The sequence below is a fragment of the Cryobacterium mannosilyticum genome (assembly GCF_004402705.1).
GTDB lineage: Bacteria > Actinomycetota > Actinomycetes > Actinomycetales > Microbacteriaceae > Cryobacterium > Cryobacterium mannosilyticum.
In genome coordinates this window covers 1-57,671 of record NZ_SOFM01000003.1, presented here as the reverse complement: position 1 = coordinate 57,671, position 57,671 = coordinate 1, and the positions used below count along the sequence as shown (strand labels likewise).

The window sequence follows — 57,671 nt, the reverse complement described above, 5'->3', positions numbered from 1 at the left end:
ATCGCACTGTCACAGGTCAACGCCCCGGCCAGGCCGGCCGCCACCGACACGTCCCCAGCCGCTAGGGGCACGGTTCTGCCCGTGGAATCAAACCCGATCACCAATACGAGCACCACACCCGGACTCACGATCATGTCCGCCGCAGCGGAAGACAACGCCGACCCGGCCGCTGGAAAAGCCATCGCAGACCGCCTCCAGGTCATGGTCGGCAACACCACCAGCCAGCCGTTGACAAACGTGGAGACCTACTATGTGATGACCGATGCCACCACCGGCGCACAGGAGGCCTACTACCTTGCGTTGGACGGCCTCACCCTCGCCCCAAACAGTGAGACCATGATTTCCTTCGATAACGAAACCGGTGCCGGCCACTACCCGGAGAACAAGTTCAGCCTGTACCGCAGTTCGAAGAATCAGGTCGATTTCACCATCCAGGTCAGCGCCGGCGGCGTTCAGGCCGCCAACGGAACCGCAACCAAGGGAGCAGGAACCGGTGAGCAACCCGACTGACACCTCCAGCTTCACCCCGGGCGCCGCGTGAAGGTCCTCGTGGTCGAGGATGACGTCCGCATCGCGGACGTCATCCGGCGAACCCTCACCGAGTCTGGTTATGCCGTCGACGTGGCCCACACAGCGCCCGACGGCGTGCAAGCCTTCGAAATCGAAACCTACGACCTGGTCGTGCTCGACCTTATGCTTCCCGGCCTGCCTCACGGGGGCATGGACGTGTGCCGGCGCATCCGGGTCATCAACAACGACGTACCGGTGCTCATGCTCACCGCCCTCGACTCCATGCGCACCAAGGTAGAGGGGCTCGATGCCGGGGCCGACGACTACCTCGTCAAACCATTCCACCTCGTCGAGTTGCTCGCCCGGGTGCGCGCACTGCTCCGCCGTTCACCGAGAGCACTCGCCCCCACCCTCCACGCGCAAGGGGTCACCCTTGACCCGGCTACCCGCACCGCCGTGCGCGCCGGGCGCACGATCGTCCTGACTGCAAAAGAATTCTCCGTGCTGGAATACCTCATGAGCAATGCCGGCACGATCATCAGCACCACCGAGCTGATCGACCACTCCTGGGACAGCAACTACGAGGGATTCAGCAACGTCGTGCAGACCTACATCCGCTACCTGCGCCAGAAACTCACCCTCCCCGGTGAGACCGACATCATCGAAACCCGGCGCGGCGCCGGCTACCTGATCCACGCCGACACCTGATGTTCCGCCGCGCCACCCTCCGCCTCACCGTCACCTACACCGTCGTGCAACTCGTCCTCTTCGGAGCGTTCGCGATCGGCATCTACGCGTTCGTCACCGGCACCTTTGACTTCGATGCCGCCGAATCCGACGGCGCGGGCGCCCTGAACGCGGCCGAGCAGGGATTCGCCAACCTTCGCACCGGACTGCTCATCCTCTATTCCGTGCTGCTCGTGCTCATTCCCTTCTCCAGCTACCTCATGGCCCGTGCTGCCCTCGCCCCCCTGCAGAAAAGCTACGACCTCCAACAACGATTCGTCGATGGCGCCTCCCACGAAATGCGCAGCCCACTCAGCGTGGTGCAGGGCGAACTCGAACTGGCCCTCCTCACGCCCCGCACGCCGGCCGAATACGAGCACGCCATCAGGGTCTCCCTCAAGGCCGTCGACGGTCTGACCCACCTGGCCAATGACCTGCTCCTGCTCTCCCGAGGCAACGAGGCAGACCTCGAGGACGCCTACGAGCTCGTCGACCTCGACGCGCTCGTACGGCAGGACCTGGCTGACCGTTCAGACAATCCCGTCGACGTCGGCCGCCTGACTGCCGAGTATGGCGGCAACACGATCGTGCGTGGTTCGCCGGCCCTACTCGCCCGAGCGATCGCCAACGTCATCGACAACGCACTCAAATTCACGGCCAGCCCGGGAACGGTCACCGTCCATACCAGCACCCGAAACGGCACCTGCACCGTCCAAGTGCACGACACCGGCATCGGGATGAGCGAAGACGACAGACGCCACGCCTTCAACCGCTTCTGGCGCTCCGACCAGGCCAGAGTGCACCCAGGGCACGGCCTCGGCCTCTCGCTTGTGCAACAAATCATCGAAGCACACCACGGTCAGGCCAGCCTCACCCCGCGCCCAGGCTGCGGAACCATCGTTACCCTGAGCCTGCCAGCACCCGACGCATAGTCCCCGGATCGACTGGCGAACTCGTCGACGTCATCCGCGAACGGCCAGACCTCCTGGCTCTCACGCTCATCTCACCGGCCCCTCTCTAGCGTGTAGATATGGTCACGCGTTCGTGTGACCAATCCCTCGAAAGGCAGACCAACATGGAAAAGAAAACCAAGATTGCCGGAGGCGCAGCAGTCGCCATTGCCATCGCTATCGTCGGTGGCATTACCCTCACCGGAGCAGCCCAGGCCACACCGACAACCCCGTCATCCAGTACTCCGACCGGCGCCACGGCCGGCGACAACGACAACGTGCAGAACGAGGTCGAAGACGGCACAAACGACGGCGAAACCGCCGACGAAACCAGCACCGGGTCCGGCACCGACAACACCTCCGACGACATCAACGGCGTCGCCGTCGAAGACGGCACTCAGGACTAGACCGTCTCTCCGACGGATGGCCGGCGCTGGCGCCGGATTCACCACCGGCCATTCGTTCGCGAGATCACGCCCACCCGGAGCGCACCCAGTGGAATCAGAATTCGCCGGCTTTGTTGTCTGATTGACGGGGCAGAGGGCAGCGGGTGATTCTTTGTGGACCAAACCGCGCTGAAGACTTCACAACCCGACGCAACCGGTCTCCGTCTGACTTGCGGTTACTGTTTGCGTCTCGTCGGCCACACGGCTTACGAACACGTGACGGATCACAAACCCCACACCGGCCCGGCACTGTTCACCGTTGTTGTGTGTCTGCAGTCCTGATGCAGAGCGGGCGTACACTCGGCGGCAGGGCTGAACGGAGCCGTTCCTCGGCCGGCCGCCACGTTGGGGCGGGTGGTAGTTCGGGCGGGGAGCTGTGCAGTCGGCTGGATGGGTCACACGGTTGGACGCTGCGGGCTGACAAGAGGAAGGTGGGCACAATGAACGGGGACGCGGACGAGAGCGTTGAGGAGGACGAGCCTGGTCCAGTTGCCGCGGTCCCGCCGGACCGCTGGCGAGCTTTGCCGGCTCGGGTGCGAGTGGAGGACCAGAGCACGTCCGTGCCGGCTTCGGATGCACCGGACCCTGAGGGTGGCAGGAACCCTGACAATGACTGGCTGCTCCGTGGCGTGTGAACCGGCGTGTAAATTCAATGAAGCGGGAAGGGCGGCTGTGGCAGTGCGTTCTCTGATCGGGGACCGAACGATCTCCTGGTCGCGCTAGCCAGTCACTTGCAGTGGCGATTCCCGAAACCGTCTACGCCGCGGCGCTCGGGATCGCGATCAGAGCAGGATTGGAGAAGCGCCGAAGTATCGGACGTCGATCCGGGATCAGACCGACTGTCGCGATCGCGCCATGATCGAGTACGTTAACGCAGTCCGATTGGAATGAACGGCCGTTAGCCCTTCGTCAGATCCTGGGCGAGCATCACGAGGATCCCGCTCGGACCGCGGAGATATGTCAGCTTGTAGACGTCCTGATAGGTCGCCACGCCGCGAAGCGGATAGCAGCCGTGCTTCGCGGCCAGTTCAAGCGCTGTCTCGATGTTGTCGACGGAGAACGCGATGCGGTGCATTCCGATCTCGTTGGGGAGAGTGGGTTCAGTCTCGATCGCGTCGGGGTGAAGGTATTCGAAGAGCTCGATCTGACCATGACCGTCTGGTGTTTTGAGCACCGCGATCTTGGCGTGGTTGCCGTCGAGGCCAACGGCGGTGTCGGCCCAATCGCCACTGATCGTGTCACGACCGGTGACCGTGAGCCCAAGGTCGGTGAAGAACGCGATAGTCGCGTCAATGTCGCGGACGGCGATCCCTACATTTTCCAGTTTGATAGGCATACTTCGCATGATACCGAGGCAGCCTGCTGGCCCTGCAGCGCGCCTGCTTGCATGGCCCGCAAGCCGAACGGTGACCGGGACGCCGATCCGCCCCAAATGAATCATGATCCGTCCCCGTCGGTGAACCTTTTCAGTTCGCGCGCGGCGACGTCGGGACGGAGGACGCGTTTGGATCGAGATTCGGGTCCCACGGCTGGGGCATGCCGATCGGGTTCGGAAATGGAAAGACCGTTTGGCACGCTCTTGCGATGGGCGCAAGCGTTCGGGCGACATCCGCGATCTCGTCGTCGGTCACTCCGCGCCACGGACGGACGGCCAATCGGTTGGTCACCTGCTCGGCGCGATCGAGTGCCGCTGTGCCCTGCTTGGTGATTTGGCCCTGGCCGGTCAGTAGCCCGCGGGTAGAGAGCTCTTCGACTTCGGTTGCCCACTGTTCCTCTGTCCAGCCACGCGCCTTTCGCACGCTCGTCGCGTCGATGTCCACCGCGCTGCGCAATACGATGGCGCTGATACCCGCGATCCCTCCCTCGACCAGTGCAATCACATGACCGTCTCCGCGATGCTCGCGGAGAGTGGCCGCGGCTTGCCAGAGACGGCGGTACGGATCCGACTCCACGGGCAGCGCGCTGTTCGCCGCCGCGAGTGGTCGGCCTATGGTGTCGGCACGAGCCGCAGCCTGGGTAAGTACGTCAGCCGCTTCGGTGACAGTTCGCTCGTCGGGCACGAGATTTCGCAACGTCTCCGCTGCACCCCGGGACCGCGCGTCTAGGACTCGGTCCACCGTAACCGTCGACCACACGGCCGGCAGCACCCGTTCGACCAGGAACGGAGCGAACCCGCTGAAGATCGCCACCACCGGCGCGGCGGTCACGACCCCGAGCGGGGCGGCGCGACCGGCGAAGTATCCGTCCCAGTAACGGGTGAGTCCGATATCTGCGAACGCCTCCCTCGCCTCCGGCGAGAAATACGTCACCGCGTGGATCGGCTCGAACAACGTCCACAGCGCCCGAACCCGATGCTCCAGCTCGTTCATTCGTCTCCTTCGTCGCAGCGTCTTCCCGATTCTATTGCGCGGGGAAACACCGACCTCAAGGCCTCGGTCCACCGATGGTATGTTGCGGACCTAGGCGTCGAGAACAGGATTTCGTGCTGACGTCGATGTTTCAGAGGGGGACCGGCCAGCGCGGCCGCTTGGGCCTAACCCACCCAACGACCGAGCGCGCCGATTCTGCGTCAGTGGGGAACCCCGAGCGCCAAAGACTGAGTGCCACCCGATTACTGACCAGTGCGGTACCCCGTTCGCGGATGCTGCCCGTCCGGCGGTCAAAGAGCAGATTTCTCGTGACCGGGCAATGTTGTCTTGAAGTCCGGCATAGGCGTGCTCGACAGGGTTTTCAGAACGGACGAACGGGTCAACAGCTTCCAGTGCTGACGTGACGGACGCGCGGGATGAACGCACGTTCCACGACTGGCCTAGCGCGATGAGATCGTCAACAGTGATTGCGACGTGCCCATAATGCGACACGGTAACGATTCGGAGGAGTTTCTGAATAGATGCCCGGTTACGCGGCTCGCCGCCCAGCCGGTTCACCACCGCATTGCGGGGTCGCTCCGGTGTCTGGCGGCGGCTTTCGCAGACCCGAGATGCGTCGACGACGACGGCCAACACGGGGAAGCGGCAGCCGGCGGCACAGCTCCAGCACCTGCTCCGACCAGCGCACTCCCTGCCGCCTGGCGAGGCCATCACGCAACGTCCCCCGCCCAGGGTCTGACGACCGTGAGCGGGTGACCGCGTCCCGCGCTGCAGTCACCCGACCTGGCAGGACGAGCGGGTGGCGGACCGAACGTTGACCTCCCCTTCAGCCGTTCGTCGCCGTGTAGCCGACGAACGTTCACCCGGACGCGCCAACGTTGATCCATGTCTCGACACCGTTTTCTCGCGATCACCGCCCTCGTCTCGGCTGCCCTCGCACTAACTGCGCCCCTCACCGGGCCGGCGTTGGCCCATGCCGGAACCCCGCCGGGCCAGGCCAAACCCGGGCACGACACCTTCACCGTCATCGGAGACCTGCCCTACGGCACTGACGAGTTGGCCGCACTGCCCGGCTGGGTGGACACCATTAACGCCTCAAAATCGGACTTCACCGTCCACCTAGGGGACATCAAAAGCGGCTCGCAACAGTGCACCACCAGTTACTACGAAACCATTCGCAGCCAGTTCGACCGCTTCACGGCACCGTTGGTCTATACCCCCGGCGACAACGAATGGACCGACTGCCACCGCACCAACAACGGGGCCTACAACCCGCTGGAGCGGCTCGGCGTCATTCGGTCGCTGTTCTTCGACCACCCGGGCGTGACCCTTGGACAGGACCCGATGACCGTGAAGAGCCAGACCGAACGTGGCCTGCCGGAGAACGTGTCCTTCCGCCGGTCCGGGATTGACTTCGCCACCCTGCATGTCGTCGGCTCCAACAACGACCTGCAGAGCTGGACCGGGATCGGCAACACGGCTGCAACGCCACAGCAAGTGGACGAGGAGCAGGCTCGGATGGCCGGCGCCGTCGACCAGGTAAGGCAGACCGTGGCCACCGCAACCAAGAAGCACGACGCGGCGGTTGCCTTCTTCCTCCAGGCGGACATGTTCGACCCGACCTACACCCCCACCCCATCCGACATCAGCGCGTTCACCCCACTGGTGCACGCGCTGGTCGACGCAACCAACTCCTTCGACGGCGAGGTGTATCTGTTCAACGGGGACAGCCACATCTACAACAGCGACCAGCCCCTAGCCCCCGGATCGGTGTGGCTATCGCGGTACGGAGTGACCGGCTCGGCGACGAACCTGACCCGGGTTACCGTCGACGGGTCGGCCAACGCGGGCAAGGACTACCTGCAAGTCACCGTCAACCGGCCTGGTGCGGCGAGCGCACTCAGCTGGGAGCGGCTGCCATACACCGGATGACGGCGACCGAACGGCGAGATCACCGAACTTGGGCCTGGGGTCCGGGACTCGCAGCATAAAATCGTCGGGCATCGTGAGTTCAGCAACCGGTCCATTCCTGCCCGCCCATCTCGTCGACCTGGTCGCCGGTCAGCTCATAGGGCCTCGGCTATCCGGACCGGACAACGCTAGCGGCCGCGCAGCATCCTGGCATAGCGTCCCGATGACCGAACGCTGCGCGGGACACTCACGCAGTGGAATGTTGAGCCCCGGCCGGGGACACGGTCGGTCGCCAAAAGGGTGAACCATGTGACCGCACTTAGGTTAGGAGGGGGGGAGCAAACAATGAACAGCATCGCTTCATTTGTAACCATGATCTTGGCAGTAGCCACGGCGCTAACGTTCACCGGATGCGCAGACGCCGTGGGCGGAGCGCCGATTGGCACCCAAGCGGCGCCTCGGTCAACGTCGGTTCTGCCGACTAGCACGGTGCCCACGTCGGCCCCGCCGGCGCCGGTGTCCCTGAAGCGACTGCACCAGGAATACGTTGCATCAGGATTGCCTTGTGATTGGGTTGTCACAGACAACGTCATGCTCGGAACAATCGCATCCGGACGTTGCACTGGCACCGAGAATGGCATCAATACTTTTGCCGCTCAGGCAGACGTCGACGCTCTACTCAAACTCAACAGTGAGGGTATCGAGCCTGGTCTCTTCCTCGTCGGGGCCATGTGGGTTGTCGGTAGCGAACATCCTGAGGACCTCATCAAGGCTCAAGCGACAATGGGCGGAGACTTGTGGCCAACGGACTCAGCCTTCTTCGCGGGCAAGTAGCGTAGGTCTTCCAGTAGCCCCACGGAAGCATGGCGGCCAGCCAGAGCACCAACTCACACACACGCCCCAGTAAACGCTGCAGAATGGGCATCTGATGAGGAACCTTCATCGGGACGGTCTGGGTCTGATTCTTCAGAGCGATGGGTGCCCAGGATCCTTTGCGGGACGTTCAATCACTGTTGGCGAGGTTCCAGGCGGTTTCGACTGCTTTGAGGACTTCTGCGAGGGCTACTTGGTCGCGGGGAATTGTTCTTACGAGTTCGGCCGTTGCTTGGTCGAGGTCGAACGCTTCGATCTGGTCGTGGCGGACGAGGGTTCCTTGGGAGCGTCGAGTTTCGACGAGACCGGCCTCTTCGAGCTCGCGGTATGCGCGCGCCGCTGTTCCAACTGCCACGTGTAGGTCGCCGGCGATTTGGCGTACGGTGGGCAATCTGTGACCGCCTGCGAGTCTGCCCGAGGTAATTTCCGCTGCTAGCGCGGCTCGGATTTGTTCGAAGGGCGGCGTCGGATCATCCGCGTCGACGGTGATCATTCCGCGTATTCCGACCGCGGACCAGCGAAGGCTGTCCGAGGCAGTTTGATCGCCCCGATGACGGCGAGAAAGGCGAGTGAGAGGCCGTAGACGAGGGCTACGGCTGCAGTCCCAAACAGAACCATTCCGATCGTGTGCAACGTCGCGGCCGTGTTCACGTCGAGGCCCGTCTCGAGAAGGGGAGCGTTGACCAGCGGCAGGGATGCCATTCCGAGTAGAAGGCCGAGGGTGAGTGCCAACGGTGCGCTCGCGACGCGAAAGACGAGCCGGACCCCGCTTCGACGCAGGGCTGCGTCAGCGTCGCTGAGTTCCGCCCAGGCAGTGGCCGGGGCATCAATAACGCGGCGCAGAGCCTGAACAGTGGCGAGAACCAGAATGCCAGTGAGTACCAGCACCGGGAGCGCAAACATCCACCCGGGGAAGAGGTAGGGCCCGCCCTCTTTGCACTCGGCCGGGAATAGGGCGATGCACAGAGACCGACCATCCGGCGCGGATTTCGAGAGCAACCCTGCGCCCACGGCGACGAGGGCGGTCAGGCCGACGATGACGCAGAACCTTGCCCGTTGCCCTGACGTCGAATAGTCGCGCAAGGTGCGCGGCTGGACGTTGCGGGTGCGCCGTCGAAGTGCGCCATCGATCGTTGGCGCGGGCATGAGCGTAAACGCGATGAGGCCGGCCGCGGCCGCCGCGAGCGGCCCGAGGAAGAACGGGACCAGCTCAAGGAGCGGATTGGCGATATGGATCAGGATCGCGACAGCGAAGACTGCGAGCGCTATTGAGACGGCAACGGCCGACCGCAGCGCGCTCACGCGCCGCGCACGTACGAGCGGCAGCGGCTGTCCGCGCCGTCCAGCCATCGCTACGCCGGCGAACGCCACCGTGAGGACGAACAAGAGACCGACCAGTCCTAATGACATCTCGGCAATCCCGATGTTCTCCACACGTCCTCCTTGTGTCGACTTGACGATACAAGGAGGTTGAAGTTTGTGTCAAGTGATTGTCACAAGCCTTCTCGCGTCTGCGCGGCGAGGCCCATCAGCAATGGGGACAGCGGACCACCCCATTCCCTTGGGGAACCCTGAACGGTTGGTCTAACGGTTTCCCGTGCCGATTCGGGCAGAATGATCGCATGTCGAGAAACGAGCCTCCGTTGCGCTCGGTGAGCCAGGATCCCGACGCTCCATTTCTGCCTCGGGATGTGTGGCCCGCGACGCTTGCCCCGATCGCGCAGCTCCTCGATGATGGTCTCGAACTGGGTCCAGTGACCGTATTCGTCGGCGACAATGGGGTCGGCAAATCGACTCTCGTTGAGGCCATCGCAGGTGCCTACGGCATGGGACCGGAAGGAGGATCGACCGGCTCCAGACACACCACTCGCAGGTCCGAGTCCACCCTCGCCGACCACCTGCGGTTGAACCGGGGTCTCGGCGCCGGCCGGGGCGGCTTCTTTCTCCGCGCGGAAACGATGCACGGGTTCTTCACCTATCTGGAGGACAACCCCGGCGGCAACGACCCCGTATTCCACGAGCGCTCGCATGGCGAGTCGTTCCTCGACCTTGTGGCTGCCCGGTCTCGTTACCCGGGCTTGTGGATCCTTGATGAGCCGGAATCAGCGCTCTCGTTCACCGGCTCGCTTGCTCTGCTCAGCGATCTCCGGGACATTGTTGCCGCCGGTGGGTCTCAGGTGATCCTGTCCACTCATTCACCGATTCTCGCGTCAATACCCGGTGCGGAGATCTATGAGGTCGGGCCATGGGGATACCGGCGCTGCGTCTGGGAGGATCTCGACCTGGTTCGGAATTGGCGATCGTTCCTGGACGATCCGGAACGGTATTTCAGGCACTTTCGCTGACTTCGACGCATGCAACAATCGTCGTCACGCTGCGGCTGGATTCACTGTCCTCACGCGGGAACGTACGGCGGACCTCCATGGATGCACACCAATTCGCCGAGGTTCCAAAGTTTCGGGGGAGTGGCGTTTGGGAACCCTCACTGCGCCCGCGGATCACGGTCGAGGTCTATCGAACCTGACGTGTCAGTCGAAGGCTGAATGGGTGTGGCCCAGCGAAAAACCAGACGAGCGCGCCGAGCAGAGGGGCGAACACGACGCCGACTATCCAGACGGCTTTCTCCACGCCTGACAGGTCGTTGGTTCGGGCAATCTGCATCATTGCGTAGGCAATTGCCGCGACGTAAACGACGGCAACGATCGATGCGAGCACGACTGCGAATACGGCTTGACTGTCCATGGCGGTTCCGATCACTTAGTTACTTCAGGATGGTAAGCGGATGCAGAAACACCCGCGGTCTGTTGGTCATCGCATGAGTTGTCGGACGCGATCGGGGCTCATTGTGAGGCGGCTCGGCCGGTCGACGGGGACTTGTACTCGCTACTTACCGACAGCGGGCCCGTGACCTTTCGTGGGTTGGCTCGCCGCAAGAATGGCGCTCTTGCGACGTCCCCAGCGGTTGAAAAGCCCCAGTGCCACGACGACCCCAACCAGAACGAGAACCTGGACTACCACCCAGAAGTTCCACCAAAAAAAAAGAGTACTGAATTCCATGTCGACCACCCCTCGATTCGCGGACACCTGAGTGCCCTACTTAGCGTGAGCCTACGACCGCGTCGTCGTTCGGGGCGATACGCCGTCGATTGCTTGGCCAGGAGGGAACTTCCGGAGCAGCTCGCAAGACGAACCTTCTGCGAGACGGGCAGCGTGATGCCGTGTTCTGTCGTCAGGACAGATGTGCTTGGGTATGATTTGCCGCTCAGCGGCCTGCTGCGTGGGCGATGGCGACGGCGAGGTCTGCTGGTCGACTCCACATCGGCCAGTGTCCGGTCGGGAGGTCGACAAGTTCGAGATCGCGGAGGGTGGCGACTTCTGCCATCATCGGGTTTCCTTCGCGAGCCATCTGCATCATTAGCTCGGATGGGTAAGAGCAGGCGATGATCGTCGAAGGCACGTTTCGTCGGGAGTCGTTCTCGAGTCGCACCTGAGCGCGCATGACTGTTGCGGGCTCTGGTACCGCCCGCTGACGAAACTGTTCGAGGTCTTCCTTGCTCAGCCCGTCAAGGCTGGCGGCCAGTTGCTCGAACGGTGGAAGCACCACCTCCCGTTGATCGTGCGGTAAGGACGCGTCGAAGGCAGAGCCATCAGCGGATGGCCCGCTGTCGACGTAGATGATTCGAGCTACTGCGGTGGGGTCCTGGTCCAGGAGTACGGAGGAGGGGAATCCGGCGCCGCTGTGAACAACGAGCACGACGGAGGAACCGTCGACGCCCGCAGCGCTCACGGCCGAGCGCAGAGAATCCACCTGGTCGGCCATGCTCCTTGATGCACGATGAAGGTCATCGGGATCGAGGCCCGGCAGCGTCACGGCGATGACGCGGTGGCCCCGGTCGCGCAGATCGGCCGCGACGGCATCCCACGCCCATCCGCCTAGCCAGTAGCCAGGGACAAGAACGATTGACTTGAGAGTTGGTGTGATGGGTTCCATGTCTTCATGCTCCTCCGGACACATGACAAGGGCTTGTCACTATTTCTGTCACTAATTCTGAGATAGTTACAAAGTGAATAGAACCGAGCGCCTTCATTCCCTCACCGAGTCGTTGCGTCGGGCGGGCACTCTTGGCCGCACTGCCCAGCAGCTCGCCGACGAGTTCGAAGTGGCCATCCGCACGATCAAGCGTGACCTTGCCGCGCTCGAGGCCGGCGGTCTGCCGGTCTGGGGACGAACCGGTCCCGGTGGCGGCTACGGGCTGACGGAGATGTCCTCGCTTCCGCCTGTTAATCTCACAGCAGCGCAAGCGCTAGGCCTCAGCGCGTCAGTGTCAGCGAGCTCTCAGGCGCCGTTCTCCGCTTCGGCGCGCGCCGCGATCCGTAAAGTGCTCGACGTGCTCGATCCGGTGACCCGCCGCCGAGCAGCTGAACTGTCCAACCGCGTATGGGTCGACGTCGGTCCGGCAGCTCGCCGTCGAGTGATGTCCGTTATCGAGCAAGCCACCGTCGACCAGGTCACCATAAACCTCGCCTACACCGACGCGAAGGGCGAGAGCACTCGGCGCGAGGTTGAGCCGATGATCTTCGCCCTCAGCGGCGGCCGGTGGCTACTCGTTGCATGGTGCAGATTACGAGACGACGTCCGTTGGTTCGACCTGACCAGGATCCAGAACGCCACGGCCACCCGTCATCCGTGCACCGGCCACCAAGTCGACGAGATCGGCACCCCTCCCGAACTGGCGCGCCCGATCGACGTCTGACCAACACCGGACTGTCTCAGCAGTGAGCCGGATCGCGCCCGCACGACGGACGTCGTGTGGGCGACCAAACGGCTGAATCAGTTCGAGGCGATGACCACGAGAGACGCCCGCCAGGGGAACCCCCAGCGGGACATCTGAGGTGTCCGGAGATCGGATATCTTCAAAGAGCATCGCTCCGGGCGGCGATCATTGGTCTGACTGGGGGGGGAGGAGTGCCATGACCGAGCTGAACATATTTGTGCAGCTTCTGATCTTGATGATCAGAGGGGTGCTTCTGTGGATAGTGGTTCCCGTGGCCGCTATCTCTTGGATCGTGTTGTTTGGGATTACCAAGGCCTCGCTTGGCTCGTGCCTGGGTTGGTTTGACCTGAACCTAAACGCTTTGATTCAGCGGGCCCTACTCAGGCCATTCATTCGTAACCCGCCAGCGTCATGGGTGGCGCTGTCAAAGATGGTCGACACCGAACATCGAATTGCCTTCCTCGCTCTCTGGTAGATGAATCAAAGGTGCGCCTGATTCCTGCCAGGTCTACCGCAACGCTCAGAGCATCCAGTAGCGCTGGGGGAAAAGTGATCCCACGCGGTGCTCGAGCAGGTAGAGGGGTCATATCGGCCAATTCGAGTGGCAGTGCGTCCTTCTGGGGCGTTGGGGGTATCGACGTGCCACTAGAGCCGGCGGCTGTGGCTTGGGCACGGTATTCACCTGGACGATGGTGGTCCGGCCGTCTGCGGGATAGTTCACCCGAGCTCGCCAGCGGCACCGCTGTGTTGGGTCGTCATTTTACGTCGCTGCCTGGCGTCACAGTCGATTCAGTCCGATGGACGTTAGCGGCAAGTTGGCTCTGGGTTACCCGCGATCGCAGGTCAGTCAGGAATTCGTTGAATGCGTTGTCCTTGACGGGCGAAAGTCGCACGGCATGGCGCTCCTGAGGGGAAATCGGGATTCGCACAGTGCGTTCGCCGGACTTCACGTTTAGGACAAGGGCGCGGTCAGTGATGACTAAGTGCGAAATCGTGTCGATTTCAATGGATTCAACTGCAGCCCAGGGCAGCCGGACCACTCTTTCTGGCCCTCCGCGACGCGACCTCCATAATTCGAACTGGCGTCCGGCATCGACGAAGACCAAGTAAGCGCCAGTCGGCAGGTCACTTGACACAAGTCGGGATCCGTTCAGCTCTTTCAATCCGCTAATGAGCTCGTCGGAGGAATATACGGGCACAACCGGCATGTCGGGATTCGCTTGGGACATGGCTCGATATAACTTTCGACCTGGACGGTAGAACATCCAAGAGAAAGCGACTGCCAGAGCAATTCCGAAGACAAGACTGTAGACAATCGTTGCGGCAAACGTCGCGCCCCCGTTTAGAACTCCATAGAAGGTGGGTCCAGAGGTGACGAGCAAGACCGCTGCCATTGCGACGAGACCACTCCATCTCCTCCTGCGTGCTGGAGGGATTCGATTAGCCGCCACAACACCACCAATCCCTTCGGTCTCCGAAAGCAGCCGTCTGGCTCCTGGTCATCACTATCCTGCATTCCGGGTGGCTTGGGGAGCGAAGTACCTAAACGCAACCTTGACGGACACAGATTCAGCCGCCAGGCCATCCGGTCTCAGAACAGCGGCCCCATGATGACTAGGGCCGACCCGCAGGGAGCGTCGGACACAGGAGAACCAAGCACTGAATCAACACGGTTCAGGGACGACGGTTCGACCGGAGTTTCGCGAGAGCATTTCTTCCCCTGGCAATCACGGCAAAGCCGATTCCGATAAAAGGAACGGGCACCACGCAAAGCGCCACGATCGAGTACGGACTCTCAGCGAAGATTGCGACGGCAAAGAGCCCAACCAGAACGACCAGGCAGCCGAAGGCGAATCCCATCAAATACGAAGTCGAACCTCTATTCATTGCTCCCCTAAACCTTTCCCGCTGAGCTTATTAATACCCGTCTGCCACTCCCGCCGCACCTGCCGCCAAGAAAGCGCCGGCCATTGCCGCCTCGACCCCTCCGGCCAACACTAGCCCGAGCGAAAAACCAGCTGTTCCTAGCGCTCCAACCGCACCAACCGCACCAACCGCACCAACAAGCATTTCTAGCCCTCCGAAAGTTATGAACGCGGAGGTTGCTCATATGAACCCGACACCGGCTCAACGCACCTAAAGTGGCCGCAAGCGGACCTTGAGCGACGTAGCTCGCGACAATTCGCAGAGCCAATGCGTGGCTCGCTCGATGTGTCGCACGGGAACCCTCTGCGGAGTCGGTGATCGTGTGACGCGATAGTCAGCTTGCGACGATGGTGAAGTCGCGGAACCCCAGGTACACGTATTGAGTCGTTGAAGGGCCCCGATACCAACCGTCCAGGCCGCCTATTCCGACGGCGATGTTGGCCAGGTCATCTGCGACTTCTGCCGGCATCTGAAGCTTCGCCTCGGCTAGCAACTCAAGTCCGGGCCGTGTCGCGATCGCTCTCACTTTTCGCGAGGCACCCGTGGCCGATTCGGGCACGGATTCGTTCGCCCATCCCCAGAGCCAGGTGCCGGCTGAGAGGACATAACTGCCGAGCAACTCGACCTCGCCGGTGATCACACGATCCGGAAACTCGAACGAAATCGTTCCGCCGGCAAGATCAGCAGACCAGCGATCGGCTGATCCGATGCCCCATTGCTCGGCGGCGCGCGCTTGCTTCGTGAGGACCTCGACATGGCTCTCGACGATCAATTGTGCAAGTTCGGGAGTCAACCATCCTCGCTCGGACTTGCTTCGACGCTTCCACCCCATGGGACAAGGCTAGCGGGACTGCACTGGCGCTCCGCCCCAGCAAGCCGGTCCCCAGGGGGAACCCTCAACGGGGAGGGTAGCCCCGGAGGGATCGGTCGAGTTGTCGGGGGAGCTTCGAGTTCATTCAGAAGAGTGCCGGAGTATCGATGTTGCGGGATCCCAAGGGGGGCGACCGAAGGCGCTTCGACGCGGACCTGACGCGGCCGATCGGCGCGAACCCGGCGTCAGCCGCGGGCCGGCGGGATCGTCTTGCGCATCACGGTCTTGCTCTTGCCGATGTGACGCTCGAACGTGAATCCCGCCTTCTCGAACATGGTCCGCGTGCCGTTGTGGAGGAACGAGGACGACGTCCTCTTGCCTGGCGCGAGTTCGTTGGGGAACGAGACCACCTCGCCCCCGCCGGCCCGCGCGATCAGCTCGAGCGCTCCATTCAGCGCCTCCCGCGCCACTCCCGAGCGTCGGTGGTCGCGGTCGACGAAGAAGCAGGTGATCCGCCACGGGGCCGGCTTGGTCTCGCCCGCGTCATACTCCTTGCGGTGGTAGATGCCCGGCAGTTCGACTGGGCTGCCGTACTCGCACCAACCGATCGCGGCGTCACCGTCGAAGACGAGCGCGGCATGTGCGACGCCCTCCACCACAAGTCTCTGCTTGAACGTCGGCCCGTCGTACTCGCTCTTGACGGTGTGCTCCGTGTCGTCGTGGAAATACGAGCAGTAGCACCCGCCCCAGACCCCGTTGTGCTTCTGCGCGAGCGCCAGCCACGCCGGGAAGGTCACGGGAGTGAGCGCTTTGATCACGTGCGGAATTGTCACGCCCACCTCCGGGGTTGTCTCGGGAACGAGTTCAAGAAGGTCGGGAAGCAGGCTTCGTCGCAGGGGACTCGGCGACGCCGAATGGGTGTGGCCCGGCGAAGTACCAAACGAGTGCGCCCAGCAGAGGCGCGAATACGATGGCGATCATCCAGAGGGCTTTCTCCACCTCGAACAGGTCGCGGGTTCGCGCGATCTGGGCGATGGCGTACGCGATCGCAGCGACGTAGAGGACGGCGACGACGGATGCGAGAGCGACTGCAAATGCGACTGGATTGTCCATGACGGTTCCGTTCGTTTGGATACTTCAAGATAGGACCCCCGTGAAGATGCGTCTACGGAACCCTCTCCGGAACGCTCACTTGTGCTGAACGATGAAGAGGGTGTCCGAATGATGAGCAGCTGATCGCCGCTCCCGCGGGTTTGTCGGAAGTCGTCCACACGGGATGATCAGCCGGAGGCGGCCGTCCAAGGCGGCTCAGTCCACCTCGCTTTGCCACGCTCCATCGATCACCTCGGCGGCGTATCTGCGCTCCGCTTCTGAGACTGACTCGTCGATGAAATTGGCAACAAGCCAATCCGACCGATAGCCCGAGGATCCGACCGATAGCCCGAGGATCCGAGCGACCGCGCGGCAGCGGCGGCGTCGTTCTTGGACGCGAACTTCATCAGCACCATTTGACCCGAACCCCACGCCGACGCGCAGGGAAACTCTGCCTCGCATATCGATGCTGTGACGTCGTTGGCTCCGGCGAGAAGGGGGATTCCGATCCCGGGGCCTTCCTCGCCCACAAAGTATTCGGGCTGAAGGTCAACCCGTGAGTCCCGAAGTAGGAGCCACCCGGCCACTGCCACCAAGCACAGCACCGCTAGTGCGGCCGCGGCAAGCACAGCAACGATGCGGCGGCCGAGTCGGTGCGGAAGTCCAGAATCCAAAGCGTCCCCCAATAGCTGCACGGATCAAATTCCACGGTAGGGGCACAGTGACATCTTGGGGACTTCGTGTCTATCAAGCCCGCTCGTGAGCGCGATCGGGAGGGCGTCCGTTGGATCGGATCGGTAACAAAAGAATGATGTCACCGAGGTAATTGCTGAGGGAACCCCTAGCGGGCATGTGCGTTGCTGCCTAGTGAATGTTTGGGCGCAGTTCGCCCAGGACCGATTAGATAGGGGGATGGATTCGAATTATCGGTTCTCTGCCGACGTTGCCGAGATAGACCGTGACCAGGTGCATCGCTGGATCAGCGAGCAGTCTTATTGGGCGCCGGGGCGCTCGCGTGCCAGGCAGGATGCGGCCATAGACGGCTCACGAAACTTCGGCGTCTACGACACGGAATCGAACAAGCAAGTCGCCTACGCACGCATCATCACGGACGGAGTGACTTTTGCGTGGCTCTGCGACGTATTCGTCGACCCCGAGGTTCGCGGTCGCGGCATTGGCGGTGTGCTCATCGCGGGGGTCCTTGAAGAGTGTGAGCCACTTGGGCTGAGGCGCATCGCTCTCTCGACCAACGATGCCCACGGCTTGTATTCCAAGTTAGGGTTCACCGCCTTGGATATTCCCGAGACGTGGATGGAACGCATCGGCAACCCGCGCGCTTAGCAGACTGGAGACCAACACCGCGCCGCTCTAGGTCGTGTCGGGTCTCACGAATGTACCCACGAGGGAACGCTTGCCAGCGACTACCTATCGAAGCCGGGCGTTGGGTTGAGTATCCAGGGCCACGGCCATAAGCTGTGGCCACCCGAGGGGGCATCGGGGAATCGCTGTTAGACCTTCCGTCTCTTCCCGCCATTCGTTTCAGTCGTTTCGTGCGGCTGGGACGAGATTCAAAAGAGGACTCTCACAGTGGAAATTGTGAACGCATTCGCTGGGGCCGTGCTCTCACTGGTCGTCCTTGGAATCGCGCTCTATGCACTCCTCCTGGCAGCCAAGCTGTTCAGATACTGGCGACTAACGCGCTCGTCAGATCGGGCGCGAAGCCGGCAAGAACGTGCCGAGGCGAGGATTCGGGATTCGCTGCAACTAGCGGGGTTCAAGAAGTCAGAAATCGAAGACGCTCTCCGTGAATTGGCGAACTGCCGACAGCTCAGAAGTAAGATGCTGAACGTCTGCGCGAGGGGGGACAAATGTCGAAGAGAGCAGTTCGCGTTCGAAGTCTCGCGATTCCGGCCGGAGTGGTCGGGGTCGTTCTACTGCTCATGTCCTATGGGTTAGCGACGGTTGGTGACTTTCGTCTCGCGTACGACCGTTGCACATACGCCTCGCTGCCGTCTGGAGCTCTTCGGGCGGAGGGGAGCTTGGTCGATTCCTTCGCGTCGGCCGTGCCGATCGGATATGGCTGCACCTGGACGGCGGCAGACGGAGGCACGGTCTCGTCGACAATCACCAACTGGCCACTCACCACGGGGGCCGGTCTTGGCCTGCTCCTCGTCATTGTTGCCGGATTCGCATTGTCGCGCGCGGCCCTGGCGGCGGTACCGGCTACGAGGCGTATCACACCCGAACCACATCGCCCAAGCTGACGGCTTGCGGGCGCAGCTGGAGATCGTACGCCGGCTCACTGAGCTGACCCTTCTGGCGCGACGAGCCCCGTTCACAGTCCGCGGCACCGGGCACCGGAGCTACGGCCGGTAGTCCTTTCGTCCCTCATAAAGTGAACGTGCGCTCGAGTCAGCGCCTCGACCGCCGTTTGCTGCGCCACCCGTCTGCGTGAGAACGGATGCGACCCACTTCATCGCCCGACCCATCGAGCGCAGAATCCGTCGGAGGAGAGCCCGTGGGACAGACAGACCATCATGACCAGAATCGACCCGTACTCATCCGTGTCAGCGCGTGCACTGCATCAATGCGAACGCGGAAAACCGCGGTATTCAATATGCCGCGGGCGGCGGGCTGGCCAGTTGGGGTCACGAAGTCACCACTCCAGTTCCATCTGCGCCCGCAGTCGCGTGCTCACTGGCGCATGGGCTATGTAGCGCCGATGCCCTGGGGAGGTCTCCTTTGTCCCCAGATAGGGGCACACATCGCCCGCGGTCAGCCGACCGACATGGCTGCACCGGTCAAGGTCGCCGTGACGCTCGACACGGTGACGAGCCCGACGGTCGCACTCGTGAGCGACGGCAGGTCGGCATTCAGCGGTGGCGGCGTCGACGGATCGAAGGCGACGGGGGTGCCGTCGGCGAGGCTTCCGGAGAGTGACGTGCAGTACATCGTCACGGACCCGCCCAGGATGACCTGCGTCGCGGTCGTGCCGGGTATCCGGACCGCGGGATCGGTCGAGTCGAGCGAGAAGGCATCAAGCCCGACACGGTCTGCGGTGATCTTGAGCACGGTTCTCGTCGAGCCGTCGGCGAGGGTGACCGCCACGGTACCGATGTAACGCGCGCCCTCGAGGGTGACCGAGGAACTGCGGAGCCGGCCCCCCGTGGGGGCGGCTACCGGCGCATCCTGGTCGACGGCGGCCGGAGGAAGTGCGGCCGGCGGGGTGACGGATGGTGCCGGTGCCGCCGCCAGGGGCACCGTGGTCGGGGCGGGCGGGGGCGCGGCCGTCGGGCTGGGAGTCGGTGTCGGTACAGGCGTCGGGTCCGGAGTCGGAGTCGGAGCCGGTGTCGAGACCTGCGGCTCAGGCGCTGTCGGTGCCGGGGTCGTGACTCCGGGGTCCGCGAACGACGGGCCGGTGGCCAGGCCTGCGGAAGACGCACCGAGAAGCACCGCGAGCGCGACGATTGCGAGGGCGTGGCCTTGCCGTCTCCGGGTCGGGGAAGCCGACACCCTGTCGAGGAAGGACCCGGCACGCATCCCCGTCTGGCCGGTCGGCACCGGCGTGGGAGGCTCGGCACCCGACTCCGAGGGGGAGCGGAAGGCAGGGAATTCCAGATCTATCAGTGCGAGACCGACCGGGTCGTGCGGGGCGGCGTCATCCGCGGGTTCGGGGGAGTCTGCGGCCGGAGCGCGCCGCGGCATCCAGGACACGGCCATGACCCCGCCGATGAGACCGAGGAGGGTTCCGATGAAGAATCCGCCGAGGTTGACGCCGACGAGAGCGTAGATCGAGAACGTGAGGGACATGACTCCGTAGAACATGCGGTGGGCCGGCATCGCGAGGATGAGCACGCCGAGGGTGATCAGGGCGACCGGCAGGATCATCGCCTGCATCCCCTCGATGCCCACCTGGATGCGGATGTTGCCGAGGTCCAGTTGCCCGGAGAACAGCATCTCGATTCCCGCGACGGCTATCAGCAGACCGCCGATGGCCGGCCGCGTCCGGTACCACCGGCCGAACCGGGAACCAGCGCCTGGTTCATCCGGGCCTGCTGCTGCCATCGTCGTCGCGCGTCGAAAAATGTTCACCCGATTGGTTCCTTTGCTGTGGTGGTGGAGCGCCGCAGGTGCCGGCCCGCCACGGGCGGGCCGGCACCCCGGCGAACGGAGCGACTTCTCAGGGGCGTCGCGCTAGAAGCACTTCGTTCCGTTGGTGATCTGCATGTGCAGGCCGTTCAGGGCGAACGTGCCTGCCTGGGTGCTCCAGGCCGTCTGCTTGAGACCGTTGATCGTGATGTGGTCGGCATCCTGGGCGAAATCGCCTGCGGTGCCCTTGGCGGCGGTGTTGACCTTGGAAGCGTCGACACCGATGCGGATGTTGGTGAATGTCGCGTCACCCTGGAGGTCCGTCATCCCGAGCTGCAGGGCACTGGCCTGGGCCGGATTGCCCCCGCCGCCCGCGTTGATGAGCAGACCGAGCGTGCCCAGCGGCGTCACGGTGACGACCGACTGGCACAGGTCCGTCAGCGAGGCCGAGTCGATGTTCGCGATCGCGACCGGATGCATGGTCTTGCCGTCGGCCTGCACGGCAACGCCCGCATACTGTGAGAAGCCGGTCCCGTCGAGCTTGCTGGCGCCGATCTGGAACTGGCTGCCCGACACCGCGAAGGCGACGGGCACGGCGCCCTGCGCGACGCCCGTCATCAGTACCCCCATCACGAGTGTGACGGGGATGACAGCGAGCGTGATGCGACCTGGCCTGGACTGCGTGAGTTTCTTGAACTTCATGGATCCTCCTTGACACATGAGTGTGCGGGCGACTTCGGTATCGCCCGGAGTGCAGAATATGCAGGGTATTGTCGGACTGTCAATAAGGTGCGGGCTGATTGCCGCGAAAGGGGGGTGCGCGAGCTCTGACCGACGAAGCAGAACAGTGGTCGCCCGTTCTGCGAGGAACAGTCGACACCTGTCGAGCACGCGTTCGCCTGTGGCAGGTGAGCGCGCCGAAGCGAACCCCCTCGTTCGGGTCACGCGCGGGCGCCCGTCCCGTCGCCCGTGATTGTGCCCTTAGTGTTGCAACTTCAGTTCCGAGTTGTCCCGGTCGTCACGTTCGTGAAGGCCCCAGCGCGGTTGACGTGGTCGTCCGCTGAGCGGCTGCGTCTGTGCCGTGATGAGGAAAGAAGACCCATGCCTGATCAGAACGACGCGGCCGGCGCCACCGGCACCAGGACCACGCGAACCGGGGCGACGAGCCCCGTCGGTTCGGCCACCGCCCCGCACCTGGACCCACCGCTCGCCCGGTCGCTGAGCCGCCGCCACATCCAAATGCTCGCCATCGGCGGAACCATCGGAACCGGCCTGTTCATGGGTGCCGGCAAGACCATCTCCCTCGCCGGGCCGGCCGTCATCTTCGTCTACACGATCATCGGCTTCATGCTCTTCTTCGTGATGCGGGCGATGGGCGAGATCCTGCTCTCCAACCTCGACTACAAGTCCTTCAGCGACTTCGCCGGCGACCTGCTCGGCCCGTGGGCGAGCTTCTTCACCGGCTGGTCATACTGGGCGTTCTGGGTCGTCACCGGGGTCGCAGACATCGTGGCGATCTCCGGCTATGTCGACGTCCTGGCGCCGGGCACGCCGCTCTGGATCCCAGCGCTGCTCACGCCCGTCGTGCTGATCCTGCTCAACCTGCCGAGCGTGAAGGCATTCGGCGAGGCCGAGTTCTGGTTCGCCCTGGTCAAGGTGCTCGCCATCCTCGCCCTCATCGTCACCGGCATCGTCATGATCGCCACCCACTTCACCTCGCCCTCCGGCGCCGTCGCGGGCCTCGAGAACATCTGGAACGACGGCGGGATGTTCCCCCACGGCGTCGCCGGCTTCGTACTCGGCTTCCAGATCGCCATTTTCGCTTTCGCCGGAATCGAACTCGTGGGCACCGCGGCCGCCGAGACGAAAGACCCGGAGACGAACCTTCCCCGCGCCATCAACACCATCCCGGTGCGGCTGCTCCTCTTCTATGTGGGCGCGCTGGTCATCATCATGGCCGTCAACCCGTGGCGCACGATCGACCCGGGCAGCAGCCCCTTCATCGGCATGTTCACCCTGGCGGGCCTGGGCATCGCGGCCATCGTCATCAACCTGGTCGTGCTCACCTCCGCCGCGTCCAGCGCCAACTCCGGCATCTACTCGACCTCGCGGATGGTCTACGGCCTCGCCCAGGACGGCAATGCGCCGCGCTCCTTCGGCAGGTTGAGCAGCCGCCGGGTTCCCCAGAACGCCCTGCTGTTCTCCTGCATCTTCCTGCTCGCCGGAGTCGTGCTGCTATACACGGGGGATTCGTTCATGGGTGCCTTCACCCTCGTCACCTCGGTGGCGTCGGTGCTGACCATGTTCGTCTGGTCGATCATCATGGTCAGTTACCTGGCGTTCCTCCGGCGCCGTCCCCACCTGCATGCCGCGTCGAAGTACAGGATGCCCGGTGCCCGGCTCATGCCGTGGGTGGTGCTGGCGTTCTTCGCGTTCATGCTCTGGGCCCTCGGTCAGGCCGACGACACCCGCCTCGCACTCGTCGTCGCCCCGATCTGGTTCCTGGCCCTCGGCCTCGCCTGGTTCGTCAACCGCAAGGCACCCCTGCAGCAGGCCCGGGTCGAGGAGTGGAAGGCCGAGGCCCGCGCGGAGAAGGCTGCGCTCGTTCGCTGACCGCCGCCGCTGACCCGGCCGGCCGGCCCTGCTTCGTCAGATCCGGGGACGCCGCGACCAGCGGTCGGCCTTCATCGCCAGGTGCAGTTCCAGCCGCACCTGCCCGCCCAACGGGTCGGCGCCGATCAGGGAGCGGATCCTCGCCAACCGGTTGTAGATGCTGCTGCGGTGCAGGTGCAGGCCGGCGGCGACATCCTGCACCGACCCGTCGGTGTCGTAGAGCAACTCCAGCATGGGCAGGAGCTCCCGGTTGGCGTCGAAGTCCTGGAGCTCGGTGAAGTAGACCGACTCCACCGGGGCCAGGTTGCGGCTGGCCGCAGCGAGGAACTGATACACGCCGATCCGGCGGTAGTCGACCACGGCGCCGAGCCGGCTGTCGACGGCGGCGGCCTGCACGGCCTTGCGGGATTGGGCGTAGGCCTCCGGCAGGCGCCGCAGGTCGTGGAAGGCCTCGCTGACCCCCATCAGGTCGGGGCGGGCCGGCGGGCCGCCGCGGCGGGCGATCTCGGCCCCGTACCGGGCGAGGACCTCGGCGTGCACCAGCTTGCCGGGGGAGTCGCGCAGCAGCGCGACCGCGTGCGTGTCGGTGCCGGCGCTGAAACGGGCCGCGTCGATGCCGACGGTGGCCTGCAGGGCGGCGATGCGCTGCAGCAGGGCGCCGCCCTCCCGCTCGGCGGCGGGTCTGTCGATCAGGGTCGCGACATGCCAGGGCCCGGTGGCGTGGATCTGCGGCCAGTCCGCGATCTCGTCGACGGCCACGGGATCGGCGGCGCAGGCGGCCAGGAACAGCGCCTCGCGCTGCCTCCGGTGTTCGGATTCCGCCGTGTTCGTGTCGAGCAGCAGTTCGGCGAGCCGGTCGAGCTGGGTGCGCACGGCCGGCAGCTCGCCGAGGATCGCCTCCGGCGACTCGTCCTGCGATCCCTGCAGGGCCCACAGGTAGCCCACCCGGAAACCGCGCACCAGCAAGGGCACGCACACCCTCCCGAGCATCCCCAGCTCCGCGTTGGCGGGCACGACGACCGGTCGCACCGCCGCAGCGATGCCGTGCCGCAGCTGCCAGGCACTCACGTCGGCCGGCACCTTCTTGCTCAGCAGGAAGTTGACCCGCACGCTGTCGGCGAGCGGCTGGTCACGGCTGTAGGCGACAAGCCCGCCGTCGAGGTCCTCGAGCGACAGGGCGCGGTCCAGACCGGCGGCAAGCGTCTCGACGAGCTCTTCGATTTCCGCCGTCTTCATGGGCTCAATGCTAAGCGCCAGCCGGGGCCCGTTTCGGACAACCGGCGACGATTGACGAGCCGAGACTCGACAGTTGTCGAGTGACAAACCCCTGCGGCGTTCCGTCGGCCTCGGCAACGCGTGCCGCGACGGCCCGGCGGGCCGGACCCGGCTGAGGGCAAAACCCCTGAACCGCCGGGGAACGGCCGCCGGGGAGGGCCGGCCGACGGCATCCGGATGCCCCGCTCGCCCTCCGTCGCGGCCGGCGGATGCCCCGCGCCCCGGCTCCGCTCCCCGGGCCGGCCGCGAACGCGGCCCTAGTCTTGACCCCGCCACCGGCATCGTCGCACGAGGCACGCCGGCGGACCCTTTCACGAGAACCAACCAGCAACGGAGTCGGCCATGATCATCGGTGTACCCAAGGAAATCAAGAACAACGAGTACCGCGTCGCCATCACCGCCTCCGGCGTGCACGAGTTCCTGGCCAACGGCCACACGGTGCTCGTCGAAACCGGTGCCGGAGTCGGCTCGCAGATCAGCGACGAGGAGTACCGCGTCGCCGGCGCCGAGCTGGTCGACTCCGCCGACGCCCTCTGGGCCCGCTCCGACATGGTCATGAAGGTCAAGGAACCCGTCGCCGCGGAATACCACCGCTTCCGGGAGGGCCTCGTTCTCTTCACCTACCTCCACCTGGCCGCTGAGCCCGAGCTGACCACGGCGCTGGTCGACGCGGGAGTCACCGCGATCGCCTACGAGACCGTGCAGACCCCCGGCCGCGGGCTGCCCCTGCTCGCGCCGATGAGCGAGGTCGCCGGCCGGCTCTCCGTGCAGGTGGGCGCCCAGTCGCTGATGGCCCCCGCCGGCGGGAAGGGTGTGCTGCTCGGCGGCGTGCCCGGGGTGCGCCCCGCCAAGGTCGTCGTGCTCGGAGCCGGCGTCGCCGGAACGAACGCCGCCGCGATGGCCCTGGGGCTCGGCGCCGACGTGACCATCCTCGACATCAACATCGACAGGCTCCGCCAGCTCGACGGCCAGTACCAGGGTCGGCTGAAGACGGTCGCCTCGAACTCCTACGAGGTCGAGCGGGCCGTGATCGACGCCGACCTGGTGATCGGATCGGTCCTGATCCCGGGCGCCAAGGCCCCGAAGCTGGTCACCAATGCGCTGGTCGCGCGGATGAAGCCCGGCTCGGTGCTGGTCGACATCGCCGTCGACCAGGGCGGCTGCTTCGCCGACACCCGCCCGACCACGCACGAGAACCCCACCTACACGGTGCACGAGTCGATCTTCTACTGCGTGGCCAACATGCCCGGCGCGGTGCCGAACACGTCCACCTACGCGCTGACCAACGTCACCCTCCGCTACGGCGTGGCCCTGGCCAACCTCGGCGTCAAGGTCGCCTGCGAGCGGGATTCGGCGCTCGCCCTGGGCCTGAACGTCGCCGCCGGGAGGGTCACCAACCGTTCGGTGTCCGAGGCGCACGGCCTGGAACTGGCCGACTGGCGCGAGCTCGTCACGGCCTGACCCGCGCGCCCTCCGGAGCAGGGTTCTCCGCGGCGGCGATCCGGCGCATGAGCGCGATCGAGTGCCGGAGAAGCTCGCCCGGACTGCCCGTGAAGCCGCCGGTGAACCACTTCTGCATCGAGAAACGCATCACGCTACCGGCCAGGGTGACCGCCATCCGGGCCTCGTCCTCGAGGCCCGGGGTGGACTCCTCGCTGCGGTCCTGGGCGTGGAAGCGCTCCAGCACCAGCAGGGTGAGGCTCTCCTCGAGCTCGGTGATGCGCGTGTTCTCCCGGCCCAGCAGCTCGGGGGTGCGTTCGATCAGCATCCGCCGTGACCGGAGGATGCCGGGGTCCGGCTCCTGGTCGACGAGAGCGGCCGTGATCAGCCCGACGAGATCACCGAGGACATCGGCGCCGACGCCCTGCACGAAACGGGCGAGCTCGGCATCCGCCGGCATCGGGGGAGGGGTGCCCAGGAAGGCACCCTCCTTCGTGCCGAAGTAGTTGAAGAACGTGCGCTGCGAGACCATGCCCGCGTCGCAGATCATGTCGACCGTGACGTTCTCGTAGCCGTGCTCGAGTGCCAGCGCCAGGGCCGCCTGCTCCAGTCCGGCCTGGGTGGCTGCGCGCTTGCGGGCGCGCAGCCCGTCGTCGACGGCCGGCTTGCTCGTCATGGGGCCCGCTACTCGTACCGCAGGGCGTCGATCGGGTTCTGCCTGGCGGCGGCGCGCGCTGGGAGCGTGCCGGCCAGGAACGCGATCAGCATGACGACGCCGATGATGATGGCGATGGAGCTCGGGGCGAATTGCACGACCTGCAGGCCGGGAAGGGCGGAGAACACGCCGTCGGCGAGGATGTTGCTGACCAGCGAGCCGACACCGACCGCGGCCAGGGCGCCGAGGGCGCTGCCGAGGAAGCCGATGAAGACGGCTTCGGTGCTGAACAGGGTGTAGACGCGACCGCCGTTCATGCCCATGGCCTTCATCAGGCCGATCTCACGGGTGCGCTCCTGCACGCTCATCAGCAGGGTGTTGATGATGCCGAAACCGGCCGCGATGAGCGCGATCACGGCGAACGCGTTGAGCACGCCGATGATGACGTTGATCACGGTCTGGAAGGAGCCGATCTGGTCGGCGACGGTCTGCGACGCGTAGCCCTGTTTCGTGAGGTCGTCCTTGATGGCGGTGATCTCGGCCGGGGTGCTCGTGACATCGAAATGCGCGGTGGCCGTCGCATAACTGTCGGTGGCGCCCGCCGGAGCCCCGGTCACCTCGACGGCGTGCAGGGTGTCGGTCAGGGTCTGGTTGAGGCCGGCGCCGACGCCGAGGATCGTCTCGTTCTGCACCCCCACGACCGTGGCCTTGACCGTCTGCTGAGCGCCCGTGTAGTCGGTGATCCCGATCGAGACCGTGCGGCCGACGGCCGCCTTGGCGCTCGGGAAGCCGAGGTTCTTCAGGTACGTCGTCGGAAGGAGGATCTGATCGGCCGTGCTCGCATTACTGAGCTGGCTTCCGGCGGCCAGGTCGGCCTTGGTGAGCGTGGCCGTGGCGTTGACGATGATCTCGAACTTGCCCTTGCCGTCGTACTCGATGTAGTCGGGGGTCACCCGAACCGAGGGGTCGACGCCCAGGATGCCCGAGGTCTTCTCAATCTTGGTGAGGTCCCTGGCGGTGAGCGCCTGGATGGTCGTTCCCGGTCTTGATCCGTTGCCGAGGCTCACGGTGGTCGCCTTGCTCGGGTCGTAGGCCGCCGGGCCGTCGGTGGTGGACGAGGTGGAGTCGGCCGCCTTGGAGACCGTCAGCACGTCCGCCGCGCCGATCGCGGAGACCTGGGTGTCGATGTAGCTGGTGACGCCGGTTCCGATGCCGCTGGTGATGGTGAGGGTGAACGCGCCGATGAAGATCGCGATCACGGTCAGGCCGGTGCGGAGTTTGCTGCGGAAGCTGTTCGCGATCGCGGTCTTGACGATGTCGATGAACTTCATGCGTGTGCTCCTGCGTGTGCTCCGGCGTGCCTCTTGCGCGGGGCTCCGGATTCGGTGGTGTCCTCGAGGCCGTCGCGGATGAAGATCTGGCGATCGCAACGCGCGGCGAGTTCGATGTCGTGAGTGACGATGATGAGCGTGATGCCCTTGTCCTTGTTGAGGGCGAAGAGGATGTCCTCGACCACGGTCCCCGTCGCCGTGTCGAGGTTTCCCGTCGGTTCGTCCGCGAAGATCACCTTCGGGTTGTTGACGAGGGCACGGGCGATGACGGCCCGCTGCTTCTGCCCGCCGGAGAGGTTGATCGCCTTGTTCTTCGCCTTGTCGGCGAGTTCGAGCTGTTCGAGCGCGGCCATGCCGCGGGCTTTGCGCTCCCGGGGCGGCACCCCGGCGATCTTCAGCGGCAGCACGACGTTGTCGAGCACCGTCGCGTTGGCGGTGAGGAAGAACTGCTGGAAGACGAAACCGAAGTCCTGGTTGCGCAGCCGGTTCACCTCCTTGCCCTTGAGCTTTCGGGCGTCGGTGCCCTCGACCAGGAGGCTGCCGCTGTCCGGGTCGTCGAGCAGCGCGAGCAGGTGCATCAGGGTGGACTTGCCCGATCCGCTCTTGCCGACGATGGCGACGGATTCACCGGCCTGGATGTCCAGGGACACCCCCTTGAGCGCGTCGAAACGGTTCGCGCCGCTCCCATAGGACTTGCCTATGTTCTGGGCCGAAAGCACGGGAACGCTCATGATGCGGGGATCCTTCGTCGAGAGGGTTGTGCAGAGACAATAAAATTACAGTAGCTGCACGCAGGACGAACCGTCTGGGAGCGGGCTGTGCACGCCCCGGCAGTTCGCTCCGTGCCCGGACGACGGATGCTCAGAGGTCGAGGGACTCGTCCGGCTCGAGGGGGAAGAACTCGCCACCGTTCTGCTCGGTGGCGGAGCGGATCCGGGTGTTCGAGAGTTCCTTGCCGGCGCGGGAGAGCAGCATCTCGTGGGTGGGGAAGCTGCGCCTGGGCTTGAGCGCGAGCACGTAGTCGATGACTTCGCTGATCTTGAGCCAGGGCGCGTTCGCCGGGACGGCCAGGGTGCGCACGTCGACCCCGGACGGGATGGTGAACGCGTCGCCGGCATAGTAGAGCTCGTCGTTGACCAGCACCCCGACGTTGTCGATCACCGGGATCGACTCGTGGATGACCGCGTGCTTCTGGCCGAAGAAGCGCAACCGGAAGGGACCGACCTCGACCTCGTCGCCGGCCGCGACGACCGTGACCGGGTAGCCTGCAGCTGCCGCTGCGACCCCGGCGGGACCGAAGATCCTGACGTCGGGGTTGAACTCCAGGATGCGGTCGAGCTGCTCGGGCGTCCAGTGGTCAGGGTGCTCGTGGGTGATCACGACGGCATCCGTGTTGGCCGTGTCGGTCAGGGCCGTGGTGAACGAACCGGGGTCGATGTACAGCTTCCGGCCGGCCACGTCGACGATCAGGGCGGCGTGCTCCAGTTTGGTCAGCTTCATGCTCCCGAGCTAATACCCATTCGAGACGCCGTGCAAGCCAGGACACGGCGGGTCCAGCGGGGCCGGGAGCCGGGTGTGACGGTGTCGTCCCCCTACGCTGGCACCATGCCCGCTCCTGCCCTGCGCATCATCGTCGCCGTCAACGCCTACGCCTCCTTCGGCCGCCGTGCAGACGTCGGCCCCCGGGTTGAAGCAGCCCTGGTCGCGGCCGGCCACACCGTCACCGCACGCAGTGAAGTCAATTTCGACCTGCTCCGCACCGAGGTGACAGCCGAACTCGTGCCCGGGGTGGACGTCCTCGTCGTGGTCGGCGGCGACGGGATGGTGAGCCTGGCCACGAACCTGGTCGCCGGGACGCCGATCGGCCTGGCGATCGTGCCGACCGGCACGGGCAACGACCTCGCTCGTGGGCTGGGCATCCCGCTCGACGACACGGAGGCCGCCATCCGTCACCTCCTCGACGCGATCGCCCACCCGCCGCGGGCGATCGACGCGATCCGGGTGCAGGCCGAAGGTCGCACCAGCTGGTGCGCCGGCGTCGTCTCGGCCGGCTTCGACGCCGTGGTCAACGACCGGGCCAACCGGATGCGGCGCCCGCGCGGCAAGAGCCGGTACACGCTCGCGATGCTGCTCGTGCTGGCGACCTTCCGTCCGCTGTCCTACCGGCTGAGTGTTGACGGCGCGGAACGCACCGTCCGGGCCATGCTGATCTCGGTGGCGAACAACAGCTCGATCGGCGGTGGCATGCGAATCGCCCCCGGCGCACTGCTCGACGACGGACTGCTCGACCTGTTCATCGTCACGCCGCTGTCGCGGCTGGGCCTGCTTCGGGTGTTCCCGAAAGTATTCTCCGGAACGCATACCGGGTTGCCCCAGGTCGAACTCAACCGCTGCCGAAGCGTATGGATCGATGCGGACAACGTGGTCGCCTACGGGGACGGCGAGCGGATCGGTCGTCTCCCCGTGCAACTCGACGTCGTGCCCGGCGCCCTGCTCGTGCACGCCTGAGCCGCTCGGTTTGGCCTCGGCCCGTTCCATGTGGCATACTCTGAAAGTTGCAAAAACGGCCCCATCGTTTAGCGGCCTAGGACATCGCCCTCTCACGGCGGTAACGCGGGTTCGAATCCCGCTGGGGTCACAACTGCCCGGTTCCCTTGAAAACAAAGGGAACCGGGCTTCTCTCGTTAAGCTCCTCAAAACCGAACCGAGACATAGCCGAATTCAGTGAACTTACCCAAGGCCCAGTCGAAGAATTGACGGTTCTGGTCGACGAGCCGGCCGGCAGTCTTGACGAGGAAGCCAGGGACGACATCATCATGTCCTTCTCGAAGGGCTCTGGCGGGCACGGGATTCACCCTGACCGTGGTTGCCAACGCCATTCGCGCGCCCAATGGCGCCTGCACATCAAGGTAGGGAGGCTCACCGTGCTCGCCTGAGCTCCTCTGCGGCTCTGGCTTCGCCATCCACGCTCGGGTTTGACATTGATTAGAGTAAAGACTCTAATTAGCGTATGACCCCTGAGATGAAGGCTGAAACGGCCCTGCACGGCAACGGAGGGCGCACGGATGCGCACAAGAAGAAGGGGCGGGCGTCGACCAGGCGTTCGTTTCTCAAGGTTGCGGGAATCGGTGCGGGGTCCCTCCTGTTCGTCGGTGCCGCTGGATTGACGTGGCGCGCGGTCGACGGCGGCGTGCTGGCGAGCGGCACTGGCGAGGCCTTCGCGGCGTGGGGGGAGGCGGGCCCCGAGACGCACGACGCCCTCGGCCTAGTGCGGGCCGCCGTCCTCGCGGCGAACGCGCACAACGCCCAGCCCTGGCAGTTCCGGGTGTCGGACAACCGGATCGACGTCTTCGCGGACACGACCAGGAACCTAGGCGCCATGGACCCACTGTTCCGCGAACTGGATGTTTCACTCGGGTGCGCCATCGAGAACATCGTCGTCGCGGCCCCCGCGAACGGCAAGGTGGCCACCGTTGCGCTGCTGCCGGACCCCGCGGATCCCACGCACGTCGCACGGATCGACCTTCAGCAAGTGGGGGCATCCGTCTCGCCTCTGTTCGCCGCCATCACGTCCAGACATACCGACCGCAACGGTTACGACGCGTCACGGCGCGTCGGAGCGGCGGAGCTGGCCAGGCTCAGTGGCCTCGTCGACACCACGGACACCGAACTTGTCTGGTTCTCGACCCCGGCGGAGAAGGACGCGTTCGGCGCCCTGACCATCCGCGCAACGGAGGCGATTATCGCGGACCCGGAACAGGTGGCGGATGACGCCGCCTGGTACCGCACCGACTGGCACGAGATCCAGGCGCATAAGGATGGCATCACGATTGACCCGTCCGGGCAGTCCGAGTTCATCAGAGCCATTTCGAAGATCATGCCCGTCTCAACTGCCCAGAACAACGCGGGCTGGCTTGCCGGCACCCGCGACAGCCAGGTTCCGACCGCCTCGGCCTTCGGCGCCATCGTCGTGCGCGACCCTCTCGACACCGGGCAACGCCTCGACGCCGGTCGGCTGTGGCAGCGCCTGCATCTGGCCATGACGGTCGACGGGGTCAGCGCCCAGCCGCTCTGCCAAATTCCGGAACGGATCGACAGGGAGCGCTCTGCGGGCCTGGCGCCGGACTTCGGCCCCGCTTTCGCGGCTCTGTTGCCCGCCGGTCGCCACGCGATCATGACCTTCCGGATCGGGTACCCGACCACGACGGCGCTGCCGAGTCCGCGTCGTCCCGCGCTGGAGGTCGTGCTCTCGTGAACCGCATCCCCACAACAGCGACGGCGAGGGAGACCGTGGCCGGCATCCTCCAGACGGCGCTCACCCTCTTCAACGAACGCGGCCCGGCCGCCGTCACCACGAACGCGATCGCGGCGGCGGCCGGCATCAGCGCAGGCAACCTGTATTACTGGTTCAGCGGGAAAGAGGAGATCGTGCGCGAGCTGCACGCGCAGCTGGTCGCGGCCTATGAGGCTCTCTGGGGGGTGCTCGAGGGCGGCGGCCCGGGGCGGCCCAGCCCGGAGCAGGTGCTCGACCGCCTCGGCAGGGGTGCCACGCTGACGCGGCAGTACGCGTTCCTGGCCCGCGACCTCTTCGGTCTCCTGCACGCAGATCCCGTGCTCGCGGAGCAATACCGGCTCGTGCGCGCGCGTCGGCTCGTCACGTTCACCGACCTCGCGCGTGGCTGGCGTGATCATGGCGACATCCGCCCCCTCAGCGATCCTGAGCTCGACGACCTCGTGAGGGCGCTCTGGATTCTCGCCGAATCCTGGTTCGCCTTTGACGAGCTCGACGCCGATGCCCCCACCGGAATTCCTGCCCGCAACCGCGACCCGGACTCCGAGGGCGGAACGCGCTACCTGCGCGCCGTCCTCACCCCGTATCTCAGTGTTCCTCCTGTACCCTCCGGGCGCAGCGCATGACTACCGGAGACGATGAACGAGCGCCTGCGCATCGTGAGTTGGAGAGCAGATCAGAGTGTCATCGGCAGCAACTCGACCGTCAATCCGGGGACGAGCGCCAGTTCGCTCCTCTGGTTCGCCGGGGGAGTTATTTGTGCTCCGCGGGCAGGGATGCGTCCCCGGCCGGGGTGAGCGTGCCGGTAGACTTCACCGAGTGAAAGGGAGTATCCCTCTGGGCTGAGAATTCTTCGCCCTATGCCGTGATCGTCAACACGGGCCTCAGCATCGCGGCCCCGGGCACGGTGGTACCGACAGGTGCGGGAGAGACTTTCGGGTTTCGTGCTGCTCTCAGCATCCCGTCAGTGAAAGGCTTTCCCCCCGCATGGATCTTGCTCTCCCGCTCTGGTTTGAAATCGGCGCCCTCGTCATCCTCACGCTGATCCTGGTCGCCGACCTGCTGATCGTCTACAAGCGGCCGCACGTGCCGTCGATGCGGGAGGCGACCCTCTGGGTGGTGTTCTACGTGGCGCTCGCGCTCGTCTTCGCCCTGCTCATGCTCGTGCTGGCCGACGCCGAGCATGCGGGCCAGTTCCTGGCCGGCTGGCTGACCGAGTACAGCCTGAGCATTGACAACCTGTTCGTCTTCGTGATCATCATGGCCAGGTTCCAGGTGCCCAGGAAGTACCAGCAGGAGGTGCTGATGGTGGGCATCATCATCGCGCTCGTGCTGCGCGGCATTTTCATCCTGCTCGGCGCGCAGCTGATCGAGAACTTCAGCTGGATCTTCTACATCTTCGGCGCCTTCCTGCTCTACACCGCCGTGCACCAGGCGGTGGCGAAGGACCCGGAGGAGGACGAGGCCGAAAACGGCCTGATTCGCCTGCTGCGCAAGCGGATGCGGATCTCCCCGGATTTCAACGGCTCCAAGCTGCGCACCGTGGTCGACGGGCGCAAGATCTTCACCCCGATGCTGATCGTGCTCCTCGCGATCGGCACGACGGACCTGGTCTTCGCGCTCGACTCGATCCCGGCGATCTTCGGCATCACGACCAGCCCGTTCATCGTGTTCACCGCGAACGTGTTCGCGCTGATGGGGCTGCGCCAGCTCTACTTCCTGCTCGGCGGGCTGCTCGAGCGGCTGGAATACCTCAAGTACGGGATCGCGTTCATCCTCTTCTTCATCGGGGTCAAGCTCGTCCTGCATGCCCTGCACACCAATGAGGTCGCGTTCATCAACGGCGGCGACGGGGTTGCCTGGGCGCCGGAGATCGACACCTGGACGTCGCTCGGCGTGATCGTCGTGTCGATGGCCGTCGCCACCGTGGCCAGCGTGATCAAGGCCTCCAGTGACGCCAGGAAGCGGGGCCACACCCTCGCCGAGGAGCTCCCGCAGCTCGTCGAGGAGTAGCCGGCCCCGCGGCGACGAGGCCGCTGCCCGGCGAACCCCGCGGAATTGGTACGGTGGAAGCTCGTCGCCGTCGGTGGCGCGTCCGCGGCTCATCGACGCGAAGAACCGAACACTGGAGTGCCGTGTCCCAACCTGGCGAGATCGACATGAAGCTGCCCTCCACCCGGGTGCGGTTCTCGTTCAGCGCCCACAGCGACGTTGGACGCGAACGCAAGATCAACGAGGACAGCTTCATGGCGCAGGCTCCGGTCTTCCTCGTCGCCGACGGGATGGGCGGCCACGCACACGGCGACGTCGCCAGCCAGACCGTCGCCCGGGTGTTCGACGAGCACATCGAACGTGGGGCGCCCTCGACGCCGGAACGCATCCTCGACGCCATCCACTCGTCGAACGATGCCGTGCGCGACCTCAGCGCCGTCGACGACTTCGGCACCGCGGTGTCCGGCACGACCCTGGCCGGGGTGGCGTTCGTGGATGCCGGCGACGACGTCGGGTTCCACTGGATGGCCTTCAACATCGGCGATTCGCGGGTCTACACCTGGGACGGCCGCACGCTGGCCCAGCTCAGCGTCGACCACTCGGCCGTGCAGGAGATGGTGGACGCCGGGCTGATCACCGCCGAGTCCGCGGAACAGCATCCGGAGCGCAACGTGATCACGAGAGCCATCGGAGCGGACGAATTCGTCGACGCCGACGTGTGGCTGTTGCCCGCGTCCGGCCGCCACTCGTTCCTGGTCTGCTCCGACGGCCTCACCAAGGAACTGGGCAACGCCGAGATCGCCAGGCTGCTGGCGGCCCACGACGAGACGTCCGACGCCGGGAGGTCCATCGCCGAGGTGCTCGTCGACGCCGCACTGGCCCACGGGGGCCACGATAACGTTACGGTCGTATATGTCGAATCGGTGCTGGGCGACCCGGAAACGGGGGCGCAGCACCCGGACGACGAGAACACGCAGGATCGGATGCCCGGGGCAGGGGAACATCACGAGGACACGAGGCCGCGAAGCCAGGGGTGAGGATCAATGCTCTCGTATTGCAGCGATGAGTCGGGGGAGTGGCTGGCCGCAACACGGCCCGGCTGCCTCCTCGTCGTGCGGACGGACGGTTCCCGCGACTCCGTCGACCGGCTCTGGTCGAGCCTGGACGGCGGGGCGCAGGGTATTCTCGACGGACTGACGTCGGCCGGCCTGTTCGCCACGCCGCCGTTCGTCCTGCTGACCTGGGACACCGCCGCCGGGCCAGGCTTCACGGGCCGGGCGATCCTGCGCGGCGACGTGTCGCTGCGCCTGACCGGGGAGAACGGGGACGCCGAGCTCTCCGGCCTTGGCGTGTCCACCTGGCGTGAACAGCCCTTCTCCGGCATGACGGAGATCACGATGGAGTGCGGGGAGTGCGGGGAGTGCGGGGAGCGCGGTGGTCCGCGGTCGTCGCTGCCGGCGCTGCCGCTGTCGTCCGGCGTCGTGCGTGTGCGGCGGATCTCGCTGTCGTCGCTGCCGGCGTCGACGGCCGCGCCGGTCCCGGTCGCCGAGAGCATCGCCGAGGAAACGATCACTGACCAGACGATCACCGACCAGACGAATACCGACCAGACGATCACCGACCAGACGGTCGCCATCGTCCGGAGCGGCGGCGTTCGCCCGGCACCGGCGCCGACGCCGGCAGCGGATGCGGTCGAGCCCTCCGCGGCGCAGGGCTACGACCACCTCTTCGGCGCCACCATGATGCGCGGGGTCGAGCAGGCCGCGGTTCGCCCCGCGGACGACGACGACGACGCCGGCGCGGATGCCGTTGACCCCGCCAGGCACGACGGCCTCACCGTGATGAGCGGGGACATCCGCACACTCCGGGACTCCCGGCGACGTGCCCGGCCCGCGCCGGAAGCCGCCGCCGCGGCTGCGCAGCCTGCCCTGTACCTGCTCCTCCCGAACGGTGTTCGCGAGCCGCTGGGCCAGCCGATCGTGGTCGGCCGGGCGCCGGGAGTGAACAAGGTCTCCGGCGGCCAGATCCCGCGGCTGGTCAGCCTCGGCGGGGCCGACCAGGACATCTCCCGCAACCACGTGCGGATCACCGTGGAGGGCGACACCGTCGTCGTCACCGACCTCCACTCCCGGAACGGCACCGTCATCGTGTTGCCGGGCAAGCCCCCCCAGAAGCTGCGCGGCGGAGAGTCGACCTCGGTCATCGTCGGCACCGTCGTCGACCTCGGCGGCGGCGTGACGCTCAGCGTCGGCCAGGACGGGGGCGTGGTCTGATGCGCCGCGCCACGTCGATGCCACCCGAGCTGCCCGGCTACGACTTCATCAGCACGCTGGGCTCCGGCGGGTTCTCGGACGTCTTCCTCTACCAGCAACGGCTGCCGCGGCGCCGGGTGGCCGTCAAGGTCCTCCTGACCGAGCAGCTGGGCCCGGCGACCAGGGCCCGGTTCGTCGATGAGGCGAACCTGATGGCGCAACTGTCGACGCATCCGTACATCGTCACCATCTACCACGCCGGGGTCGCCGGGGACGGCAGGCCCTACTTCGTGATGGAGCACTGCTCAGGGCCGAGCCTGGCCGAACGGTACAAGCGCGAGCGTTTCACCGTCGAAGACGCGCTGCGCACGGGCGTGCGGCTTGCCGGTGCGGTGGCGACGGCCCATGGCGCCGGAATCCTGCACCGGGACATCAAACCGGCCAACGTGCTCACCAACGACTTCGGCTGGCCGGCTCTCACCGACTTCGGCATCTCCTCCAGCCTCGAGGACGACCTCCCCGTGCAGACCCAGAGCGGCCCGTTTCCCGCCGGCTCCGGCGGCACGGGCGCGGCCCGCGAGGTCACCGGCACGAGCGACGGCCAGTCGGTCGGGATGAGCGTGCCCTGGTCGCCGGCGGAGATGTTCGAGGACGACCCGAAGCCGGATGTGCGCAGCGACGTGTTCTCCCTGGCCGCGACGATCCACACCCTGCTGGCCGGCCAGACGCCGTTCGAGATCCGTGGGCGTTCCAACGGCACCCTCGACCTGATCGGCCGGATCGAGCGCGGGGCGATCACCCCGATCGGCCGGGACGATGTGCCCAGGTCGCTGACGGCTGTGCTGGCGAAGGGGATGGCAACCAGCCCCGCCAACCGTTATGCGACGGCCCTCGACTTCGCCCGGGCCCTGCAACGGATCGAACTGGAGCTCGGCTATGCCGCAACAGGCATCGAGGTGCCGCGTCTGCCTCAGTCCGGGCCGGACGAACGGGCAGCCCCCACCGACGAGAACGAAACACGTGCCCGCTCGGTCACCACGATCGCGGCCCAGCCGGCCATCCACCGGGCCCAAATGCCGACCCCGTCAGCACCGGCCGAGACCGACGAGACACGGGTGCGCGGCGCCGTGGTCATCGACCCCCGCGGAACCGCGGCGAACGCCGACGCTGCTCTGGCGGATCCGGCCGGGGCGGCCCCGGAGGGCACAGCGCTTCGCGGAGGCGGAAGCGGAACCGAGACCGTCCTGCGGCCCCGGCGCGTCCTCGCGACTCCCGAGCAGGATGCCGCACCGCCGCCCCGACAGGCGCGTCGCCGCGCCCTGGTGCCGGCGATCTCGGTCGCGGCCGGCGTCGTGCTCGTGGGCGCGATCGTGGCCGCGGTGTCGGTCGCCGGAAGCCAGTCGCCCGACCTCGCCCCGACGCCGCGCGCGACCAGCGGCGAGGTCGGGGACGCCAATCTCGTGGCCGGGGTGCCCTCGCCCAAGCTCGAGGGCACGGCCACGTCCGTCGACGGCACCGTCGTGACCTTCACGGTGAGCAATTCCGACCCGAAGAAGGGCGACGTGTTCCGGTGGGCCCGCGCCGACGAACCCACCCAGCCGAAACTCAGCACGACGGGCGACATCGCCGTCGACGGCGTCACACCCGGGGCGAAGGTCTGCGTCGACCTCTACCTGCAACGCCAGGACGGCAAGCTGTCCGAGGCGAACCGAGTCTGCAGCCGATGAAGCCCCTCAGGATCGAGTACTGCGGAGAGTGGCACACGACCCAGCCCGGCCGCGACTTCTCGATCGGCCGGGAATCCGACCTGACCATCGACGACAACCCCTACCTCCACCGAACCTTCCTGCGCCTGTCGGAGGAATTCGGGATGTGGTGGCTCTGCAACGTGGGCACCCTCCTGTCCGCCACTGTGTCCGACACCACCGGCACAGTGCAGGCCTGGCTGGCTCCCGGAGCCAAGCTGCCGATCGTCTTCCAGACGATGCACGTGATGTTCAGTGCGGGGTCGACGACCTACGACTTCACGATTCACGCCGAGGAGGACTACTTCAACACCTCCGTCTCGGCGTCCAGCGACGCAGGCACGACCACCATCCTGCCGGTGACCCTGACGAGCAGCCAGCGGCTGCTCGTCGTCGCCCTCGCCGAAGGCGTGCTCCGCCAGACCGTCCCCGGGCGCGGAGCCATCCCCAGCTCGGCGGACGCCGCCGCCCGGCTCGGCTGGACCATGACCACGTTCAACCGCAAGCTCGACAACGTCTGCGAGAAGCTCGACAAGCTCGGCGTCGACGGACTCCGCGGCGAACGCGGCAAACTCGCCACGAACCGGCGAGGCCGCCTGGTCGAATACGCCGTCGCCATCCGCCTGGTCAGCGCCGACGACCTGGCCCTGCTCGATGCCCCGCCCGCGTGTTAGCTTTGTGACCGGGATGGTCCGGGGCAGGTCGTTTCGGGGTGGGAACGGCGCGGAGGGATCGACGATGGGGGCCATTGCGTCGTGGTTTCGGCTGCGCAAGGCGACGGCATCCGTGCTGGCCGTAGCGGTGATCATCGGTGTGCCGTTGACGTTCGCGGTGTTGCATCAGGGTTTCCCGGTGACGGATGTGGATTTGAGTGCCCGGGACGTGTGGGTGACGAACGGGAAGCAGTTGCTCGCGGGCCGGCTGAATCGGCAGATCGAGGAGCTCAACGGTTCGGTGAACGCCGCGTCGAGCACGTTCGACGTGTTCCAGGACGGCGACGACGTTTTCCTGTTCGACGGGAGTGCGGGGTCGCTGGAGCGGGTGGACGCGTCGTTCACGACCCTCGGCCAGCGGGTGGACGTGCCGGTGGGGTCTGAGGTCGCGTTCGGCGGGGACACCCTGGCGGTGATGGCACCCGGCTCGGGGTCGGTGTGGGTGATCAACGCGGGCAGCGATCTGAATTTCGATCCGAAGAAGTCTGATCCGGTGATGAAGCTGGGCAAGGGCGCCCATATCGCGGTGTCGAAGGCGGGCGCGGTGTTCGGCACGTCCCCGTTGACGAAGCAGCTGGTGACGCTGGCCCGGACGGGTGACAAGCCCGCCCGGACGGACCTGCCGAAGCTGGGTGCGCATCAGGTGGCGGCGGTGGGGGAGAATGCGGTTGTCCTCGACACGGTGAAGAACCGGCTGATCGTCGACGGCGGCGAGCCGGTCGGGTTGCCGGCGAAGGGACTGAAGCTGCAGCAGAGCGGCGCGGAGAACTCGTTCGCGGTGGTGGCGACGGGTGAGGGGCTGCTGGAGGTGCCGTTGGGAGGCGGCAAGGCGGTGGCCGTGTCGGCGGGCATGGAGCGGATGGTGACCGATCCGAAGGCGGTGTCGAAACCGGTGTGGCTGGACGGGTGCGCGCACGGGGCGTGGGCAGGCGCGCAACGCTACCTGGCCGCGTGCGCGGGGAAGAAGCCCAGCGCGCAGGCGATCGCGCAGCCGACCCTGGGGTCCACGCTGGAGTTCCGGGTGAACCGGAATGTGATCGCGCTGAACAACCTGTCGAACGGAAACGTGTGGCTGGTCGATGCGAATATGCGGCTGGTCGAGAACTGGGATGAGGTGACGCCGCCCGAGGAAGAGGACTCCGAGGAGGGTGACGAGAAGGCGTCGCAGCAGTCGTTCGAGGACACCCTGGCGGAGCGCACGCCGCAGAACCGGGCACCGCTCGCCCACGACGACGAGTACGGGGTGCGACCGGGCAAGACGACGGTGTTGCCCGTGTTGGAGAACGACACGGATCCTGACGGTGATGTGCTCACGGTGGTCAATACCAACGGTTTTTCGGAGGCGCAGGGACGCCTGGATTACATCGACGGCGGGCGGGCATTGCAGTTCACGCCGGCGCCGGCGATGGCGGGCACGGCGACTTTCCGATACACGGTGGCGGATGGGCGGGGTGCGGTCGCGGAGGCGAGCGTGAACCTGACGGTCCGTCCGGCGGACCAGAACCTGGCCCCGGTGTCGCACCGGGCAGGGGCGATCAGTGTGGAGCAGGGCCAACTTGTCAGTTACAACGTGCTCAGCGACTGGATCGACCCCGACGGCGATGACATCTATCTGGTCAGTGCGTCGCCGACGACCGGCGACGGGGTGCGGTTCGGCCCGGAGGGGTTCGTGACCTTCGAGAGTAAGACGGCCGAGTTGGGGGTGAAGGAGGTGCCGTTCGTGGTGTCGGACGGTGTCGTCCAGGCTTCGGGGGTGCTCACGGTGGATGTGAAGGCGCCGGGGTCGTTGAATCCGACGGGCACGCCCGATTTCGCGAGCACGTTCGTGGGGGAGACGGTGCTGGTCGAACCGTTGAAGAATGACGTGTCGCCGTCGGGGGCGGCGTTGGGTTTGATCGGGGTGACGGATGTTCCCGGGTCGGTGTCGGCGGTGGCGAACCTGGATCGGGGCACGGTGGCGTTCTCGGCGCCGGAGGCCGGCAGTTACGTGTTCACCTACAGCCTGGGGGCGGGGGCCACGTCGAGTGTCGGGTTGATCCGGGTGGATGTGAAGGAGAGCCCGGCCGGGCAGTCGCCGCCGATCGCGGTCAAGGACACCGCCTATCTGCGGGCGGGGGAACCGTTGACGGTTCCGGTGTTGAACAATGATGTGTCGCCGACCGGGCGGGTGCTGGCGGTGCAGTCGGTCGACACGAGCGCGACCGACGACCTGGTGACGGTCGAGATCCTCACCAACACGGTGTTGCGGGTGACGACGTCGGCGGCGTTGACGCAGCAGGTGCAGTTCACCTACACGATCAGTGACGGACAGGGCACATCCACGGCCGGGATCACGGTGGTGCCGGTTCCGCCGCTGGTCAAGCACCAGCCGTCGGTGGCGGTGGACGATTCGGTGAATGTGCGGGCGGGGGACATCGTCAGCGTCCCGGTGCTGGCCAATGATTACCACCCGGACTCGGCGACGATGAGCGTGGTGCCGGTACTGGCGGATGTCACGAACGCCGGCGGGCTGGCGTTCGTGACGGGCAACCAGGTGCGTTTCCAGGCGCCGAAGGAGCCCGGCGCGTTCAGTGTCGCGTACACGATCACCGACCCGTATCTGGAGACGGCGACCGCGGTGGTGCATTTCACCGTGGTGGGGCCGGACACGGCGAACAACCAGGCGCCGACGCCGGTGCCGTTGACGATGCGCACCTTCGCCGATTCGACGATCGAGGTGAAGGTGCCCCTGGACGGCATCGATCCTGACGGGGATTCCGTGTTCCTGAAGGAGGTGACGAGTCCGCCGGGCCTGGGCCGGATCATCCGGCAGGGCAGCGACTCGTTCGTGTATCAGGCGTTCCCCGGCACGGCCGGCACGGACACGTTCACCTACGAGGTGGAGGACACCCTGGGCTCCACGGCGAAGGGGACGGTGCGGATCGGGGTGATTCCGCGGCCGGTGGCGTTGTTGCCGCCGAACGCGGTCGATGATGCGATCGAGATCAAGCCGGGGCGCACCGGGTCGATCCCGGTGGTGCTGAACGACTCCGATCCGAACGGGTACAAGCTGACCCTGGCCAAGAATCTGCCCGAGGTGGCCGACGGCATCCGGGCGAAGGTCAACGGCAGCCGGATCATCGTCGACGCGCCCGAGGTCGAGGGCACCTACACGCTCCGTTACGCGATCAGCAACGGCCATGGCGGGGCGGCAACGGCGTTCGTGCAGGTGAAGGTCACCCAGGACGCGAAGGCGCAGTACCCGACGGCCACGGACCATTACCTCGAGCCGAAGCAGGTCCTGGCGAAGGACACCGTCACGCTCACGGTGCGCGACAAGGCCGAGAACCCGGGCGGCCTGGTCGAGGACCTGACGGTCAGCCTCGAGGGCCCGAACGCGGCATCCGGTGAGATCGGGCCGGGCGGCAAGGTCACGGTGACGCCGACGAACGTGCGCCAGGCCATCGCCTACCGGTTGACCAACGAGATCGATCACCTCAGCGCCACCGCGTTCATCATCGTGCCGGCCAAGCCCGACGGCAACGAGAAGGAGAAACCGGTGGAGGAGCAGGCGTTCCCGCCGCCGTTCCTCAAGCCGTTGCCCGAGCAGCTCGTGCGGATGAACGGGTCCAAGAACTGGACCGTGGCCGACATCGTCGAGGTGCCCTCCGGCCGGCCCGCGCTGGTGTTGTCCGCGTCGGCGACCAACAGCAACGGGGCCGCGGTGCAGCTCGACCCGGCCACGCTCGGCTTCGTGCCCCAGAAGGACTTCCGCGGTCCGGCGTCGGTCACCTTCGTCGTCACCGACGGCAGCTCCGCGGCCGACCCGAAGGGCAACCAGGCGACGCTGACGATCCCGATCACCGTCGGCGACCCGAACTCCGAAGACGTACCGCCCACGTTCACCCCGCCGAACGTGACGATCGAGGCCGGCGAGAAGGCCCTGGCCGTGAACCTGCGCGCCTCCAGCGGCCACCCGAACCCGCAGGTCATCGAGCAACTTCGCTACGGGACCCTGACCGGGTCGAGCACGGATGTCGCGGCCAACCTCGATGGGGCGAACCTCGTCGTCTCTGCGCCGCTGGGCGTGCAGCCCGGCAGCAAGGTCACCCTGTCGTTCACGGTCACCTACAAGGAATTCACCATCCCCGGCTCGGTGAACGTGACCGTGGTGTCCTCGACCCGCGCGAAACCGCAGGCCGTGGACGACGCCGGCCCGAACGGGGAAGGCATCGAGACCCGGCCGGGCACCACCCTGACCATCCCCGTGCTCGACAACGACTACAACCCGTACTCGGCCGAGGCCAAACCGCTCACCGTGATCAAGGCCGACATCGAACAGCAGGTCGGCACCGCCACCGTCAGCCACACCGCCTCCGGTGTCACCGTCAAGACCGGCTCCGGCGCGACCGGCACCCTCACCGTGGTCTACCGCATCCAGGACGCCACCCGTGACCCGCTGCGAGAAACCCAGGGACGAGTCACCCTCGTCGTCCGCAACGTCCCCGACGCCCCCAGGCAGCCGTCCGCCAGCGCCGGCGACGGCCGCGTCACCATCCGATTCAGCGCGCCGGCCGCGAACAACTCACCGATCACCGGCTATGTCGTGCGCTACGACGGCAAGACTGAGAGAGGGTGCACGCCCGGTGTCGACTGCGTGCTGCCCGCGACGAACGGGCAATCGTTCACGGCGACGGTCGCGGCCGTCAACGCCATCGGCGAGGGTTCCCCGTCGCCCGCGAGCCCGGCGGTCACCCCCTACGGCGCCCCGACTGCGCCGCGGAACCCGGACATCACCTCCAACGGCAACGCGCCGGCCAGGCTCACGATGAGCTGGAACGCCCCGGCCCAGACCGGCGGCGGCTCGGTGCGTTACCAGTGGCAGTTGAACTCCGGCGGCTGGAACGACACGACCGCGACGTCGGCATCGGTCTCCGGCAAGGGTGCGGGGCAATACTCCTTCGAGGTACGGGCGATCAACACCGGCGGCGGGGCAGTGGGCCCCGTGGCGGCATCCAGCCCGGTTCAGGTCAGCGACCCGCCGCCGCCCACCCCGACCGGCACCGTCCTGAAGGGCGATCCGGCCCCGTATTGCATCGGCTGCCGCTATGTCGGAGCGGACTTCGCCAATCTGCCGAGTGGGAATTACTCCGTGATCACGGAAATCAACGGCAGCAGTGCCACCTTCTCGACCACGACCGTGAACCTCGGCGGGAATGGGCGACTCTGGCTGCAAAACGGCCTGGGAAAGCGAAACTCCGACTCGATCCGGGTGCGCTTCACCAACAACGGAACCGGCGCCGTCTATCACACGAGGGCAACGACGAACTGGGACGGGCTGGGCGTCACGCCCGGCGGTCCGTAGCAAAAAATGAAACAGGAGCACCAGATGACAGTCACCCAGGAGCAGGCGGACTGGTTCGCCGACGCCTTCGGCAAACTCGCCGACAACGTCAACCAGGCGATCCTCGGCAAGGACCACGTCGTTCGCCTCGTCGTCGCCGCGATGCTGACCAGCGGCCACGTGCTGCTCGAGGACTTCCCCGGCACCGGCAAGACCGTGCTCGCCAAGGCCCTCGCGAAGACGCTCGACGGCACCAACTCCCGGATCCAGTTCACCCCGGACCTGCTGCCCTCCGATGTGACCGGCGTCACCATCTACGACCAGGGCAAGGGCATCTTCGAGTTCCACAAGGGGCCGATCTTCGCGTCGATCGTGCTCGCCGACGAGATCAATCGGGCCAGCCCGAAGACCCAGTCGGCGCTGCTCGAGGTCATGGAGGAGGGGCGGGTCACGGTCGACGGGGTCAGCCACGAGGTCGGCAACCCGTTCATGGTGATCGCCACCCAGAACCCGGTCGAGCAGGCCGGCACCTACACCCTGCCGGAGGCCCAGCTCGACCGGTTCCTGATCAAGACGAGCCTCGGCTACCCCGACCACGACACCGCCGTCACCCTGCTGCTCGACTCGTCCAACCGGGCCCGCGACTCGAAGATCACCCCGATCATCGCATCCGGCTCCGTGAACACGATGGCCCAGCTCGCCTCCGACGTGTTCGTCGACGCCGCCGTACTGAGCTACCTGAACGAGATCGTCACGGCCACCCGCACCGATCCCTCGTCGACCCTCGGCGTCAGCATGCGCGGCGCGCTCGCCCTCGCCCGGGCCGCGAAGACCTGGGCGCTGTCCCAGGGGCGTACCTACGTGACCCCCGACGACATCCGCGACCTCGCCGTTCCCGTGCTCGCTCACCGCATCATGGTCGAGCCGGAGGCGGACTTCGCCGGCGTCACGGCTGAGGACATCGTCAGCCGGATCCTCGTCGAGGTCGCACCGCCCGCCTACCGCGCCGCATGAGCCGCGTCGCCGAGAAGGCCCCCCGCCGGGTGACCCAGGCCGAACAGGCACTGGGCGGCATCCGGCGTGCCCTCGGCGACGCCCTCCGCCACGCCCGGCGCCTGACCGGACAGCTCCTGGCCCGCGGCTGGGCGTTCATCAGGCCGGTGACGGATGTCGTCGGCCCCGTCGGCTGGCTCGTGCTCGCCGCCGCCGCCGGAGCGTTCGTTCTCGCCGGGACGTTCGGCTGGAGCGAGTTCACCTACCTCGCCACCACCCTCCTGGCCGCGTTCCTCATCGCCGTCGGCTTCGTCTTCGGCCGGGCGACCTACGCCGTCGAACTGCAGCTGAACCCGCACCGGGTCGTGGCGGGGGAGCGGGCCCTCGGCCAGATGGCGGTCACCAACACCGGCGAGAAGGGGCTGCTCCCCGCGCGGATGGAACTCCCGGTGGGCAACGGCCTGGCCGAGTTCGTCATCCCCGGCCTGGCCGCCGCCGCCCGGCATGAGGAACTGTTCGCCGTGCCGACCCACCGGCGTGCGGTGATCGTCGCCGGCCCGGCCGTGTCCGTGCGCGGCGACCAACTCGGGCTGCTGCGTCGCACCGTGCGCTGGACAGACCCGGTCGAGCTGTTCGTCCACCCGGTCACCACCCGGCTCCAGGCCTCCGCGGCGGGACTCGTGCGCGACCTGGAGGGCGAGATCACCAAGAAGATCACCAATAACGACATCTCCTTCCATGCGCTCCGCGCCTACGTGCCCGGCGACGCGCTGAGGAACGTGCACTGGCGAACGTCGGCCCGCACCGGCCAGCTGATGGTGCGTCAGTTCGAGGAGACGCGCCGCTCCCAGCTGACCATCGTGCACAGTTCAGAGTCGGCCGGCTATTCCTCCGACGAGGAATTCGAACTCGGGGTCTCGGTCACGGCGTCCCTCGCCCTCCAGGTGATCCGCGACGACACCCGGGTGAGCGTGGTCACCGAGGGCAGGCTGCTGAAGACGGCGACACCGGTGGCCCTCCTGGACGATTCCTGCCGGATCGACCCGGTCTCCGGGAGATACCCGACCCTGCGCGATTTCGCCAGGGACGCCACCCGGCGCCTGCCCGATCCGAGCGTGGTGATGATCATCGCCGGATCGCAGGTCGACCTGGCCGAGTTCCGTGCCGTGCAGACGCTCTTCGGCCAGGACGCCAAGACGGTTGCCTTCCGCATCGACGAGGGCGCGACGCCCCGTGTCTCCGCTGTGTCAGGACTCACCGTGGTCACCGTGGGCCACCTCACCGACCTGCCCGCACTGCTGCGCCGGGTGAACCGATGAGCCGGTTCCAGCCGTTCCCCGCCCGGGCCGGCGCCGACCTGGCCGTGCTCGGCACCCTGTCCGTGCTCGGCGTGCTCGGCCTCGAAACGTCGTTCGGCGACTACAACTTCCTGCTCGCCGGGCTCGGCGGACTGATCGTCGGCACCGGCGCCGCCATCCTCGGCTTCCGCCTGCGCCTGGGCGCCCTGGTCGGCATCCTCGCCACGATCCTCGCCTACTTCCTGCTCGGCACCCCGTTCACCATGCCGGCTCAGGGTCTGCTCGTCGTGTTCCCCAGCGTCGCCTCCGCCGCCGGACTCGCCGTCGGCGCGGTCTTCGGCTGGGCCGACATCGTCACCCTCGGAACGCCCGTCGAGGCACCGTATTACATGCCCGTGCTGCCCTATTTCGCCGCCTGGCTGATCGCCGTGGTCGGCAGCATGCTCGCCCTGCGCTGGTTGCCCAGGCGCCGGCGCACGGTCCGGCGGGCGAGCGCCCTCCTTGCCGGCCCGGTCCTCCTCTACCTGGCCGGCATCCTGATGGGCACCGACGAGCCCTACCTGGCCGGACTCCGCGGCGTCGCCTTCGCCGTGATCGCCCTCGTCTGGCTGGGCTGGCGCCGCCCTGACAGCGACCGGGGCGACGTGCCGGGAGCCGGCCGGCAGCTGCGTCGCAAACTGGCCGGCACGGCCGTCGTCGTGGTCGGGGCGATCCTGGTCGGCTCGCTGGCCGGCACCGCGTTCGCCCCCGTGCCGAAGGACCGATTCGTGTTGCGGGAGGAGATCCAGCCGCCGTTGGACCCGCTGGCGTTCCCGAGCCCGCTGGCCGGATTCCGCCGCTACACCAAGACCCTCGCCGACACCGCCCTGTTCACGGCCACGGGTATGGCGACCGGGCAGGTCCTCCGCCTGGCCAGCATGGACTCCTACGACGGGAAGCTGTGGAACGTCGCGGCGGCCGATGACGAGGCCGGCGGATCCGGCAGCTTCCGCCTCGTCGGGCGCACGATTCCCCGCCCCCCGCTGGTGACGAGCGTCCAATCGAGCGTCGTCACGATCACCGACTCCGGCTACGCGGACGTCTGGCTGCCCGGCGTCGGGTACCCGAGCACCATCGACTTCGACGACGCCGCCAGCAGTGCGGAGGCGGAGAGCCTGCGCTACAACGCCGGCAGCGGCACCGCTGTGCTGACCGCCGGCGTGAAGAGCGGCTACCGGTTCACCACCAGGGCCCAACTGCAGCAGACCTACAAGGACGAGGACCTCGAGGCCGTCCCGGTCGCGGCGATGACCCTGCCGGCGGCAGAGAACATCCCCGACGTCGTGGTGGCCAAGGCTGCGGAGTACACCGGCGGCGCGGACACTCCGATCGACAAGCTCCGCGCCATTCAGAAGGCCCTGAAGACCCAGGGGTTCCTCAGCCACGGCCTGGCCTCCGACGGCGTCCCCTCCCGGGCCGGCCACGGTGCGGACCGGATCGACGAGCTCTTCACCCGCAGCCAGATGGTCGGCGACCAGGAGCAGTACGCCGCCGCCATGGCGTTGATGGCCCGCAGCCTCGGTTACCCGTCCAGGGTTGTGATGGGCTTCGCCCCCGACGTGCCGGAGGGCGCCGTGAGCGTGGAAGTGACCGGTTCCGACGTCACGGCCTGGGTCGAGGTGGCTTTCGACGGGATCGGCTGGGTGCCGTTCTTCCCGACTCCCGACCAGACGGATGTCCCGCAGGACCAGACCCCGAAGCCCAAGTCCGTGCCGCAGCCCCAGGTGCGCCAGCCGCCGCGCTCCGACAACCAGGCCGACGACCTCCTCACGGCCGTCGAGATCGACGACACCAAGAAGGACGACAAGGACAAAGGACTGGTGCTGCCCGGGTGGGCGTGGGCCGTCATCGGCCTCATCGGAATCCCGGCCCTCCTGATCGGCGGGCCCGTGCTCGTGATCGGCGCGCTCAAGGCCCGGCGCCGCCGCCGCCGGCGCGGAACGGGCAGCGGCGACGTTCGGGTGGCCGGATCCTGGGACGAACTGACCGACGGATACTCCGAGCTGGGCTTCGAGGTTCCCCGCGGCACCACGCGGCTCCTCGTCGCCGCCGCGTTGGAGAGCCAGCTGGCCGGCCAGGACCTGGTCGGTCGGCAGCCGGCATCCGCCGGGCTCACCCCCCTGGCCGGGCGGGTCGACCGTGCCGTGTTCAACGGCCGGGAGATCGGCGATGACCTGGTGCAGCTGAGCTGGGCCGAGGCCCTCGACTCCCTCGGGATCGCCGAGACGTCGGCAGGGCGCCTGCGCCGGCTGGTCAGCCGGTTCCGGATCCGTTCCAGGCGCGACTGGAACACGCAGGATTGGCGGAAGCGGGACACGAGCAGGCGGAAGTGACCGGCACCGTGCTCCCCGGTGCGACGGCGCTGCATCGGTAGAGTGGCGGGGTGGACAAACCCGGTTTCATCGTTCCCCCGCCATGGCTCGTTCCCGAGCGGGACGATGAATCGACGGTGCCGGCGGAGGATGTCGCCCCGGCCTCGTTCCCGGCCTTCCTTCCTGCCCCGATCGGCGGGATGCCCGCCCCCGCACTGCCCCCGCGTTCCGTGCCCGCCCCGGAGGAGCCATCGGTCGCCGGCTGGCGGCTGACCCTCGACGATGGGCAATCGATCGTGGTCACGGGGGCGCTCGTGCTGGGCCGTGACCCGGCCGAGGTCGCTTCCCGCCCGCTCGCCGGGCTCGTTCGCGTGCACGACCCCGCCAGGTCGGTCTCGAAGACGCACGCCGTGATCGACCCGGGCGGCCAGACCCTCTCGGTGACCGACCTCGGCTCCACCAACGGGGTGTCCATCACGGCCCCCGACGGCCGGGTGACCGATCTCGACCCGGGCGGGCAAGGATTTCTTGAATCCGGTTCACGCCTGATCCTGGGCGAATTCGGCGTCGCCGTCAGCCGCGAATGAGCGCCGCTTTCCGTCTCGGCGCAGGCGAAGTGTTAGCCTGTCGGAGTGCTGTTCGGTCGACTTCTTCTTCTCTGCCGCGACGAGTCCCAGTTCTGAGGCCTCCCTCGTCGCGGAGTCTGTCGTTGGCTGCCACCAATCCTGAGGAAGACGCACACACACATGACTGACGCAACATTCACGGGCACCCGACCGCGCACCCTGGCCGAAAAAGTGTGGGACAAGCACCTCGTCGCCAAGGGCGAGGACGGCACGCCCGACCTCATCTACATCGACCTGCACCTCGTGCACGAGGTGACCAGCCCGCAGGCCTTCGACGGTCTCCGCCTGGCCGGCCGGCCCGTGCGGCGCCCCGACCTGACCATCGCCACGGAAGACCACAACACCCCGACCCTGGCGATCGACCGGCCCATTGCCGACCCCACCAGCCGCACCCAGATCGAGACCCTGCGGCGCAACTGCGAGGAATTCGGCGTCCGCCTGCACTCCCTCGGCGATATCGAGCAGGGCATCGTGCACGTCGTCGGACCGCAGCTCGGGCTCACCCAGCCCGGGATCACCGTCGTCTGCGGCGACTCTCACACCTCCACCCACGGCGCCTTCGGGGCGATGGCCCTCGGCATCGGCACCAGCGAGGTCGAACACGTCATGGCCACGCAAACGCTGCCGCTGCAGCCGTTCAAGACGATGGCGATCACCGTCGACGGCACCCTGCGCCCCGGCGTGACGGCCAAGGACATCATCCTCGCCGTGATCGCGAAGATCGGCACCGGCGGCGGCCAGGGCTATGTGCTCGAGTACCGTGGCAGCGCCATCCGGGACCTCTCGATGGAGGGCCGGATGACGATCTGCAACATGTCGATCGAGGCCGGCGCGCGGGCCGGCATGGTGGCTCCGGATGCGACCACCTACGCCTATCTGAAGGGCCGCGCCCACGCGCCGTCCGGCCAGGACTGGGACGACGCCGTCGCCTACTGGGACACCCTCCCGACCGACGACGGCGCGGTCTTCGATGCGGAGGTCGTGCTCGACGCGGACTCCCTCGAACCCTTCGTCACCTGGGGCACCAACCCCGGCCAGGGCGTCTCGCTCAGCGAGACCGTGCCTGACCCGGCCGGCATCGTCGACGCGAACGAACGCGCCGCCGCCGAGCGTGCCCTCGACTACATGGACCTCACCGCGGGCACCCCGATGAAGGAGATCAGGGTCGACACCGTCTTCCTCGGCTCCTGCACCAACAGCCGGGTCGAAGACCTCCGCGCCGCCGCCGAGATCGTCAAGGGGCACTCCCTCGCCGACGGGGTGCGGATGCTCGTCGTGCCCGGTTCCGCACGGGTGCGGATCGAGGCGGAGGCAGAGGGCCTCGACAAGGTCTTCACCGACTTCGGCGCCGAGTGGCGGTTCGCCGGCTGCTCGATGTGCCTCGGCATGAACCCCGACCAGCTCGCCCCCGGTGAGCGGTGCGCCTCGACCAGCAACCGCAACTTCGAAGGCCGGCAGGGCAAGGGCGGACGCACCCACCTCGTGTCCCCACTCGTCGCCGCGGCCACCGCGATCCGCGGAACCCTGTCCAGCCCGTGGGACCTGATCCAGGATGGAGACAACTGACCATGGAGAAGTTCACGACCGTCACGGGAATCGCGTTGCCGCTGCGCCGCTCCAACGTCGACACCGACCAGATCATCCCGGCCGTCTACCTCAAGCGCGTCACCAAGACCGGGTTTGACGATGCGCTCTTCGCCGCCTGGCGGCAGGACCCCGACTTCGTGCTCAACCAGCCGGCCTACCGGGCGGCCAGGGTGCTCGTTGCCGGCGCCGACTTCGGCACCGGTTCCTCCCGCGAGCACGCCGTGTGGGCACTCCGCGACTACGGTTTCGACGTCGTGCTCAGCCCGCGCTTCGGCGACATCTTCCGGGGCAATTCCGGCAAGCAGGGATTGCTCGCGGGCCAGATCACCGAGGCGGACGCCCAGCTCCTCTGGGACCGAATCGAGGCCGACCCGGGAATAGAACTCACCGTCGATCTGGTTGCCCGAACTGCACGGGTCGGCGATTTGACGATCCCGTTCGTGATCGACGACTACACCCGTTGGCGCCTTCTCGAAGGCCTCGACGACATCGGCTTGACCCTGCGCGACGAGGCGCGGATCTCAGAATTCGAATCCCATCGGGAGCCCTGGCGGCCCCGTACTCTCCCCGTGAAGCAGGTAAATCAGTGAGCACAGTCAGTGAAGTCGAGCGCAATCGTGAAGTCGCGCAGCAGCGTGAAGATGAGCAGAACCGCGAGAACGCCCAGAACCGCGAGAACGCACAGAACGCCCAGAACTGGGGCGCAGCCGTGGGGTTGAAGGGCGACAAGATCACCATCCGCGGCGGCATCCCGTTGCGCGGCCGGATCGAGCTGAAGGGCGCGAAGAACCTGGTCACGAAGGCCATGGTGGCCGCCCTGCTCGGGGAGAGCCCGAGTGTGCTCAAGAACGTGCCGAACATCAGCGACGTGCGCATCGTGCGAGAGCTGCTCGAGGTGCACGGTGTCAAGGTCACCGACGGTGCCGAGGCCGGCGAACTTCTCCTCGACCCGGTCGACGTCGAGAGCGCCCACTTCGCCGCGATCGACGCGCACGCCGGTTCCTCCCGCATCCCGATCCTGTTCTGCGGGCCGCTGCTGCACCGCCTCGGCGAGGCGTTCATCCCCGATCTCGGCGGCTGCCGCATCGGCGACCGCCCGATCGACTACCACCTCGACGTGCTGCGCAAGTTCGGCGCCGTGGTCGAGAAGCAGCCCAACGGCATCCGGATGTCCGCACCCAACGGCCTCAAGGGCACCAAGGTGTCCCTGCCGTATCCGAGCGTCGGAGCGACCGAGCAGGTGCTCCTGACAGCCGTTCGCGCCGAGGGCATCACCGAGCTCAAGGGCGCGGCGATCGAGCCGGAGATCATGGATCTCATCAACATCCTGCAGAAGATGGGCGCCATCATCACGGTCGACACCGACCGGGTGATCCGGATCGAGGGCGTCGAACGGCTCGAGGGCTACAACCACCGTGCCCTGTTCGACCGGAACGAGGCGGCCAGCTGGGCCGCCGCCGCCCTGGCCACCGACGGCGACATCTTCGTCGGCGGCGCCAAGCAGGCCGAGATGCTCACCTTCCTCAACGTGTTCCGCAAGGTCGGCGGCGCATTCGATATCGAGGACGACGGCATCCGCTTCTACCACCCGGGCGGCGACCTGAAGCCCGTCATCATCGAAACGGATGTGCACCCGGGCTTCATGACCGACTGGCAGCAGCCGCTCGTCGTCGCCCTCACCCACGCGCACGGCGTCTCGATCGTGCACGAGACCGTGTACGAGCAGCGGTTCGGCTTCGTCGACGCTCTCGTCGACATGGGTGCCACGATCCAGATCCACCGCGAATGCCTCGGCGGTCATCCCTGCCGCTTCGGCCAGCGCAACTTCAACCACTCGGCCGTCATCACCGGTCCGACCAAGCTGCACGGCGCCGACATCGAGGTTCCCGACCTGCGCGGCGGTTTCAGTCACCTGATCGCGGCGCTCACCGCCGAGGGCACCTCGACCGTCAGCAACGTGGGGATCATCAGCCGCGGCTACGAGAACTTCATCACCAAGCTCGAACTGTTGGGAGCTGACTTCGATCTCGAAGGATAATGGGCCTGTGCCAGTCCCCGATGAAGAGTCCCAGCCGGATGAACCACTGCCGAAGCAACGAGTGACGAAGACCAGGGAAGGGTCGGAGACCACCCGGCCGTCGGTGTTCTGGGTCCTGGCGGCCCTCGTACTGCCGCTGATCAACCTGTCGGTGCGGTACAAGATCACCGATGCCGGCAAGTTCCCGCGGTCGGGCGCGTTCGTGATGGCGCCCAACCACTTCAGCGAGATCGACCCGCTGGTGATGGGCGTCCTGAGCTGGAAGCTGGGGCGTGCGCCCCGGTTCATGGCGAAGGCATCCGTCTTCGCGATCCCCGTGCTCGGCGCCCTGCTGCGCAAGTCCGGGCAGATCCCGGTCGCCCGGGGCGGTGCCGTGCGCGGAAACGAACCGGTCAAGGCAGCCGAACGGCTCGTCCGCAACGGCCAGATGGTCGTCGTCTACCCCGAGGGATCGCTCACCCGCGACCCCGACCTGTGGCCGATGCGCGGCAAGACGGGGGCGGTGCGGATCGCCCTCGAACAGGGAATCCCGATCGTCCCGGTCGCCCACTGGGGCACCCAGGCGCTGCTTCCCCGGTACTCGAAGAGGGTCAGCCTGTTTCCGCGCAAGACGGTGCTGGTCAAGATCGGCGACCCGATCGACCTGGCCGAATTCCGCGGCCGTAACCTGGACACGGCGACGCTGAACGAGGCGACCACCATCGTCATGGAAGCCATCACGCACCTGCTCGAAGACCTCCGCGGGGAGAAAGCGCCCGTGAAGCGCTGGAATCCCGCCGAACACGATCAGAAAGAGACCGGCCGTTTTGAAGCCTAAGGTTCAGCCAGGCAAGCGGGTCGCCGTTCTCGGTGCCGGCAGCTGGGGCACCACATTCGCGAAGATCCTGGCCGACGGCGGAGCGGACGTCGTGCTCTGGGCGCGCCGCCCCGAACTGGCCAGGGAGATCACCGAGGGGCGCCGCAACAGCGACTACCTCCCCGGCATCAACCTGCCAGCCGGGCTCCGCGCCACCTCACGGCTCGACCTCGCCCTCGCCGGCGCGGAACAGGTCTTCGTCTCCGTGCCGAGCCAGTCGCTGCGGGAGAACCTGATCCTCGCCGAGCCGTTCCTCGCGCCCGGCGCGATCGTCGTCTCCCTGATGAAGGGCGTCGAGCGCGGCTCCGGCATGCGGATGAGCGAGATCATCGCCGAGGTCCTGCCGATCGACCCCGACCTGATCGCGGCCATCTCCGGACCCAACCTCGCCCTCGAGATCGCCAAGGAGCAGCCCACCGCGGCCGTCGTCTCCTCCAACAGCCTCGAAACCGCCCAGGCGGTCGCCATGCTCGCCACGAACCGATACTTCCGCTCCTACGTCAACACGGATGTCATCGGCACCGAGTTCGGCGGCGTGCTCAAGAACCTGATCGCGGTCGCGATCGGCATCGTGGACGGGGTCGGTTACGGCGAGAACACCAAGGCGTCGATCATCACCCGCGGCCTGGTCGAGATGACCGACTTCGCCGTGGCCTACGGCGCCCGGCCGGAGACCCTGGCCGGGCTGGCCGGGCTCGGCGACCTCATTGCGACCTGCCAGTCGCCGCTGTCGCGGAACAACACGGCCGGCCGGCTCCTCGGCCAGGGTTACGGCATCGCCGACGTCGTCAAACAGATGCAGCAGACCACCGAGGGCCTCGCATCCGTCGGCCCCATTCTCGATCTGGCCCGCGCCAAGGGGGTGGACATGCCCATCGTCGAGCAGGTCCGCCAGGTGCTGGCCGGTACTCTGAAACCGCGGGACCTCGCCCCGCACCTCACCACGGACTCGGATGAGCCGCAGGGCGAAAGGACGATCGATGACTCACAAGCTCACGGTGGCGCTGCTCTTTGGGGGTCGGTCAAGCGAACATTCGATCAGCTGCGCCACGGCGGGCGGCGTCCTGGCGGCAATTGACCGCGAACGCTACAACGTCATCCCGATCGGGATCACCCGGGATGGCGCCTTCGTGCTTGAGGAGGACGACCCGGCCCGGTTCGCGCTGAACCAGGCCGAGCTGCCGGAGGTCTTCGACAACGGCAGTCGGGTGCGCTGGCCGGAGAGCACCCTGAGCCGGCAGCTGACCGTCACGGACGGCGCCGGGCTCGGCTCCCGCTCGCTCGGCAACGTGGACCTGGTCTTCCCGATCCTGCACGGGCCGTTCGGGGAGGACGGCACCGTCCAGGGCCTGCTCGAACTCACCGGTCTGCCCTATGTGGGCTCAGGCGTGCTCGCGTCGGCCCTCGGCATGGACAAGCACTTCACCAAGACCGTCTTCCAGCAGGCGTCCCTCCCGGTCGCGCCGTGGCGCACCATCACGGCGGATGACTGGGCCGAAGCCCCCGGGATGGCCCACGCGGCGATCGAGGAACTCGGGCTTCCCGTTTTCGTCAAGCCCGCCAGGGCCGGGTCCAGCGTCGGCGTCAGCAAGGTGTCGACCAGGGACCAGCTCGCCGAGGCGATGCGGGTGGCACTCGGCGAGGACGACAAGGTGCTGATCGAGGCCGGCCTGGTCGGGCGCGAACTCGAGATCGCGGTACTCCAGGGGCGACGCGGGGAGCCGGCCCGGGCATCCGTCGCCGGCGAGGTGCTCGTCCGCGGCCGTGACTTCTACGACTTCGCCGCGAAGTACCTGGGCGCGCCCGGCATCGACCTGGTCTGCCCGGCCGACCTGACGGCGACGGAACTGGCCGAGATGCAGAGGCTCGCCATCCGCGCGTTCGAGGCCATCGACGGCGCCGGCCTTGCCCGGGTGGACTTCTTCCACACCGCGGACGGCTGGGTGATCAACGAGATCAACACGATGCCGGGGTTCACGCCGATCTCGATGTTCCCCAGCTGCTGGCTCGCCAGCGGCTACACGTATCCGCAGCTGATCGACGAGCTGATCGAAGTGGCGCTCAGCCGCCGCGGAGTCCGGGCGGCCTGAGCCTGCGCTACGGCGCGGGGACCGCCGTGCCGCCGTCGGTGGGGATGGTGAGGTCGTCCACGCCCACGCACTGCCCGGTCGCGGGGATGGCGGACACGGCCTTGGCCAGGTCGACCAGGACGGTCGAACCGCTGACCTTCCCCGAGTCGATCACCAGTTCGGTCGCCGGGTCCCGGCCGTAGGTCGTGTACCGGTAGAGCGGCGCCTCGGAGTCGTCTTCGATCCAGTCGATGCCGTTGACGTTGAGGCAGGGCAGGGTGGTGGGCACCGGCACGGTGACCCCGCAGTGCAGCAGCACGGCGGCCGGGGTGCCCCAGGCGCCGGTGGCCTGCGCGTTCGTCTCGCGCTCGGGCAACGACGCGACGGCCGTCGGCAGGCGCACGATCAGGTCGGCGCAGGTCGGGTTGGCGGCATCCTTCGACGGCTCGAGCGGCACGATCGCGGTGCAACCGGTCAGCAGCACAGTGCCGGCGACGAGCGTGATACCGAGGGCGGCGCGAAGGAGACGGGAGCGGGGGGTCATTGCATTCAGGCTACCGTTTGATGCATGACGAATGCTGCGGCCGCACCGCTCCCCTCGAGCGAGACGCTCGCCGACCTGAGCGAGGGCGAGGTGCTCGCCCGGATCTTCCCGCGACTGCCCGGCTCGGACGCCCAGCTGCTCGGGCCGGGGGACGACGCCGCCGTGCTGCGGGCGCCGGACGGGCGCTACGTGGTGACGACGGACATGATGATCCAGGGCCCGGACTTCCGGCTCGCCTGGTCGACCCCGCACGACCTCGGTTGGAAGGCCGCCGCGACCAACCTGTCGGATGTCGCCGCCATGGGAGCACGACCGACCGCCCTGGTCGTCGCCATCGCAGCGCCCCCGTCGACACCGATCTGGGTGATCGAGGGAATCGCCGACGGGCTCAGGGACGGTTGCGAGGCGCTGGCCCCCGGTTGCGGAGTCGTCGGCGGTGACCTGTCCGCCTCCGACGCCCTGACGCTGGCTGTGACGGCCTTCGGCGACCTGGAGGGGCGCGAGCCCGTGTTGCGCTCCGGGGCGCGCCCAGGCGACGTCGTGGCGCTTGCCGGGCGGCTCGGTGACGCCGGGTGGGGGCTGAGCCTGCTGTTCAGGCTCGGGGTCGACGCCGACGGCACCCCGGATGCCGCGCTCGCCGCGGCGCTGCGGGAGCGGCATCCGCGGGAAATCGGTGCCCAGCTCGCCCCGGAGCCGCCGATCGACCGCGGCCCTGCCGCCGCGCTCGCCGGGGCGACCGCGATGCTCGACGTGTCAGACGGGCTCGCCATCGACGCCGGCCGGCTCGCCAGGGCGAGCGGTGTGGGGATCGACTTCGATTCGACGACGCTGGGCGGCCAGGTCGAGCGCGCCCTCGGCGGCGGCGAGGACCACGGGCTGCTGGCCACGTTCCCGGCGGGTACCGAACTGCCGGACGGCTTCCGCCGGCTCGGGGTCGTCACGGCCGCGGCCGGCGTGGTGCTGGTCGACGGGACCCCGCACACGCAGGGCGGCTGGGACCCGTACCGCGGCTGGGACGGCGCGGCGGGCTGACCGGGACCGGGCGGCCGGAAAGTCGGTGCGGCCGAGGGCGCGCCGGTTTCCGCAGCCCGCCACGGCATCCGAGCCTGTTGCTTTATGGGGCTGCCCACCGGCAGGGTGTGTCGTTCCTGGGCGTGTTTGAGGGGTCTGAGAAAATGGTTCATGGCCCTTCATTACCGTC

General features: G+C 66.8%; 51 protein-coding genes and 1 tRNA gene (1 of these 52 running past the window's edge). 33 read left to right on the top strand and 19 right to left on the bottom strand.

All coding sequences use genetic code 11. From position 1 onward, the window contains the following. The 4 genes from E3O32_RS00630 to E3O32_RS00615 all read left to right on the top strand — a co-directional run. A protein-coding gene (locus E3O32_RS00630) for a hypothetical protein (RefSeq protein ID WP_134505987.1) crosses the window boundary here: on the top strand, positions 1–510 show its 3' portion. The gene continues 57 nt to the left of window position 1, outside the view; the window shows 510 of its 567 coding nt (coding positions 58–567); its start codon lies off the left edge, out of view; the stop codon is at positions 508–510. A 27-nt stretch (positions 511–537) separates the two neighbouring features. Continuing rightward, complete coding sequence (locus E3O32_RS00625) at positions 538–1,218, top strand: response regulator transcription factor (protein ID WP_134505985.1); 681 nt, start codon at positions 538–540, stop codon at positions 1,216–1,218. Further along, on the top strand, positions 1,218–2,168 hold the full coding sequence (locus tag E3O32_RS00620) for a sensor histidine kinase (RefSeq protein WP_134505983.1): 951 nt from the start codon (positions 1,218–1,220) through the stop codon (positions 2,166–2,168). The genes E3O32_RS00625 and E3O32_RS00620 overlap by 1 nt, the downstream gene beginning before the upstream one ends. 143 nt (positions 2,169–2,311) lie before the next feature. Then, positions 2,312–2,593, top strand: coding sequence for a hypothetical protein (locus E3O32_RS00615; protein WP_134505981.1), 282 nt, complete (start codon positions 2,312–2,314; stop codon positions 2,591–2,593). A 937-nt stretch (positions 2,594–3,530) separates the two neighbouring features. Here the strand turns inward: E3O32_RS00615 and E3O32_RS00605 are convergent. Further along, on the bottom strand, positions 3,531–3,968 hold the full coding sequence (locus tag E3O32_RS00605; protein ID WP_134505977.1) for a VOC family protein: 438 nt from the start codon (positions 3,966–3,968) through the stop codon (positions 3,531–3,533). Between the two features lie 130 nt (positions 3,969–4,098). Further along, entirely contained in the window at positions 4,099–5,001 is a 903-nt protein-coding gene (locus E3O32_RS00600) for an SCO6745 family protein (RefSeq protein WP_134505975.1), read from the bottom strand. Between the two features lie 885 nt (positions 5,002–5,886). Between E3O32_RS00600 and E3O32_RS00595 the strand changes: the two genes are divergently transcribed. Then, complete coding sequence (locus tag E3O32_RS00595) at positions 5,887–6,933, top strand: metallophosphoesterase family protein (RefSeq protein WP_134505973.1); 1,047 nt, start codon at positions 5,887–5,889, stop codon at positions 6,931–6,933. Between the two features lie 324 nt (positions 6,934–7,257). Further along, positions 7,258–7,746, top strand: a complete 489-nt coding sequence (locus tag E3O32_RS00590; RefSeq protein ID WP_134505971.1) for a hypothetical protein — start codon at positions 7,258–7,260, stop codon at positions 7,744–7,746. A 169-nt stretch (positions 7,747–7,915) separates the two neighbouring features. Here E3O32_RS00590 and E3O32_RS00585 read toward each other — a convergent pair whose 3' ends face one another. Together E3O32_RS00585 and E3O32_RS00580 are read right to left on the bottom strand one after the other, a co-directional pair. Next, entirely contained in the window at positions 7,916–8,278 is a 363-nt protein-coding gene (locus E3O32_RS00585) for a GntR family transcriptional regulator (RefSeq protein WP_134505969.1), read from the bottom strand. After that, complete coding sequence (locus E3O32_RS00580) at positions 8,275–9,219, bottom strand: hypothetical protein (RefSeq protein ID WP_134505967.1); 945 nt, start codon at positions 9,217–9,219, stop codon at positions 8,275–8,277. Before E3O32_RS00580 ends, E3O32_RS00585 begins: the two co-directional genes overlap by 4 nt. A 188-nt stretch (positions 9,220–9,407) precedes the next feature. On the opposite strand from E3O32_RS00580, the gene E3O32_RS00575 reads away from it, so the two are divergent. Beyond that, positions 9,408–10,130 carry an AAA family ATPase gene (locus tag E3O32_RS00575; RefSeq protein WP_134505965.1) on the top strand — a complete coding sequence of 241 codons (723 nt, stop codon included), beginning with the start codon at positions 9,408–9,410 and terminating at the stop codon, positions 10,128–10,130. Positions 10,131–10,296: 166 nt separating this feature from the next. Here E3O32_RS00575 and E3O32_RS00570 read toward each other — a convergent pair whose 3' ends face one another. Both E3O32_RS00570 and E3O32_RS00565 read right to left on the bottom strand, forming a co-directional pair. Next, positions 10,297–10,542: a PLDc N-terminal domain-containing protein gene (locus tag E3O32_RS00570; protein ID WP_134505962.1), complete on the bottom strand. Its 246-nt coding sequence runs from the start codon at positions 10,540–10,542 to the stop codon at positions 10,297–10,299. Positions 10,543–11,047: 505 nt separating this feature from the next. Next, positions 11,048–11,776: an alpha/beta fold hydrolase gene (locus tag E3O32_RS00565; RefSeq protein WP_134505960.1), complete on the bottom strand. Its 729-nt coding sequence runs from the start codon at positions 11,774–11,776 to the stop codon at positions 11,048–11,050. Between the two features lie 73 nt (positions 11,777–11,849). On the opposite strand from E3O32_RS00565, the gene E3O32_RS00560 reads away from it, so the two are divergent. Both E3O32_RS00560 and E3O32_RS00555 read left to right on the top strand, forming a co-directional pair. Beyond that, positions 11,850–12,539, top strand: a complete 690-nt coding sequence (locus E3O32_RS00560; RefSeq protein WP_134505958.1) for a helix-turn-helix transcriptional regulator — start codon at positions 11,850–11,852, stop codon at positions 12,537–12,539. Positions 12,540–12,756: 217 nt separating this feature from the next. Continuing rightward, positions 12,757–13,035 (top strand): hypothetical protein, encoded by a 279-nt coding sequence (locus E3O32_RS00555; RefSeq protein WP_134505956.1) that lies wholly within the window; start codon positions 12,757–12,759, stop codon positions 13,033–13,035. Between the two features lie 280 nt (positions 13,036–13,315). Here the strand turns inward: E3O32_RS00555 and E3O32_RS00550 are convergent, their stop codons facing one another. From E3O32_RS00550 to E3O32_RS00535, 4 genes are all read right to left on the bottom strand, one after another. Continuing rightward, positions 13,316–13,954: a hypothetical protein gene (locus E3O32_RS00550; RefSeq protein WP_134505954.1), complete on the bottom strand. Its 639-nt coding sequence runs from the start codon at positions 13,952–13,954 to the stop codon at positions 13,316–13,318. Positions 13,955–14,820: 866 nt separating this feature from the next. Next, the gene (locus E3O32_RS00545; RefSeq protein ID WP_134505952.1) at positions 14,821–15,279 is read right to left on the bottom strand and encodes a DUF6882 domain-containing protein; all 459 of its coding nucleotides are present in this window, start codon (positions 15,277–15,279) and stop codon (positions 14,821–14,823) included. A gap of 263 nt (positions 15,280–15,542) precedes the next feature. Then, positions 15,543–16,136, bottom strand: coding sequence for a GNAT family N-acetyltransferase (locus E3O32_RS00540; protein WP_134505950.1), 594 nt, complete (start codon positions 16,134–16,136; stop codon positions 15,543–15,545). 25 nt (positions 16,137–16,161) lie between these two features. Beyond that, entirely contained in the window at positions 16,162–16,410 is a 249-nt protein-coding gene (locus tag E3O32_RS00535; RefSeq protein WP_134505948.1) for a PLD nuclease N-terminal domain-containing protein, read from the bottom strand. An 891-nt stretch (positions 16,411–17,301) separates the two neighbouring features. Between E3O32_RS00535 and E3O32_RS00530 the strand changes: the two genes are divergently transcribed. Further along, on the top strand, positions 17,302–17,730 hold the full coding sequence (locus E3O32_RS00530) for a GNAT family N-acetyltransferase (protein WP_134505946.1): 429 nt from the start codon (positions 17,302–17,304) through the stop codon (positions 17,728–17,730). A gap of 1,434 nt (positions 17,731–19,164) precedes the next feature. Here E3O32_RS00530 and E3O32_RS00525 read toward each other — a convergent pair. Both E3O32_RS00525 and E3O32_RS00520 read right to left on the bottom strand, forming a co-directional pair. Beyond that, positions 19,165–20,481, bottom strand: a complete 1,317-nt coding sequence (locus E3O32_RS00525; RefSeq protein WP_134505944.1) for a DUF6114 domain-containing protein — start codon at positions 20,479–20,481, stop codon at positions 19,165–19,167. Positions 20,482–20,583: 102 nt separating this feature from the next. Next, a complete protein-coding gene (locus tag E3O32_RS00520; RefSeq protein WP_134505942.1) occupies positions 20,584–21,180 on the bottom strand; it encodes a DUF6230 family protein in 597 nt (198 codons plus the stop codon). Between the two features lie 399 nt (positions 21,181–21,579). On the opposite strand from E3O32_RS00520, the gene E3O32_RS00515 reads away from it, so the two are divergent. Then, entirely contained in the window at positions 21,580–23,091 is a 1,512-nt protein-coding gene (locus E3O32_RS00515; protein ID WP_134505940.1) for an amino acid permease, read from the top strand. Between the two features lie 36 nt (positions 23,092–23,127). Here the strand turns inward: E3O32_RS00515 and E3O32_RS00510 are convergent, their stop codons facing one another. Next, positions 23,128–24,327 (bottom strand): PucR family transcriptional regulator, encoded by a 1,200-nt coding sequence (locus E3O32_RS00510; protein ID WP_134505938.1) that lies wholly within the window; start codon positions 24,325–24,327, stop codon positions 23,128–23,130. 381 nt (positions 24,328–24,708) lie between these two features. Here E3O32_RS00510 and ald point away from each other — a divergent pair, with 381 nt between their 5' ends. Further along, on the top strand, positions 24,709–25,827 hold the full coding sequence (gene ald / locus E3O32_RS00505; RefSeq protein WP_134505936.1) for an alanine dehydrogenase: 1,119 nt from the start codon (positions 24,709–24,711) through the stop codon (positions 25,825–25,827). Here the strand turns inward: ald and E3O32_RS00500 are convergent. The 4 genes from E3O32_RS00500 to E3O32_RS00485 all read right to left on the bottom strand — a co-directional run bounded on the left by E3O32_RS00500 (position 25,817) and on the right by E3O32_RS00485 (position 29,292). Beyond that, entirely contained in the window at positions 25,817–26,482 is a 666-nt protein-coding gene (locus E3O32_RS00500) for a TetR/AcrR family transcriptional regulator (RefSeq protein ID WP_134505934.1), read from the bottom strand. The genes ald and E3O32_RS00500 overlap by 11 nt on opposite strands. 8 nt (positions 26,483–26,490) lie before the next feature. Then, positions 26,491–27,792, bottom strand: coding sequence for an ABC transporter permease (locus E3O32_RS00495; protein WP_134505932.1), 1,302 nt, complete (start codon positions 27,790–27,792; stop codon positions 26,491–26,493). Next, positions 27,789–28,523, bottom strand: coding sequence for an ABC transporter ATP-binding protein (locus E3O32_RS00490; protein WP_134505930.1), 735 nt, complete (start codon positions 28,521–28,523; stop codon positions 27,789–27,791). The genes E3O32_RS00495 and E3O32_RS00490 overlap by 4 nt, the downstream gene beginning before the upstream one ends. A 130-nt stretch (positions 28,524–28,653) precedes the next feature. Continuing rightward, positions 28,654–29,292: an MBL fold metallo-hydrolase gene (locus E3O32_RS00485; protein WP_134505928.1), complete on the bottom strand. Its 639-nt coding sequence runs from the start codon at positions 29,290–29,292 to the stop codon at positions 28,654–28,656. Positions 29,293–29,397: 105 nt separating this feature from the next. Between E3O32_RS00485 and E3O32_RS00480 the strand changes: the two genes are divergently transcribed. Together E3O32_RS00480 and E3O32_RS00475 are read left to right on the top strand one after the other, a co-directional pair. Continuing rightward, complete coding sequence (locus E3O32_RS00480) at positions 29,398–30,300, top strand: diacylglycerol kinase family protein (protein WP_134505926.1); 903 nt, start codon at positions 29,398–29,400, stop codon at positions 30,298–30,300. Positions 30,301–30,357: 57 nt separating this feature from the next. Beyond that, positions 30,358–30,430 (top strand) — tRNA-Glu (locus E3O32_RS00475). 55 nt (positions 30,431–30,485) lie between these two features. On the opposite strand, the gene E3O32_RS00470 is transcribed toward E3O32_RS00475, so the two are convergent. Further along, positions 30,486–30,671: a hypothetical protein gene (locus E3O32_RS00470; protein WP_134505924.1), complete on the bottom strand. Its 186-nt coding sequence runs from the start codon at positions 30,669–30,671 to the stop codon at positions 30,486–30,488. Positions 30,672–30,802: 131 nt separating this feature from the next. On the opposite strand from E3O32_RS00470, the gene E3O32_RS00465 reads away from it, so the two are divergent. The 18 genes from E3O32_RS00465 to E3O32_RS00380 all read left to right on the top strand — a co-directional run bounded on the left by E3O32_RS00465 (position 30,803) and on the right by E3O32_RS00380 (position 55,947). Beyond that, complete coding sequence (locus E3O32_RS00465) at positions 30,803–32,047, top strand: nitroreductase family protein (RefSeq protein WP_134505922.1); 1,245 nt, start codon at positions 30,803–30,805, stop codon at positions 32,045–32,047. Beyond that, the gene (locus tag E3O32_RS00460; protein WP_134505920.1) at positions 32,044–32,709 is read left to right on the top strand and encodes a TetR/AcrR family transcriptional regulator; all 666 of its coding nucleotides are present in this window, start codon (positions 32,044–32,046) and stop codon (positions 32,707–32,709) included. The genes E3O32_RS00465 and E3O32_RS00460 overlap by 4 nt, the downstream gene beginning before the upstream one ends. Before the next feature lie 361 nt (positions 32,710–33,070). After that, a complete protein-coding gene (locus E3O32_RS00455) occupies positions 33,071–34,096 on the top strand; it encodes a TerC family protein (RefSeq protein ID WP_134505918.1) in 1,026 nt (341 codons plus the stop codon). A gap of 122 nt (positions 34,097–34,218) precedes the next feature. Then, positions 34,219–35,112 carry a PP2C family protein-serine/threonine phosphatase gene (locus E3O32_RS00450; RefSeq protein WP_241974422.1) on the top strand — a complete coding sequence of 298 codons (894 nt, stop codon included), beginning with the start codon at positions 34,219–34,221 and terminating at the stop codon, positions 35,110–35,112. A 6-nt stretch (positions 35,113–35,118) separates the two neighbouring features. After that, positions 35,119–36,348, top strand: coding sequence for an FHA domain-containing protein (locus E3O32_RS00445; protein ID WP_134505916.1), 1,230 nt, complete (start codon positions 35,119–35,121; stop codon positions 36,346–36,348). Next, positions 36,348–38,054: a serine/threonine-protein kinase gene (locus E3O32_RS00440; RefSeq protein WP_134505914.1), complete on the top strand. Its 1,707-nt coding sequence runs from the start codon at positions 36,348–36,350 to the stop codon at positions 38,052–38,054. The genes E3O32_RS00445 and E3O32_RS00440 overlap by 1 nt, the downstream gene beginning before the upstream one ends. Then, positions 38,051–38,746, top strand: coding sequence for an FHA domain-containing protein (locus E3O32_RS00435; RefSeq protein ID WP_134505912.1), 696 nt, complete (start codon positions 38,051–38,053; stop codon positions 38,744–38,746). Before E3O32_RS00440 ends, E3O32_RS00435 begins: the two co-directional genes overlap by 4 nt. Before the next feature lie 64 nt (positions 38,747–38,810). Next, positions 38,811–44,129, top strand: coding sequence for an Ig-like domain-containing protein (locus E3O32_RS00430; protein ID WP_166790738.1), 5,319 nt, complete (start codon positions 38,811–38,813; stop codon positions 44,127–44,129). 24 nt (positions 44,130–44,153) lie between these two features. Then, entirely contained in the window at positions 44,154–45,122 is a 969-nt protein-coding gene (locus E3O32_RS00425; RefSeq protein WP_134505908.1) for an AAA family ATPase, read from the top strand. Continuing rightward, positions 45,119–46,420, top strand: a complete 1,302-nt coding sequence (locus E3O32_RS00420; RefSeq protein WP_134505906.1) for a DUF58 domain-containing protein — start codon at positions 45,119–45,121, stop codon at positions 46,418–46,420. The genes E3O32_RS00425 and E3O32_RS00420 overlap by 4 nt, the downstream gene beginning before the upstream one ends. After that, on the top strand, positions 46,417–48,771 hold the full coding sequence (locus E3O32_RS00415) for a transglutaminase TgpA family protein (RefSeq protein WP_134505904.1): 2,355 nt from the start codon (positions 46,417–46,419) through the stop codon (positions 48,769–48,771). The genes E3O32_RS00420 and E3O32_RS00415 overlap by 4 nt, the downstream gene beginning before the upstream one ends. A 50-nt stretch (positions 48,772–48,821) precedes the next feature. Next, positions 48,822–49,337 carry an FHA domain-containing protein gene (locus tag E3O32_RS00410; RefSeq protein WP_134505902.1) on the top strand — a complete coding sequence of 172 codons (516 nt, stop codon included), beginning with the start codon at positions 48,822–48,824 and terminating at the stop codon, positions 49,335–49,337. Positions 49,338–49,496: 159 nt separating this feature from the next. Further along, positions 49,497–50,942 (top strand): 3-isopropylmalate dehydratase large subunit, encoded by a 1,446-nt coding sequence (leuC, locus tag E3O32_RS00405; protein ID WP_134505900.1) that lies wholly within the window; start codon positions 49,497–49,499, stop codon positions 50,940–50,942. A gap of 2 nt (positions 50,943–50,944) precedes the next feature. Then, positions 50,945–51,553, top strand: a complete 609-nt coding sequence (gene leuD, locus E3O32_RS00400; RefSeq protein WP_134505898.1) for a 3-isopropylmalate dehydratase small subunit — start codon at positions 50,945–50,947, stop codon at positions 51,551–51,553. Between the two features lie 119 nt (positions 51,554–51,672). Next, complete coding sequence (murA, locus tag E3O32_RS00395) at positions 51,673–53,001, top strand: UDP-N-acetylglucosamine 1-carboxyvinyltransferase (RefSeq protein WP_134506039.1); 1,329 nt, start codon at positions 51,673–51,675, stop codon at positions 52,999–53,001. Between the two features lie 7 nt (positions 53,002–53,008). Next, positions 53,009–53,818, top strand: coding sequence for a lysophospholipid acyltransferase family protein (locus E3O32_RS00390; RefSeq protein WP_370249972.1), 810 nt, complete (start codon positions 53,009–53,011; stop codon positions 53,816–53,818). Then, positions 53,808–54,935, top strand: coding sequence for an NAD(P)H-dependent glycerol-3-phosphate dehydrogenase (locus E3O32_RS00385; RefSeq protein WP_134505896.1), 1,128 nt, complete (start codon positions 53,808–53,810; stop codon positions 54,933–54,935). Before E3O32_RS00390 ends, E3O32_RS00385 begins: the two co-directional genes overlap by 11 nt. Then, positions 54,838–55,947: a D-alanine--D-alanine ligase family protein gene (locus tag E3O32_RS00380; protein ID WP_134505895.1), complete on the top strand. Its 1,110-nt coding sequence runs from the start codon at positions 54,838–54,840 to the stop codon at positions 55,945–55,947. The genes E3O32_RS00385 and E3O32_RS00380 overlap by 98 nt, the downstream gene beginning before the upstream one ends. Positions 55,948–55,954: 7 nt before the next feature. Here E3O32_RS00380 and E3O32_RS00375 read toward each other — a convergent pair whose 3' ends face one another. After that, the gene (locus tag E3O32_RS00375) at positions 55,955–56,470 is read right to left on the bottom strand and encodes a DUF3515 family protein (RefSeq protein ID WP_134505893.1); all 516 of its coding nucleotides are present in this window, start codon (positions 56,468–56,470) and stop codon (positions 55,955–55,957) included. Positions 56,471–56,494: 24 nt separating this feature from the next. On the opposite strand from E3O32_RS00375, the gene thiL reads away from it, so the two are divergent. Next, the gene (thiL, locus tag E3O32_RS00370; RefSeq protein WP_134505891.1) at positions 56,495–57,502 is read left to right on the top strand and encodes a thiamine-phosphate kinase; all 1,008 of its coding nucleotides are present in this window, start codon (positions 56,495–56,497) and stop codon (positions 57,500–57,502) included. Positions 57,503–57,671: the final 169 nt, after the last annotated feature.

What these genes read in the sequence shown, in the direction of transcription:
- E3O32_RS00620 (WP_134505983.1), top strand. Translation starts at nt 1,218, where the DNA reads ATGTTCCGCCGCGCCACCCTCCGCCTCACCGTCACCTACACCGTCGTG.
- E3O32_RS00615 (WP_134505981.1), top strand. Translation starts at nt 2,312, where the DNA reads ATGGAAAAGAAAACCAAGATTGCCGGAGGCGCAGCAGTCGCCATTGCC.
- E3O32_RS00605 (WP_134505977.1), bottom strand. Translation starts at nt 3,968, where the DNA reads ATGCCTATCAAACTGGAAAATGTAGGGATCGCCGTCCGCGACATTGAC.
- E3O32_RS00600 (WP_134505975.1), bottom strand. Translation starts at nt 5,001, where the DNA reads ATGAACGAGCTGGAGCATCGGGTTCGGGCGCTGTGGACGTTGTTCGAG.
- E3O32_RS00595 (WP_134505973.1), top strand. Translation starts at nt 5,887, where the DNA reads ATGTCTCGACACCGTTTTCTCGCGATCACCGCCCTCGTCTCGGCTGCC.
- E3O32_RS00590 (WP_134505971.1), top strand. Translation starts at nt 7,258, where the DNA reads ATGAACAGCATCGCTTCATTTGTAACCATGATCTTGGCAGTAGCCACG.
- E3O32_RS00585 (WP_134505969.1), bottom strand. Translation starts at nt 8,278, where the DNA reads ATGATCACCGTCGACGCGGATGATCCGACGCCGCCCTTCGAACAAATC.
- E3O32_RS00575 (WP_134505965.1), top strand. Translation starts at nt 9,408, where the DNA reads ATGTCGAGAAACGAGCCTCCGTTGCGCTCGGTGAGCCAGGATCCCGAC.
- E3O32_RS00565 (WP_134505960.1), bottom strand. Translation starts at nt 11,776, where the DNA reads ATGGAACCCATCACACCAACTCTCAAGTCAATCGTTCTTGTCCCTGGC.
- E3O32_RS00555 (WP_134505956.1), top strand. Translation starts at nt 12,757, where the DNA reads ATGACCGAGCTGAACATATTTGTGCAGCTTCTGATCTTGATGATCAGA.
- E3O32_RS00550 (WP_134505954.1), bottom strand. Translation starts at nt 13,954, where the DNA reads ATGGCAGCGGTCTTGCTCGTCACCTCTGGACCCACCTTCTATGGAGTT.
- E3O32_RS00535 (WP_134505948.1), bottom strand. Translation starts at nt 16,410, where the DNA reads ATGGACAATCCAGTCGCATTTGCAGTCGCTCTCGCATCCGTCGTCGCC.
- E3O32_RS00530 (WP_134505946.1), top strand. Translation starts at nt 17,302, where the DNA reads ATGGATTCGAATTATCGGTTCTCTGCCGACGTTGCCGAGATAGACCGT.
- E3O32_RS00520 (WP_134505942.1), bottom strand. Translation starts at nt 21,180, where the DNA reads ATGAAGTTCAAGAAACTCACGCAGTCCAGGCCAGGTCGCATCACGCTC.
- E3O32_RS00515 (WP_134505940.1), top strand. Translation starts at nt 21,580, where the DNA reads ATGCCTGATCAGAACGACGCGGCCGGCGCCACCGGCACCAGGACCACG.
- E3O32_RS00510 (WP_134505938.1), bottom strand. Translation starts at nt 24,327, where the DNA reads ATGAAGACGGCGGAAATCGAAGAGCTCGTCGAGACGCTTGCCGCCGGT.
- ald (WP_134505936.1), top strand. Translation starts at nt 24,709, where the DNA reads ATGATCATCGGTGTACCCAAGGAAATCAAGAACAACGAGTACCGCGTC.
- E3O32_RS00500 (WP_134505934.1), bottom strand. Translation starts at nt 26,482, where the DNA reads ATGACGAGCAAGCCGGCCGTCGACGACGGGCTGCGCGCCCGCAAGCGC.
- E3O32_RS00495 (WP_134505932.1), bottom strand. Translation starts at nt 27,792, where the DNA reads ATGAAGTTCATCGACATCGTCAAGACCGCGATCGCGAACAGCTTCCGC.
- E3O32_RS00490 (WP_134505930.1), bottom strand. Translation starts at nt 28,523, where the DNA reads ATGAGCGTTCCCGTGCTTTCGGCCCAGAACATAGGCAAGTCCTATGGG.
- E3O32_RS00485 (WP_134505928.1), bottom strand. Translation starts at nt 29,292, where the DNA reads ATGAAGCTGACCAAACTGGAGCACGCCGCCCTGATCGTCGACGTGGCC.
- E3O32_RS00480 (WP_134505926.1), top strand. Translation starts at nt 29,398, where the DNA reads ATGCCCGCTCCTGCCCTGCGCATCATCGTCGCCGTCAACGCCTACGCC.
- E3O32_RS00470 (WP_134505924.1), bottom strand. Translation starts at nt 30,671, where the DNA reads ATGGCGTTGGCAACCACGGTCAGGGTGAATCCCGTGCCCGCCAGAGCC.
- E3O32_RS00465 (WP_134505922.1), top strand. Translation starts at nt 30,803, where the DNA reads ATGACCCCTGAGATGAAGGCTGAAACGGCCCTGCACGGCAACGGAGGG.
- E3O32_RS00455 (WP_134505918.1), top strand. Translation starts at nt 33,071, where the DNA reads ATGGATCTTGCTCTCCCGCTCTGGTTTGAAATCGGCGCCCTCGTCATC.
- E3O32_RS00445 (WP_134505916.1), top strand. Translation starts at nt 35,119, where the DNA reads ATGCTCTCGTATTGCAGCGATGAGTCGGGGGAGTGGCTGGCCGCAACA.
- E3O32_RS00440 (WP_134505914.1), top strand. Translation starts at nt 36,348, where the DNA reads ATGCGCCGCGCCACGTCGATGCCACCCGAGCTGCCCGGCTACGACTTC.
- E3O32_RS00435 (WP_134505912.1), top strand. Translation starts at nt 38,051, where the DNA reads ATGAAGCCCCTCAGGATCGAGTACTGCGGAGAGTGGCACACGACCCAG.
- E3O32_RS00430 (WP_166790738.1), top strand. Translation starts at nt 38,811, where the DNA reads ATGGGGGCCATTGCGTCGTGGTTTCGGCTGCGCAAGGCGACGGCATCC.
- E3O32_RS00425 (WP_134505908.1), top strand. Translation starts at nt 44,154, where the DNA reads ATGACAGTCACCCAGGAGCAGGCGGACTGGTTCGCCGACGCCTTCGGC.
- E3O32_RS00420 (WP_134505906.1), top strand. Translation starts at nt 45,119, where the DNA reads ATGAGCCGCGTCGCCGAGAAGGCCCCCCGCCGGGTGACCCAGGCCGAA.
- E3O32_RS00415 (WP_134505904.1), top strand. Translation starts at nt 46,417, where the DNA reads ATGAGCCGGTTCCAGCCGTTCCCCGCCCGGGCCGGCGCCGACCTGGCC.
- leuC (WP_134505900.1), top strand. Translation starts at nt 49,497, where the DNA reads ATGACTGACGCAACATTCACGGGCACCCGACCGCGCACCCTGGCCGAA.
- leuD (WP_134505898.1), top strand. Translation starts at nt 50,945, where the DNA reads ATGGAGAAGTTCACGACCGTCACGGGAATCGCGTTGCCGCTGCGCCGC.
- E3O32_RS00380 (WP_134505895.1), top strand. Translation starts at nt 54,838, where the DNA reads ATGACTCACAAGCTCACGGTGGCGCTGCTCTTTGGGGGTCGGTCAAGC.
- E3O32_RS00375 (WP_134505893.1), bottom strand. Translation starts at nt 56,470, where the DNA reads ATGACCCCCCGCTCCCGTCTCCTTCGCGCCGCCCTCGGTATCACGCTC.
- thiL (WP_134505891.1), top strand. Translation starts at nt 56,495, where the DNA reads ATGACGAATGCTGCGGCCGCACCGCTCCCCTCGAGCGAGACGCTCGCC.